The organism is Neobacillus muris (assembly GCF_943193175.1).
Classification (GTDB): Bacteria; Bacillota; Bacilli; order Bacillales; family Cytobacillaceae; genus Neobacillus; species Neobacillus muris.
In genome coordinates this window covers 1-57,671 of the sequence record NZ_CALPDF010000011.1, presented here as the reverse complement: position 1 = coordinate 57,671, position 57,671 = coordinate 1, and the positions used below count along the sequence as shown (strand labels likewise).

56 protein-coding genes, 1 rRNA gene and 1 riboswitch (1 of these 58 running past the window's edge) are annotated in these 57,671 nt (G+C 43.8%); of the genes, 43 read left to right on the top strand and 14 right to left on the bottom strand.

What is annotated here, in order from left to right:
• The 5 genes from NFS43_RS10120 to NFS43_RS10100 form a co-directional block, all read left to right on the top strand.
• A protein-coding gene (locus NFS43_RS10120; RefSeq protein ID WP_251551541.1) for an RsmF rRNA methyltransferase first C-terminal domain-containing protein crosses the window boundary here: on the top strand, window positions 1-665 show its 3' portion. 733 nt of this gene lie to the left of the window's left edge; only the last 665 of its 1,398 coding nucleotides appear in the window; its start codon lies beyond the left edge, outside the window; the stop codon is at window positions 663-665.
• 498 nt (window positions 666-1,163) lie between these two features.
• Window positions 1,164-2,609 (top strand): N-acetylglucosamine-specific PTS transporter subunit IIBC, encoded by a 1,446-nt coding sequence (gene nagE / locus NFS43_RS10115; protein ID WP_251551540.1) that lies wholly within the window; start codon window positions 1,164-1,166, stop codon window positions 2,607-2,609.
• 197 nt (window positions 2,610-2,806) lie between these two features.
• Entirely contained in the window at window positions 2,807-3,415 is a 609-nt protein-coding gene (locus NFS43_RS10110) for a class I SAM-dependent methyltransferase (protein WP_251551539.1), read from the top strand.
• Window positions 3,416-3,790: 375 nt separating this feature from the next.
• A complete protein-coding gene (locus NFS43_RS10105) occupies window positions 3,791-5,170 on the top strand; it encodes a M20/M25/M40 family metallo-hydrolase (protein ID WP_251551538.1) in 1,380 nt (459 codons plus the stop codon).
• 49 nt (window positions 5,171-5,219) lie between these two features.
• Window positions 5,220-6,191, top strand: a complete 972-nt coding sequence (locus NFS43_RS10100) for a DUF418 domain-containing protein (protein ID WP_251551537.1) — start codon at window positions 5,220-5,222, stop codon at window positions 6,189-6,191.
• A 164-nt stretch (window positions 6,192-6,355) separates the two neighbouring features.
• Here the strand turns inward: NFS43_RS10100 and NFS43_RS10095 are convergent, their stop codons facing one another.
• On the bottom strand, window positions 6,356-6,892 hold the full coding sequence (locus NFS43_RS10095; RefSeq protein WP_251551536.1) for a ribonuclease H-like YkuK family protein: 537 nt from the start codon (window positions 6,890-6,892) through the stop codon (window positions 6,356-6,358).
• 288 nt (window positions 6,893-7,180) lie between these two features.
• Window positions 7,181-7,696, bottom strand: coding sequence for a DinB family protein (locus tag NFS43_RS10090; RefSeq protein ID WP_251551535.1), 516 nt, complete (start codon window positions 7,694-7,696; stop codon window positions 7,181-7,183).
• Window positions 7,697-7,927: 231 nt separating this feature from the next.
• On the opposite strand from NFS43_RS10090, the gene NFS43_RS10085 reads away from it, so the two are divergent.
• The 3 genes from NFS43_RS10085 to NFS43_RS10075 all read left to right on the top strand — a co-directional run bounded on the left by NFS43_RS10085 (window position 7,928) and on the right by NFS43_RS10075 (window position 11,547).
• Window positions 7,928-9,025, top strand: coding sequence for a carbohydrate kinase (locus NFS43_RS10085; protein ID WP_251551586.1), 1,098 nt, complete (start codon window positions 7,928-7,930; stop codon window positions 9,023-9,025).
• Entirely contained in the window at window positions 9,022-9,936 is a 915-nt protein-coding gene (locus NFS43_RS10080; protein WP_251551534.1) for a pseudouridine-5'-phosphate glycosidase, read from the top strand. The genes NFS43_RS10085 and NFS43_RS10080 overlap by 4 nt, the downstream gene beginning before the upstream one ends.
• Window positions 9,937-10,218: 282 nt before the next feature.
• Entirely contained in the window at window positions 10,219-11,547 is a 1,329-nt protein-coding gene (locus NFS43_RS10075; protein WP_251551533.1) for a S8 family peptidase, read from the top strand.
• A gap of 73 nt (window positions 11,548-11,620) precedes the next feature.
• Here the strand turns inward: NFS43_RS10075 and NFS43_RS10070 are convergent, their stop codons facing one another.
• Window positions 11,621-12,874 carry a GGDEF domain-containing protein gene (locus tag NFS43_RS10070; protein ID WP_251551532.1) on the bottom strand — a complete coding sequence of 418 codons (1,254 nt, stop codon included), beginning with the start codon at window positions 12,872-12,874 and terminating at the stop codon, window positions 11,621-11,623.
• Between the two features lie 251 nt (window positions 12,875-13,125).
• Between NFS43_RS10070 and NFS43_RS10065 the strand changes: the two genes are divergently transcribed.
• The 5 genes from NFS43_RS10065 to NFS43_RS10045 are packed head-to-tail and all read left to right on the top strand — an operon-like array spanning window position 13,126 to window position 18,859.
• Window positions 13,126-14,307, top strand: coding sequence for a galactokinase (locus NFS43_RS10065; RefSeq protein WP_251551531.1), 1,182 nt, complete (start codon window positions 13,126-13,128; stop codon window positions 14,305-14,307).
• Window positions 14,304-15,293 (top strand): UDP-glucose 4-epimerase GalE, encoded by a 990-nt coding sequence (gene galE, locus NFS43_RS10060; protein WP_251551530.1) that lies wholly within the window; start codon window positions 14,304-14,306, stop codon window positions 15,291-15,293. The genes NFS43_RS10065 and galE overlap by 4 nt, the downstream gene beginning before the upstream one ends.
• Window positions 15,294-15,303: 10 nt before the next feature.
• Window positions 15,304-16,794, top strand: coding sequence for a UDP-glucose--hexose-1-phosphate uridylyltransferase (gene galT / locus NFS43_RS10055; RefSeq protein ID WP_251551585.1), 1,491 nt, complete (start codon window positions 15,304-15,306; stop codon window positions 16,792-16,794).
• A gap of 14 nt (window positions 16,795-16,808) precedes the next feature.
• Window positions 16,809-17,858, top strand: coding sequence for an aldose epimerase family protein (locus NFS43_RS10050; RefSeq protein ID WP_251551529.1), 1,050 nt, complete (start codon window positions 16,809-16,811; stop codon window positions 17,856-17,858).
• Between the two features lie 11 nt (window positions 17,859-17,869).
• A complete protein-coding gene (locus NFS43_RS10045) occupies window positions 17,870-18,859 on the top strand; it encodes a LacI family DNA-binding transcriptional regulator (protein ID WP_251551528.1) in 990 nt (329 codons plus the stop codon).
• 69 nt (window positions 18,860-18,928) lie between these two features.
• Here NFS43_RS10045 and NFS43_RS10040 read toward each other — a convergent pair whose 3' ends face one another.
• A complete protein-coding gene (locus tag NFS43_RS10040) occupies window positions 18,929-20,086 on the bottom strand; it encodes a M20 metallopeptidase family protein (RefSeq protein WP_251551527.1) in 1,158 nt (385 codons plus the stop codon).
• A 281-nt stretch (window positions 20,087-20,367) separates the two neighbouring features.
• Between NFS43_RS10040 and NFS43_RS10035 the strand changes: the two genes are divergently transcribed.
• The 7 genes from NFS43_RS10035 to NFS43_RS10005 all read left to right on the top strand — a co-directional run bounded on the left by NFS43_RS10035 (window position 20,368) and on the right by NFS43_RS10005 (window position 28,058).
• Window positions 20,368-21,600, top strand: coding sequence for a Zn-dependent hydrolase (locus NFS43_RS10035; RefSeq protein ID WP_251551526.1), 1,233 nt, complete (start codon window positions 20,368-20,370; stop codon window positions 21,598-21,600).
• A gap of 280 nt (window positions 21,601-21,880) precedes the next feature.
• A complete protein-coding gene (locus NFS43_RS10030; RefSeq protein WP_251551525.1) occupies window positions 21,881-22,555 on the top strand; it encodes a response regulator transcription factor in 675 nt (224 codons plus the stop codon).
• Window positions 22,545-23,984 carry a sensor histidine kinase gene (locus NFS43_RS10025; protein WP_251551524.1) on the top strand — a complete coding sequence of 480 codons (1,440 nt, stop codon included), beginning with the start codon at window positions 22,545-22,547 and terminating at the stop codon, window positions 23,982-23,984. Before NFS43_RS10030 ends, NFS43_RS10025 begins: the two co-directional genes overlap by 11 nt.
• Window positions 23,985-24,119: 135 nt before the next feature.
• Window positions 24,120-25,745, top strand: a complete 1,626-nt coding sequence (locus NFS43_RS10020) for an ATP-binding protein (RefSeq protein WP_251551523.1) — start codon at window positions 24,120-24,122, stop codon at window positions 25,743-25,745.
• 57 nt (window positions 25,746-25,802) lie between these two features.
• Window positions 25,803-26,555, top strand: coding sequence for an NRDE family protein (locus NFS43_RS10015; protein WP_251551522.1), 753 nt, complete (start codon window positions 25,803-25,805; stop codon window positions 26,553-26,555).
• 178 nt (window positions 26,556-26,733) lie between these two features.
• A complete protein-coding gene (locus NFS43_RS10010; RefSeq protein WP_420910319.1) occupies window positions 26,734-27,297 on the top strand; it encodes a LemA family protein in 564 nt (187 codons plus the stop codon).
• A complete protein-coding gene (locus NFS43_RS10005) occupies window positions 27,294-28,058 on the top strand; it encodes a TPM domain-containing protein (protein ID WP_251551520.1) in 765 nt (254 codons plus the stop codon). Before NFS43_RS10010 ends, NFS43_RS10005 begins: the two co-directional genes overlap by 4 nt.
• 84 nt (window positions 28,059-28,142) lie before the next feature.
• On the opposite strand, the gene NFS43_RS10000 is transcribed toward NFS43_RS10005, so the two are convergent.
• The gene (locus NFS43_RS10000; RefSeq protein ID WP_251551519.1) at window positions 28,143-28,739 is read right to left on the bottom strand and encodes a DedA family protein; all 597 of its coding nucleotides are present in this window, start codon (window positions 28,737-28,739) and stop codon (window positions 28,143-28,145) included.
• 188 nt (window positions 28,740-28,927) lie between these two features.
• The gene (locus NFS43_RS09995; RefSeq protein ID WP_420910318.1) at window positions 28,928-29,863 is read right to left on the bottom strand and encodes an SDR family oxidoreductase; all 936 of its coding nucleotides are present in this window, start codon (window positions 29,861-29,863) and stop codon (window positions 28,928-28,930) included.
• 152 nt (window positions 29,864-30,015) lie between these two features.
• Here NFS43_RS09995 and NFS43_RS09990 point away from each other — a divergent pair, with 152 nt between their 5' ends.
• Window positions 30,016-30,198, top strand: a complete 183-nt coding sequence (locus NFS43_RS09990) for a hypothetical protein (protein WP_251551590.1) — start codon at window positions 30,016-30,018, stop codon at window positions 30,196-30,198.
• 110 nt (window positions 30,199-30,308) lie between these two features.
• Window positions 30,309-30,355: riboswitch (PreQ1 riboswitch) on the top strand.
• A gap of 127 nt (window positions 30,356-30,482) precedes the next feature.
• Window positions 30,483-30,983 carry a preQ(1) synthase gene (gene queF, locus NFS43_RS09985; RefSeq protein WP_251551517.1) on the top strand — a complete coding sequence of 167 codons (501 nt, stop codon included), beginning with the start codon at window positions 30,483-30,485 and terminating at the stop codon, window positions 30,981-30,983.
• A 165-nt stretch (window positions 30,984-31,148) separates the two neighbouring features.
• Here queF and NFS43_RS09980 read toward each other — a convergent pair whose 3' ends face one another.
• On the bottom strand, window positions 31,149-31,682 hold the full coding sequence (locus NFS43_RS09980; RefSeq protein ID WP_251551516.1) for a phosphatase PAP2 family protein: 534 nt from the start codon (window positions 31,680-31,682) through the stop codon (window positions 31,149-31,151).
• Between the two features lie 465 nt (window positions 31,683-32,147).
• Between NFS43_RS09980 and NFS43_RS09975 the strand changes: the two genes are divergently transcribed.
• Window positions 32,148-32,675, top strand: a complete 528-nt coding sequence (locus NFS43_RS09975) for an NUDIX hydrolase (protein ID WP_251551515.1) — start codon at window positions 32,148-32,150, stop codon at window positions 32,673-32,675.
• Between the two features lie 142 nt (window positions 32,676-32,817).
• Window positions 32,818-34,275, top strand: coding sequence for a PstS family phosphate ABC transporter substrate-binding protein (locus NFS43_RS09970; RefSeq protein WP_251551514.1), 1,458 nt, complete (start codon window positions 32,818-32,820; stop codon window positions 34,273-34,275).
• A 27-nt stretch (window positions 34,276-34,302) separates the two neighbouring features.
• Here NFS43_RS09970 and NFS43_RS09965 read toward each other — a convergent pair whose 3' ends face one another.
• On the bottom strand, window positions 34,303-35,976 hold the full coding sequence (locus NFS43_RS09965) for a ribonuclease J (protein ID WP_251551513.1): 1,674 nt from the start codon (window positions 35,974-35,976) through the stop codon (window positions 34,303-34,305).
• Between the two features lie 171 nt (window positions 35,977-36,147).
• On the opposite strand from NFS43_RS09965, the gene NFS43_RS09960 reads away from it, so the two are divergent.
• From NFS43_RS09960 to NFS43_RS09920, 9 genes are all read left to right on the top strand, one after another.
• Window positions 36,148-36,681 carry a CPBP family intramembrane glutamic endopeptidase gene (locus tag NFS43_RS09960; RefSeq protein WP_251551512.1) on the top strand — a complete coding sequence of 178 codons (534 nt, stop codon included), beginning with the start codon at window positions 36,148-36,150 and terminating at the stop codon, window positions 36,679-36,681.
• 166 nt (window positions 36,682-36,847) lie between these two features.
• Complete coding sequence (locus tag NFS43_RS09955; protein WP_251551511.1) at window positions 36,848-37,399, top strand: GNAT family N-acetyltransferase; 552 nt, start codon at window positions 36,848-36,850, stop codon at window positions 37,397-37,399.
• 194 nt (window positions 37,400-37,593) lie between these two features.
• Window positions 37,594-38,226, top strand: coding sequence for a histidine phosphatase family protein (locus tag NFS43_RS09950; RefSeq protein WP_251551510.1), 633 nt, complete (start codon window positions 37,594-37,596; stop codon window positions 38,224-38,226).
• 290 nt (window positions 38,227-38,516) lie between these two features.
• The gene (gene codB / locus NFS43_RS09945; protein WP_251551509.1) at window positions 38,517-39,782 is read left to right on the top strand and encodes a cytosine permease; all 1,266 of its coding nucleotides are present in this window, start codon (window positions 38,517-38,519) and stop codon (window positions 39,780-39,782) included.
• A gap of 3 nt (window positions 39,783-39,785) precedes the next feature.
• Window positions 39,786-41,057, top strand: coding sequence for a cytosine deaminase (locus NFS43_RS09940; protein WP_277613928.1), 1,272 nt, complete (start codon window positions 39,786-39,788; stop codon window positions 41,055-41,057).
• Window positions 41,058-41,245: 188 nt separating this feature from the next.
• On the top strand, window positions 41,246-42,226 hold the full coding sequence (locus tag NFS43_RS09935; protein WP_251551507.1) for an efflux RND transporter periplasmic adaptor subunit: 981 nt from the start codon (window positions 41,246-41,248) through the stop codon (window positions 42,224-42,226).
• Complete coding sequence (locus NFS43_RS09930) at window positions 42,226-42,936, top strand: ABC transporter ATP-binding protein (RefSeq protein ID WP_277613925.1); 711 nt, start codon at window positions 42,226-42,228, stop codon at window positions 42,934-42,936. Before NFS43_RS09935 ends, NFS43_RS09930 begins: the two co-directional genes overlap by 1 nt.
• Window positions 42,893-44,080: an ABC transporter permease gene (locus NFS43_RS09925; protein WP_251551506.1), complete on the top strand. Its 1,188-nt coding sequence runs from the start codon at window positions 42,893-42,895 to the stop codon at window positions 44,078-44,080. The genes NFS43_RS09930 and NFS43_RS09925 overlap by 44 nt, the downstream gene beginning before the upstream one ends.
• 176 nt (window positions 44,081-44,256) lie before the next feature.
• The gene (locus NFS43_RS09920; RefSeq protein ID WP_251551505.1) at window positions 44,257-44,793 is read left to right on the top strand and encodes a PepSY-associated TM helix domain-containing protein; all 537 of its coding nucleotides are present in this window, start codon (window positions 44,257-44,259) and stop codon (window positions 44,791-44,793) included.
• A 182-nt stretch (window positions 44,794-44,975) separates the two neighbouring features.
• Here the strand turns inward: NFS43_RS09920 and NFS43_RS09915 are convergent, their stop codons facing one another.
• Both NFS43_RS09915 and NFS43_RS09910 read right to left on the bottom strand, forming a co-directional pair.
• Complete coding sequence (locus NFS43_RS09915; RefSeq protein ID WP_251551504.1) at window positions 44,976-45,617, bottom strand: lysozyme inhibitor LprI family protein; 642 nt, start codon at window positions 45,615-45,617, stop codon at window positions 44,976-44,978.
• Between the two features lie 312 nt (window positions 45,618-45,929).
• Complete coding sequence (locus tag NFS43_RS09910; RefSeq protein WP_251551503.1) at window positions 45,930-46,121, bottom strand: hypothetical protein; 192 nt, start codon at window positions 46,119-46,121, stop codon at window positions 45,930-45,932.
• Between the two features lie 124 nt (window positions 46,122-46,245).
• Here NFS43_RS09910 and NFS43_RS09905 point away from each other — a divergent pair, with 124 nt between their 5' ends.
• From NFS43_RS09905 to NFS43_RS09890, 5 genes are all read left to right on the top strand, one after another.
• Entirely contained in the window at window positions 46,246-46,812 is a 567-nt protein-coding gene (locus NFS43_RS09905) for an MOSC domain-containing protein (RefSeq protein WP_251551502.1), read from the top strand.
• Between the two features lie 81 nt (window positions 46,813-46,893).
• Complete coding sequence (locus tag NFS43_RS09900; RefSeq protein WP_251551501.1) at window positions 46,894-47,265, top strand: hypothetical protein; 372 nt, start codon at window positions 46,894-46,896, stop codon at window positions 47,263-47,265.
• 112 nt (window positions 47,266-47,377) lie between these two features.
• On the top strand, window positions 47,378-47,506 hold the full coding sequence (locus NFS43_RS24370) for a hypothetical protein (RefSeq protein ID WP_277613924.1): 129 nt from the start codon (window positions 47,378-47,380) through the stop codon (window positions 47,504-47,506).
• A gap of 41 nt (window positions 47,507-47,547) precedes the next feature.
• The gene (locus tag NFS43_RS09895; protein ID WP_251551500.1) at window positions 47,548-48,507 is read left to right on the top strand and encodes a LacI family DNA-binding transcriptional regulator; all 960 of its coding nucleotides are present in this window, start codon (window positions 47,548-47,550) and stop codon (window positions 48,505-48,507) included.
• A gap of 48 nt (window positions 48,508-48,555) precedes the next feature.
• Entirely contained in the window at window positions 48,556-49,335 is a 780-nt protein-coding gene (locus NFS43_RS09890; protein ID WP_251551583.1) for a Cof-type HAD-IIB family hydrolase, read from the top strand.
• 113 nt (window positions 49,336-49,448) lie between these two features.
• On the opposite strand, the gene NFS43_RS09885 is transcribed toward NFS43_RS09890, so the two are convergent.
• Window positions 49,449-49,742 carry a c-type cytochrome gene (locus NFS43_RS09885; RefSeq protein WP_251551499.1) on the bottom strand — a complete coding sequence of 98 codons (294 nt, stop codon included), beginning with the start codon at window positions 49,740-49,742 and terminating at the stop codon, window positions 49,449-49,451.
• Window positions 49,743-49,890: 148 nt separating this feature from the next.
• On the opposite strand from NFS43_RS09885, the gene NFS43_RS09880 reads away from it, so the two are divergent.
• On the top strand, window positions 49,891-50,703 hold the full coding sequence (locus NFS43_RS09880; RefSeq protein ID WP_251551498.1) for an MBL fold metallo-hydrolase: 813 nt from the start codon (window positions 49,891-49,893) through the stop codon (window positions 50,701-50,703).
• A 61-nt stretch (window positions 50,704-50,764) separates the two neighbouring features.
• Here NFS43_RS09880 and NFS43_RS09875 read toward each other — a convergent pair whose 3' ends face one another.
• The 3 genes from NFS43_RS09875 to NFS43_RS09865 are packed head-to-tail and all read right to left on the bottom strand — an operon-like array spanning window position 50,765 to window position 54,315.
• A complete protein-coding gene (locus NFS43_RS09875) occupies window positions 50,765-52,639 on the bottom strand; it encodes a PTS fructose transporter subunit IIABC (protein WP_251551497.1) in 1,875 nt (624 codons plus the stop codon).
• Between the two features lie 18 nt (window positions 52,640-52,657).
• Entirely contained in the window at window positions 52,658-53,569 is a 912-nt protein-coding gene (gene pfkB, locus NFS43_RS09870; RefSeq protein ID WP_251551496.1) for a 1-phosphofructokinase, read from the bottom strand.
• On the bottom strand, window positions 53,566-54,315 hold the full coding sequence (locus NFS43_RS09865) for a DeoR/GlpR family DNA-binding transcription regulator (RefSeq protein ID WP_251551495.1): 750 nt from the start codon (window positions 54,313-54,315) through the stop codon (window positions 53,566-53,568). The genes pfkB and NFS43_RS09865 overlap by 4 nt, the downstream gene beginning before the upstream one ends.
• A 279-nt stretch (window positions 54,316-54,594) precedes the next feature.
• Between NFS43_RS09865 and trpB the strand changes: the two genes are divergently transcribed.
• The 4 genes from trpB to NFS43_RS09845 form a co-directional block, all read left to right on the top strand.
• Entirely contained in the window at window positions 54,595-55,764 is a 1,170-nt protein-coding gene (trpB, locus tag NFS43_RS09860; RefSeq protein WP_251551494.1) for a tryptophan synthase subunit beta, read from the top strand.
• Window positions 55,765-55,986: 222 nt separating this feature from the next.
• Window positions 55,987-56,178 carry a YitT family protein gene (locus tag NFS43_RS09855; protein ID WP_251551493.1) on the top strand — a complete coding sequence of 64 codons (192 nt, stop codon included), beginning with the start codon at window positions 55,987-55,989 and terminating at the stop codon, window positions 56,176-56,178.
• 156 nt (window positions 56,179-56,334) lie between these two features.
• Complete coding sequence (locus NFS43_RS09850; protein WP_251551492.1) at window positions 56,335-57,090, top strand: SAM-dependent methyltransferase; 756 nt, start codon at window positions 56,335-56,337, stop codon at window positions 57,088-57,090.
• A 434-nt stretch (window positions 57,091-57,524) separates the two neighbouring features.
• Window positions 57,525-57,671, top strand: a 16S ribosomal RNA gene (locus NFS43_RS09845); the annotation flags it as partial.

The following is a 57,671-nucleotide window of genomic DNA, read 5'->3' as shown; positions in this document are numbered from 1 at the left end:
AAAATGAAGGGACCATCAGCCAGTTTTTGAAGCAGAACCCGCATTTTGAAATCGAGCATGTTCAGGTATATGAAGGCTTTTCCAAGGGCCGCCGGGATTGGGCAGCAGAGGCCCTAGCGGCTATCGAGCAAACCATCCGAATTTGGCCGCATCAGGTTCAAGGCGAAGGCCATTATATTGCTGTATTGAGAAAAATGGATGGCGAGGAACCGGCCAAACGAAAATATGCCAAAACAGCGGCTGACAAAAAGCTGTTAAAAAGCTATCAGCAATTTGCTGAAGAGGCCCTAAAGGAAGCTCCAAAAGGGGAATACCTCTTGTTTGGGGATCAATTGTACTTGGTGCCAGAGGAGCTGCTGTCTCTTGAGCAATTAAAGGTCATACGCCCGGGATGGCATTTGGGGACGATCAAAAAAAACCGCTTTGAACCCTCTCATGCCCTGGCCTTGGCCTTAACAGAAGACCAGGTTGTTCATAAATGGAATCTAAACAGCGATTCCCGTGAATTGGCTGCCTATTTGAAAGGCGAATCGTTACCTGCAGAAGGTCCAAAGGGCTGGTACCTGGCAGAGGTTGACGGCTATTCCCTCGGATGGGGCAAAGTATCCAACGGGGTATTGAAAAACCATTATCCAAAAGGATTAAGATGGACAGGCAATTTTTAAAATAAATAGCTGGCATGTATAGAATGACGGATATCTTCAACCTTTGTCTATTCTGCCATTAGCTGGATGACATGTGAATGATACGATCAGGCATGGGGGTGCAATGACAAGTTCCTAGGAACAATCATTGCATCCCCATGCCTTTTTTAGTGTTATTTGGCCAAAGGGATTATATTTTTTCTTTTTTCGTCATTAATAAGTAGTAAAGAAAATAGAGGATGTTTCCAATCCCCTAACTTCTTGGGATATATTACCTGTTAATGGGAAAAACATTCAGATAGAGGATGTTTTAATCCACGATTGGAAACGATTTCGATGAATGGTGAGGGATATACGTCCTTGTTCAAGAGGGCAATCAAGTCGGCCGTTAAGCTGAGTCTGCCAATTTTTAAGCAGGCTAAAGGGGGTGGTGTTCTTTCGAAAGCCGCAGGAAAGGCATTTTGGATTTGCCCAAGCATTTATCTTTTTATTGCATTATTTTCTAGGGGGTAATGAAAAATGATGAAATATCTGCAAAGACTTGGCCGCTCCTTGATGCTGCCAGTAGCCGTATTGCCAGCTGCCGCCATCTTAATGGGGATTGGTTACTGGATTGACCCAAGCGGCTGGGGGGCTGACAGTCCGCTGGCTGCCTTTTTTATCAAAGCAGGCGGTTCAATTATTGACAATATTCCCATCTTGTTTGCTGTTGGTGTTGCCTTGGGAATGGCCAAAGAAAAAGACGGGTCTTCCGCATTGAGCGGCTTGGTCGCCTACCTGGTTGTGACGACCCTTTTATCCACTAACTCAGTGGCTTTGCTGGAAGGAATTGACGCGGAGAAAGTCGATCCAGCGTTCGCTAAAATTGGTAACGCGTTTGTCGGCATACTCTCAGGTATTGTAGCTTCCATGATGTATAACCGATTCAGTCATGTTAAACTGCCAGATGCGTTGGCCTTCTTCAGCGGTAAACGGTTAGTGCCGATTATGACGGCGGTCTCCATGATTATTGTATCTGCTATTCTTTTCTTTGTCTGGCCTGTCATCTATACAGCTTTAGTTTCTTTTGGTAAAGGTATTGCTGAATTAGGCGCTATTGGTGCCGGCCTTTATGGTTTCTTCAACCGTTTGTTGATTCCAACAGGATTGCACCATGCCTTAAACTCTGTATTCTGGTTTGACGTTGCCGGCATCAATGATATCGGGAACTTCTGGTCAGGCAAAGGGGAAAAAGGGGTAACAGGTATGTACCAGGCGGGATTTTTCCCTGTCATGATGTTTGGTCTTCCTGCCGCTGCCTTGGCCATGGTTCATACCGCTAAAGACAAAAAGAAAAAACAGGTATCCTCCTTAATGTTAGCAGCGGGTTTTGCTGCCTTCTTTACAGGGGTTACGGAGCCAATAGAATTTGCGTTCATGTTCGTGGCACCCATGTTATATCTAGTACATGCCATTTTAACTGGAATTTCTTTAGCAATTGCGGCTGCGTTCCATTGGACAGCAGGCTTTGGGTTTAGCGCCGGTTTGGTCGACTTTGTGTTAAGTTCAAGACTTCCGCTTGCCAACAGCCCGTACATGCTGCTCATTCAAGGATTAGTATTTGCCGTGATTTACTACTTCCTGTTCCGTTTCATCATCACCAAGTTTAATTTAATGACTCCGGGCCGTGAGGAGGATGATGAAGAAACAGAAGGAACAGGTTTAGCTGGCGGAGAGAGCAAATTTGCTTCTATGGCTGCAACCATTTATGAAGGATTGGGCGGGGACGCCAACGTCCTTTCCGTCGACAACTGTGTCACACGACTAAGACTGGAAGTAAAAGATATGAAAGCGGTGGACCAGAAGAAAATTAAGTCTACAGGGGTACCAGGCATTAATATTGTCGGGGAAAACAGCATTCAGGTCATTGTCGGCACGAACGTCCAATTTGTGGCGGATGAAATTGCGAAAATCCGCAAGAGATAACGGTTACACAAGGAAGCACCCCCAGTATGTGAAACAGGGGGTGCTTATTGTTTTGTTTACTTGTGTCACTCCGTAAGCAGGGAGCCGTTCAAGAACCAATGATAAGTGGTATGATTTAAAATAGTAATTGTAATATTCCTTCTGTGTGCCCCTGCTATTTAGGAAATAAAGAAGGTACCCGATGATAGGAGTTATCCATGAAAGAACATTATTATGATAAATTGCTAAATATTAAAACAAGAGAGGAACAACAGGGCTTCCATAAGTCGCTGCATTATCATCGCTATGAGCCGACTCCCTATAGCGGCTTGGAAGAGTTATTTCGCGAGTTTGAAGTCAAAAGCAGCGACCGCGTGGTGGATTTTGGCTGTGGGAAAGGGAGATTAAACTTTTATATTCACCATTTTTTTCATGCCAGCGTGGTTGGCATTGAAATGAGCGAGGAGCTTTATGAGCGGGCACTCGCGAACCAATCCAGCTATTTGAAGAAGACGAAGGAGCGACCGGATAAGCTTCATTTTTTGTGCTGTTTGGCAGAAGAATACCCTATTGACCCGGAGGACAACTGTTTCTACTTTTTTAATCCTTTTTCGATTCAAGTGTTTCGCAAAGTGATAAACAATATTTTGTTATCGGCAGAGCAATATACCCGTGATGTGGCATTGATTTTATATTATCCATCTGAGGATTATATTTATTATTTAGAAAATTATACTGCTTTTGAGTGGGAAAAAGAGATTCCGGTGCCGTATGTGTATTCGCATAATCAGAATGAAAGGTTTTTGATTTATCGGCTCAAATCGTAAACGCGGGGGAATAAGGTTAAATGCAAAACCTCCAATTTAACATATAAAGTTAATTAGGAGGTTTTGCATGATTTGATTTTTATGATGGTCCATGCAAGCAAGGGGAAATGGACCATAGAGATGATTAGTGGGTAATCGAGAAGATATTTCGCGATTACCTCTTTTTTTATTTTTGACTCCCGATTATTTTCATGAGGACAAAACCAGCAGGAAATAAAAGCTTTTTGTCGTCATGACTTCCCAAAATAAATAAACGACAAAAACAGTACTAAGCACATTTCACACACCTGTCACTTTGTGGGAAATTTTGTAATTTGATTTAAGGCTGTGATACAATTACAAAATACTTTTTACGCCAAAGACAGGGGGATGGAAATGCATCGAAAAATAATCCTTTCAATAGTGGCTGCAGGGCTCATTTTGTCCACCGGAGCAATCTATGTTAAATCAAGCGAGCATCAAGCTGAAAAACAGCGAACACGTGCAGCACTCAGCACTCCGGATCCTGCTTCCATGTACAAAACCATTGAATACCTATCGGCCGCACCGCGCGAAGCCGGCACAAATGGTGAATGGAGGGCTGTCAAATACATAGAAAAGCAATTTAAACGTTACGGATATCAAACCGAGATTCAGCCATTTCCAATTTATCATTATAAAACCAACCAAATTTCTGTAAAAATAAACGGGATCACAATAAATGAAACCCCAGAACCATTTACTGGGGACGCCTCAGGAAGAGTCTCAGCCCCCTTGGTTTATGCCGGAAAGGCACAAAAATCAGACATCAACGAAAAGATAAAGGGCAAAATCGCCCTCGTTGAACGAGGAGACATCACCTTTGTAGAAAAAGTGCAGAACCTCGTGAACGGGGGAGCAATTGGTGTCATCATGTTCAACAACAGCCCAGATGGAATCGTGGCCGGACAGCTGCCTGACAATGTCACATTCCCAGCCGTGGCCATTTCCAGAAAAGCCGGATTAACACTGGTGGAACAGCTCAAAACTACACCAATCACAGCTAACATGGAAGTGGATATCACAAAAATAGAGACAACCTCCTATAATGTCATTGCATCACGGAAACCAGATAAGAAACATGACACGGACCAAATTATTACCATTGGGGCCCATCATGATTCCGTACCTGAGGGATCAGGTGCCAATGATGATGCCTCTGGAGTCTCAGCCGTTCTAGAACTCGCTAAACTTTTTGCTAAAACACCCATTGATACCGAGCTTCGCTTTCTTACCTTTGGTTCAGAAGAAAAAGGGCTAATCGGTTCAACCTACTATGTGAACCATCTTTCTAAAAAGGAAATCAGCCAGATCCAGGCGCATTTTCAAATGGATATGATTGGCTCCAAAAACGCGGGAGGACACCATCCTGCCGGCGGTCTAATTATGTATACTATTGACGGAAGGAAGAATCTTGTCACCGATCTTAGCGCCGCTGCTGCCAAGCAAGTTACTTTTGAAGTCATCCCATATGGCAAATCAGGGCGGAGCGATCATGAACCGTTTCACCAATTAGGCATTCCGGCTGCCTTATTTATGCATGCACCAGTCGAACCTGACTATCATAAACCGACAGATACCATTGATAAAATTAGCAAGAAAAAGCTTAAGCAAACGGCTGAAATCATCGAGGACGCCGTTTACCAAATAGCCGATCCCACCACACCAGCCATATCCAAAGGAAAAGCCATACAGGAAGGGGTAGACTATCCGTTCGAAGACCGTACACTCGAATAATCTGATAGAATAATGGTAACAAATTTAGCTGGATGGTTGGGTGAAGACGATGGAGGAAAGGAAACGAATTGAAGTCCTTGATTATTTGCGGGGATTTGCCCTTTTGGGAATCATTCTTGTCAATGTCATCCCGTTGCTGTCTCTGAAACCGCCAATGCCAGATTCAGCTGATGCAGCGTATGGGCGGTTTCTCTATTTGTTCGTTGAGGGACGGTTTTATACCATTTTTACTTTTCTGTTCGGGACTGGATTCTATCTGTTTCTTTCCAAAGCATTTGCCAAAGGCAAGAATGGTTATCTCTTATTTTTGCGGCGGATCCTTGTCCTGTTCCTTTTTGGGCTGATACATGTCCATTTCCATCCTGGCGAAGCATTAACCATTTATGCGGTATGCGGCCTTCTGCTTCTGCCTTTTTACAAAGTAGCAAAAGAAATCAATCTGGTGGCCGGTTTCATTCTTCTAGTTCTGCTAGGCTATTTTGCCATAAAAATCTTAATGGTCATCCCCTTGATGCTGCTTGGTATTGCAGCGGGACAATATCGGATTTTTGAAGAAATAAAGGCGGATAAGCTTGCTATATTCACCGGTGGTATGCTTGTCCTGAGCATCGGAGGGCTCATGTATCAAAATCAGTATGCCCTTGGGACCCTGCCATTTTTGCAAGCTGGTATTGCCGTCGGCCCATTGGTCTCGGCTTTTTATTCCGGTCTGTTGATTTGGCTGGTGAGAATTAAATTTTTTCAAAAGATCTTAGCACCGTTAAAAAGCTATGGAAGGATGGCACTAACCAATTATGTTTCTCAGACCGCCTTCATCCTGATTACGGGAAATGGATGGCACTTTTCCGGAAACATCACCTATCTGCAATCCCTGTTATTTTGTATCGTCATTTACGCCATCCAACTTAGCTTTAGTGTTGTATGGCTTACATATTTTCGTTATGGTCCATTGGAATGGGTTTGGCGGATGGTTACCTATCTTGAAATATTGCCGATTCGTAAGGAAAGAGGTCTGCCTTAAGCGGCAGCATGGGTTTACCGCCTGAGAATTTCTGGTATAAAAAGGGACGCCGCGTGATGATGAGGAAGGTTGGGTGACGCTGCTTTTGAAGCCTGAATTGGATCGAAAAATTAGGCGGAGTGCCCTGCTGGACATATGGCCCGACACATGGCAAAAGGAGCGGCTTATTTCGTATAGCGGTTGGCATAGCTGGAAGCAACGAAAGCATCAGGCTTGATTTTGGGTTCCACTCCCATCGATTCCATTCTCGCAACCATTTCTTTGACAAATTCACTTGTTTTGTTCCTCTTTCCTGACCCGATGTCAATATGGCCTTCCATAGAAAAGGTTGCCCCTTGATAAAGATAGGGAAGAACAATGCTAATCATGGCGTTTTTTTCTTGGTCGGTAAACATGGACACAATCTCTTCTGTTAGGGACAGTTCAAGCGAAATCCGTTCATGCAAGTGATTCATTCTCCGTGGGATGACCACCTTGTGAATACAAGCCCATACCCCTTTTCCAACATTCTGGATCACAATCCCCGTAATAAACCGAGTGTAGGTTTTATGGACTTGGGAATCCGTTCCGACCATTAACCGATAATTCCCTCGGGGATCGCTCTCCATAAATTTTAGTATTTTCTCCATTACCTGCTCAAATGTCATCCTCTTCTCTTGAAGATTCTGAAACAAAAGGCTCGTAAGCTTAGGATTTTTCATCATAAACCACCATATCTTTCCCTTCCTGAATAGTTTTTTCAGCAGGAGTTGTTACTGTTATCTTATGGAAGGAATCGTACATGCGTGCTGTAATGGAACCATTAAATGGAATGTTATTTTTATCATTATGAAAGGCGCTTTTGCCTTACGCTATGTTAAACCATATTATTGGCTTCGCCGAGGTATGAATATTTTTCTGCAAAGTAATGGATTCTTAATAATAATGTGGAGCACCCTTCATTGCCAATGTATGGCGAAAATGCAGCAGGGCTGAAACAGCTTTTGATGTTAAAGGATCACTGCCTTGATTTCTCTGATTTGGTCCAAATGCCGCTTTTCGTGTAAATAGACGGTTTCGACCCATTGATTAAGCGGCAGGCTGCCCAAGAAGGGATGTTTGGCGGCTTTAATGGTTAAAACAAGCTCGTCATCAATCGTATTAAGGACATCAAGCAGCTTTGTTCTTGATTCCTCGAGCATTTGTATAATTTGTTTTTTAGGAAAGGGCCCTGTGCCTGGCAGGAGCAGATCAGGAGCTTTCACCTTGAAAGAACGGTCGGTTAAGAGCTGTAATGGTTTTTGTTTAGGCAAATACTCCTGATCCGTGCTTTTCGTAAGGCCGTACATAATCGATTTGGTAAAAAATAATTCAGATAAATACAAGTGGATGCCTATTTGGCCAACACTCCATGTATTTTGGTAAGGAGCCCTGTTTAGGTCTTCATCGGTAAAAGAACTTATTTCTTTTAATAGAATGAACCGCGTTTCTGCCAATTTTTCCTTCATTGCATCTAAATGAACCATCTTATTTCCTCCTTCAGCACTAAATCCATAGTCCCTTAATTTTATATTCGTTCATTGGAAAAGTATTCCTTTTTGGGGGACCGGGCACTTTCTCGTGAATATGGACATATTTTTCTAAATCTTTTGTCTAAGGTAATTGACCAGAAATAGGATAAAGGAGTACAATGTAAACATAAGTTTATTTTTGAAACAAATGTTTAAAAGTGAGGGGGGAAGGACTTGTCTAATGGTATGACGGAAAAGGAACAGGCGATTTTTGAGATCATCTGCAGGAACCCCTATATTTCTCAGCAGGAGCTGGCCGAAACGGTTGGCCTATCGAGGCCTTCGGTAGCCAATATCATCTCCAAGCTGACCAAAAAAGGCTATATCATTGGCAGAGCCTATATCGTAAAAGATTCTCAGCAAATCATCTGTATTGGCGGGGCTAATTTAGACAGGAAGCTGCAGGTGAAAAATAAAGCCCAGCTCGGCACATCGAATCCGGTTCGTTCCTCACAAAGTGTGGGGGGAGTGGCAAGGAATATTTCGGAAAACTTGGGCAGGCTGGGTATGGAAGTGACCTTGCTAACGGCATGCGGAGCTGATAGTGACTGGGCATTTATTGAAGATGCTTCTTCCCTTTATATGAAGTTAGATCAAGTCACAAAACTTCCTGGAATGTCCACTGGTTCTTATTCAGCGGTGCTGGATAACGATGGTGAACTGCTAATTGCCCTTGCTGATATGGAAGTGTACGAGGCGATTACGCCAGAGCTGCTGATCAGGCAGGAAACCCTATTGAGCAGCGCAAAATGCCTTGTAGCTGATTTAAACTGCCCAAAAGATACGCTTCAATTTCTGGTTAATTTTTCCGTAAGGTATGAGCGTCCTTTGGTTTTAATCCCAGTTTCATCTCCCAAAATGGACCGGCTGCCGGATGATTTAACCGGCGTGACCTGGTTAATTGCCAACCGGGATGAAACAGAATCCTATTTTCATAGTGAGATTACCAATCACGACGAATGGAAAAGCGCGCTGGAGAAATGGCTTTCGATCGGGATATCCAATGTTGTCATCACAAATGGCAAACAGGGGGCGATGATTGGAAATCGGGAGGAAGGCATTTATTATATACCGGCTGTAGAAATTCAGGAAGTGGTGGATGTGACTGGAGCAGGTGATGCCTTTTCAGCGGCTGTTATTTTTTCCTGGTTAGAGGGGAAAAGTTTAAAGGAAATTGCTCTAGCAGGGACAGTCAATGCCGCCAAAACCCTGCAATCAGCATCTACCGTCCGTCAAGACTTAACCGCAGCACAGCTGATCAAAGACATGGAGGAACAATCATGAGAGAATATATTACTTTATCAGAAGAAGTCCGTATTGCACAAGAACAAGGGAAACCTATCGTAGCATTGGAATCGACCATCATTTCACACGGTATGCCGTATCCGCAAAACGTCCAAACAGCACGTGAAGTCGAACAAATTATTCGTGATCTGGGAGCTGTGCCGGCCACGATCGCCATAGTGGATGGAAAAATTAAAATCGGCTTATCAGATGAGGAGCTGGAAATGTTCGGCAAGAGCTCAGATGTAGCCAAGGCATCCCGCCGAGATTTAGCGTACCTGCTCGCCGCGAAGAAAAAAGGAGCCACCACGGTTGCGGCCACCATGATTTGTGCCGAACTGGCAGGGATCCAAGTGTTTGTAACAGGCGGGATCGGCGGGGTTCACCGCGGTGCTGAAACCTCGATGGATATTTCAGCCGATTTGGAAGAATTGGCCCAAACAAATGTAGCGGTTGTTTGTGCAGGAGCCAAGTCGATTTTAGACCTAGGTTTAACTATGGAGTATCTTGAAACAAAAGGTGTTCCAGTTATGGGCTATCAAACAGAGGTGCTTCCAGCATTCTATACCCGCTCGAGCAAATTCAATGTGAACTTCCGTGTCGATGATGTCGAGACGATTGCTTCGACCTTAAAGACGAAATGGGATTTGCAGATCAAAGGCGGTGCCATCATTGCCAACCCGATCCCTGAAGAGCATGCCATGGATGAGGCAGCCATCAGTGAAGTGATCGAAAAAGCATTGAAGGAAGCCGAGGAGCAGCATATTTCGGGGAAAGACGTCACTCCATTCCTGCTGGCAAAAGTGAAGGAGTTAACCGGCGGAAAAAGCTTGGAATCTAATATTGCGCTGGTAAAAAATAATGCAGTTCTAGGCGCAAAAATAGCTGTAAGTTTGCATTCCTTTCATTAAGGATATTTTTATAAATATAAAAATGACAGAGATTCTGCTCTGTGATTTTTTTTGAATTAGTGCCAGTCATCCTAGTGCCTTTATGAAGAGATTAGTAGAGAAAAAGCGTGGAGAGGGTAAATAGGAACACTCCCATGATTTATAGACATCTGGGCAAACTTTCATGCCATAACCAATAAATGGCCCTATATAAAGGTTTTTTGAAAAAATGGGACACAGCCGTTGCCATAATTCCTCCTTTTCATAATGTACAGTAAACCGTTATGAAAGGAGGAACAATCCTTGTTTGGATATTCAATGGTTCAAATGGTACGAGCCCACGCGGAAAAACTGGACAGGCCATTAAGGGGGGAAATCCTAAACCTATATAAACCCTTCAAAAGAACACCTTGCTTTTTGCATAAGATGTTCGAGGGCGTCCTCAAAAAGGCAAGAAAGATCCCCGTTATTATTGAATTTGAAAAAGATGGCTTTGAAACAGGATGCCATCAAGTAACGGGGATCATGAACAAGCATGTAAGGAACGGCATCAGGCAGGAATATAGCAGAATTTCCTGCTGCAGTGCTAATGTGACCGCAACCAGCCTAGAGGAAATGCTCAAAAGCTGCAGCCATATAAAAAGGGTCTATTTAAACCGGAAAGTACATGCACTCCTTAATACGGCCGTCCCCGCAGCCAAGGCGAAAAATGTGATCCGGAACAATACCGTCTTAACGGGAAAGGGAGTAACGATTGCCGTAATTGATACAGGAATATATCCTCATCCTGATGTATCAGGCAGAATCATAGGGTTCAAAGATTTTATCAATAATCGGACTGCCCCTTATGACGATAACGGCCATGGAACGCACTGTGCTGGTGATGCGGCTGGGAATGGCAGCGCATCTGGACATAAATATGCGGGACCTGCTCCAGAAGCGAACCTCATTGGCGTTAAGGTTTTAGACAATAGCGGGTCTGGTTCCTTAGAAACCGTCATGCAAGGGATTGAATGGTGTTTGCAATACAATGAAGGCAATGCCAGAAAGAAAATTGACATCATCAGTATGTCGCTGGGCAGTCCGGCTCAAGATTATGGAAACGAGGATGCCGACCCAATGGTAAAACTGGTAGAAGAAGCATGGGCGGCCGGAATCGTTGTATGTGCTGCAGCAGGAAATGAGGGACCGGGAGCCAGAACAATTGCCAGTCCGGGAATTAGTGATAAGGTTATTACTGTCGGTGCATTTGATGATAAAAATACGGCTGGCAGGGGCGATGATGAAGCGGCCAGCTTTTCAAGCAGGGGACCGACCATTTATAACATCTCCAAGCCAGACATCTTGGCGCCTGGAGTGAATATCGTGTCATTGCGCTCCCCTAATTCTTATTTAGATCGGTGGCAAAAATCCAGCAGAGTAGAAAATAACTACTTTGTCTTATCTGGCACCTCCATGGCAACACCGATTTGTGCTGGAGTTGTCGCCCTAATCAAACAGCATAAGCCCAACGCATCACCGCAGCAAATAAAACAATGGCTGGTAAATGGCGCCGATAAGGTGCCAGGGATGGACCCCAATATTTATGGGGCAGGATATTTAAATGCCGAAAATTCAATTCTTCAAAAATAATTAAGTAGTGCCAACGATAGCGGGAAACCACCTAAGCGGGCGGAACTCAAAATAAAAAGGCGGTATGGCCATTTTAGGTTAATACCGCTTCTTTTTTCGTCCCTCCATTAAGCGCTGATAGCCGGTTTTTTCCGCACTGTTTGGACTGGAGCATTAACTCGTCTGCCTGGATATAAGCCTTTTCAAGAGGAAATTCTTTATTGACTTGGTAGAAATAGAGTCCGAATGAGGCGGTATAGGAAAGCATTTGAATTTCACCGTTGTACTCAACCTCTACGGCGTTGTTTTCAATTCCTTTTAGCATGTCCGTCACTAATTCCACTGTTTGGTCAAAGTTTCGAAAACGAAGGCATAGCGTAAACTCCTCGCCGCCGCTCCTGAATAAATAATCTCCCCCTCTAAGAAAACTCTTAAGTGTCCCCGCAAAATGCTGAATCACCTTGTCGCCCACAGCATGATTATAGTTGTCGTTAATCGATTTAAATTTGTCGATGTCCGCCACTACGATTCCGATTTCTTCCTCTGCCTGATTTAATTCCGCCAGCATTTTATCCATAAAAGTCCGATTGTGGACACCGGTTAAGAAATCGGTGTAGGCCATCTGTTCAAATTTGTCACGTTCCAATTTATCTTGAATGCTTTGCGATTTGGATTGAAACGAAGCGCTAACCACATAATTTAAAATGAACACCATGAACAGCATTTCCCAGCTCTTATCCTGAAGGAAAATAAAAAGCAGCCCATTGGTAATGGCGACTTTCCCGTAATCTAGCAGACTGATATTTCGAAAAATAAAATTTGTGGCTTCATTACGTGACTTAAGCTCTCCCAAAAGGATAAAGACAATCACCATAAATGCCCCTGACAGGTAGGAGGAAATACAAACCAATAACAGCAGCAAAATCCAAAAACCAAAAGGAATGCCCGCGAAGCTTGTATGGAACTGCTGATACAAAAAGAATGCCGCTGAATTCGTAATGACAAAGCAGCCAATATTGTAAAACGTATCTGTTAATTCAGTCGGGTCTGCTGTCTTCGTCCATTTGCGATACAAATAAACGGAAAAGCGATAGACAAGTTCAAATATGAACAATCCTAACGGTCCGGCGAACAGCACGATGGACAAATCGTAAGTAATGCCATATTCGATGCTGGTACTGCCATTTTTATAAAAAACGCGAAGGTGAAAATATAAGATGGAGAAAAACCAGTAAACGATCAGAGCCTTGAAAAAATAGCTGGTATCTGCCAACAATCCTGCAAAGCTAAAAGCTATGGCCAATGAAATAAGAAATAATGAAAAGTCGTATAACCTAGCTTTCAGCATATCTACATTCCCTTCCTAAAAATAACATTTCTATTATAAAACACTTAAATTCAATTTGATAGATAGTTAAGTCGTGAATAGTTCGAAATATCAAACAAAATTTTTCGGTTAAATTTTTTAGTAAATGTTTTAGTAAAAATCATTGCCAGTTTTTATTTATAAGAGTAGAATAGGCAGTAGAAAAGGTTTACCTCTTTAATAAATGAAAGGGATTACAAATTAACTGCAATCGGTCACAGGAGGGTATATAAATGGAAATAACATCGCTAAACAAAACATTTTTAGAATTGTTTCACCTATTGCCCAAGCAGGCTTTTTTTGCTCCAGGGCGAATTAATTTAATTGGGGAACATACCGACTACAATGGCGGCCATGTTTTTCCATGTGCGATTACTTACGGAACCTATGCGGTTGCCCGGAAGCGGGAAGACCAGCTTGTCCGGCTTTACTCAGCCAATTTTCCAGATCAGGGAATCATTGAATTCAATTTAAATGAATTAAATTATGACAAAACACACGGCTGGGCGAACTACCCGAAGGGCATGATCCGTTACATTTTGGATGCAGGCTATCACATTCCGGCCGGCTTTGAATGTGCGATCCAGGGGAATATTCCAAACGGCGCAGGCTTGTCCTCATCGGCTTCCATTGAATTGTTAACTGGGGTCATGGCAAGTGGATTATTCCAATTGGGAATTCCGCGGCTTGATCTCATCAAGATTGGCAAGCGGGTTGAAAATGAATTCATCGGTGTCAACAGCGGAATTATGGACCAATTTGCCATTGGGATGGGGAAAGAGAATGCCGGTATTCTTTTGGATTGCCAAACATTAAACTACGAGTATGCCCCTATTGAACTTGAAAACCATAAAATTATCATTATGAATACGAACAAACGACGTGAGTTGGCTGATTCAAAATACAATGAGCGCAGGAGTGAATGTGAACTGGCCCTGTCGCAGCTTCAGCAGCAGCTTCCAATCGAGGCCCTCGGACAACTGACTGAACAGCAGTTTGATGAACATCAGCACTTGATTGCCAATGAAATCGTCCGCAAACGGGCTAAGCATGCTGTCTATGAAAATGTAAGAACGTTGAAGGCGCTGGAAGAATTAAAGGCAGGCAATTTGGAAGCATTCGGCCAGCTGATGAACCAATCCCATATTTCGCTCCGCGATGACTACGAGGTGACAGGAGTAGAGCTGGACAGCTTAGTAGAAGCAGCTTGGAATCAGCCGGGTGTGCTTGGTGCCCGGATGACAGGGGCAGGCTTTGGCGGTTGTGCGATTGCAATTGTTGAGAATGAAACAGTGGAAAACTTCATTGAAAACGTTGGGGCAGCCTATCAAGAGAAGGTTGGCTATGCGGCTGATTTCTATGTGGCAAGCATTGGCGACGGGGCAAAAGAGATTGATCTGGAGGAAGTAAAATGAGCATTCTTGTATTAGGCGGTGCAGGCTATATTGGTTCCCATGCCGTTTACCAATTAATCGACCAGGGCTATGAGGTTGTCGTCATTGATAACTTGCAAACAGGACATAGAGAAGCTGTTCATCCGAAGTCCCGCTTTTATCAAGGCGATATTCGCAGCCGTGAATTTATGCAGTCCGTTTTTGAAAAAGAACAGATTGAAGGAATCCTGCATTTTGCGGCTAATTCTCTAGTTGGAGAATCCATGGTGGAGCCGTTAAAATACTTCGACAACAACGTGTACGGGACACAAATTGTCCTCGAAACGATGAGGGATTTTGGCGTCAAGCACATCGTTTTTTCTTCCACAGCTGCCGTTTACGGGGAGCAAAAGGTAGTGCCGATTACAGAGGAAGCGGCGGCGATTCCAACCAACACGTATGGGGAAACCAAGCTGACGATGGAAAAAATGATGGCCTGGTGTGAAAAAGCCTATGGCATTCAGTATGTGTCTCTTCGCTATTTCAATGTGGCAGGGGCAAGAAATGATGGACAAATTGGTGAAGACCATCATCCGGAAACGCATCTGATTCCGGTAGTATTGGAAGCGGCTTTAGGGAAACGTCCGGCGATTACGGTTTTCGGCGAGGATTACGATACGCCTGATGGAACTTGTATCCGTGACTATATTCATGTAGAGGATTTAATTGCGGCCCACCTATTGGCCCTCCGCTACCTGCAAAATGGCGGCGGGAGCAATACGTTTAATCTTGGCAGCAGCCAAGGATTTTCAGTCAAAGAAATAATCGAGGCGGCTAAAGAAGTAACGGGGATCGACATTCCGGTACAAATGGGCGAACGGCGTGCCGGTGACCCAAGTACACTAATTGCTTCTTCTGCCAAGGCAAAAGAGGTGCTGGGCTGGAACCCATCCAGGACGTCGATCCAGCAAATTATCCGTGACGCATGGAACTGGCATCAGCATCATCCAAACGGCTATCAAAGGTAAGGTGAGAGACATGATTTATCAGCTTATACAGAAGCTTATTGACCGGGCGGCAGCAGCAGAACTTATCGAGAAGCAGGATGAAATCTATGCACGAAATCAGGTGTTGTCGCTGCTGCATTTATCGGACTTTCCCGAAATCGCCTTAACCGAATCCGTGACACCGGAAACCATTCCTGATTTGCTGGATCAGATGGTCGACTATGCGGTAGGCCAGGGAATCGTCGAAGATATTTTTGATGAGAAAGAGATTTTTTCAAGCAAGCTCATTAACTGCTTTATGGCCCGCCCATCAGAGGTCAATCGGCTGTTTTATGAAAAATATCAGCAGAGTCCTGAGGCTGCCACAAAATATTTTTATCAGTTAAGCAAAAGCAACAACTATATTCAAATGAACCGGCTCCGCAACAATATTGAATACAAGGTGCCGACCGCTTATGGGGAACTGGATATTACCATCAATTTATCCAAGCCGGAAAAAGATCCGAAAAGTATTGCCCGGGAACGGGAGGCCAAGCCGTCCTCCTATCCAAAATGCCTGCTTTGTGTGGAGAATGAAGGTTATGCCGGGAGAATTGGCCATCCGGCCCGTTCCAATCATAGGATGATCCGGGTGAATCTGCTGGATAAGGCATGGTACTTGCAATACTCGCCTTATATGTACTACAACGAGCATTGCATCGTGTTATCCGAAGAGCATACGGACATGAAAATCAGCCCGGATTCGTTCCGGAGAATTTTATCATTTGTCGAACAATTTCCGCATTACTTCCTGGGATCTAACGCAGATCTGCCGATAGTCGGCGGTTCGATTTTATCGCATGACCATTATCAGGGCGGAAATTACGAGTTTGCGATGGCGAAGGCGGAGTCCGACTGGAATTTTGAGCTGGCTGAGTTCCCGGCTGTAAAGGGCTCTGTAGTGAAATGGCCGATGTCTGTCATTCGGTTGAGCTCCAAACAAACCGACGAGCTTGTGCTTGCGGGTGCCCATATTTTAGATAAATGGAAGAATTACAGTGACGAGGCGCTGGGCATTTTGGCGAGGACGAATGAGACTCCTCATAATACGATTACACCGATCGCCCGGAAGCGGGGGGACTTTTTCGAATTGGATTTAGTTCTGCGCAATAACCGGTCAAGTGATGAACATCCGCTCGGGATATTCCATCCGCACGCAGATGTGCATCATATCAAGAAGGAAAACATCGGACTAATTGAGGTTATGGGGCTGGCCGTTTTGCCTGCCCGGTTGAAGGAAGAATTGAAGGAAGTAGAGAAATATATTCTTGGCCAATCATCCTCAGTTGCAGAATACCATGCCGCCTGGGCGGAGCAGCTGAAGGCGCAGTATGGGAATAGTGTTAATGAGGACAATGTTGAAACCATCGTCCGTGAAGAAGCAGGAAAGAAATTTTTGCGAGTTTTGGAAGACGCCGGTGTGTTTAAGCGGGATGAGGCAGGACAAGCAGGATTTAAGCGTTTCATCGATTCATTCATGTAAAGGGTGTGTATAGAGTGGAAATTAATAGTCAAGTCTTTGGACAAATTGATGGACAGCAGGTATTGGAATATTCTTTGACTAACGATTCGGGCATGACCGTGTCATTTCTGAACTTTGGCTGTGTCATTACGAAAGTGTTGGTGCCAGACCGTCAAGGGAATGTGGAAAATGTCGTATTGGGGTTTGACAACCTGGATGATTATTTAAAATGGTCCCCCTATTTTGGGGCCGTAGTCGGCCGTGTAGCAGGAAGGATTCAAGGAGCCAGCTTTGAATTGGATGGGAAAGAATATCATCTCACCGTCAATGAGGGGACTAACCAACTTCACGGCGGAAATAAGGGGTTTAATTCGGTTATTTGGCAGGCCGAACCAATTGAAGAAGAGGAAGCGGCCGGTGTCAAATTCTTTTATCGCAGTGTGGACGGAGAAGAAGGATACCCGGGAAACCTGGAAACAATTGTTACCTATTTGTTAACCAATGAAAATGAACTGAAAATAAGCTACGAAGCCAGAACGGATCAACCTACCTTAGTGAATTTAACCAATCATTCTTATTTTAATTTAAGCGGCCATAATAAACGTGACGTTTCGGAGCATAACCTAAAGCTGGATAATGATCGGTTTGTGGAGCTGGGACCGGATTTAATTCCGACCGGGACACTGTTGGAAACAAGCGGCACCCCGTTTGATTTTCGGGGGGGCAGGCAGATAAAGGATGGCATTGAATCTGTACATCCGCAAAATTTGCTTGCTGGAAACGGGTACGACCATCCACTTGTATTTTCTAAACAGGGAGAAAACAAAATTTTATTAAGTGAAGCAGAAAGCGGACGTGCACTTGAAGTGACGACCGATCAGCCTTGTGTGGTCGTATATACGACTAACCAGCTAGAAGGGCCATTTACGATCTCGGGAGTTCCAGCCAAAAAGTACTTAGGGATTTGCTTAGAAACGCAAGGCTTGCCAGATGCTATCCATCATTCAGAGTTTCCTTCAGTGGTGTTAAAGCCTGAAGAAGTCTATCGTCAGCTGACTGCTTTTCGTTTCTTTGTCCAATCATAAGGGGTTTTTATATGGCAACCATTAAGGATATTGCTCAAAAGGCTGGAGTCTCGATTGCGACTGTATCCCGTGTTTTAAATTATGATACGAGTCTTTCAGTCAGTGATGAAACAAAGAGAAGGATATTTGAAGCTGCAGAGGAACTGTCGTATAAGAAGAAAGCTGTGAAGAAGCAGGATGCTGGAAAAATGGCGCTGGTCCATTGGTACTCCGAGAAGGAAGAGCTTGAAGACTTGTATTATATGTCCATTCGCTTAGGGGTAGAAAACCGCTGCCAGGATCAAGGGATTCAGGTGATCCGGTGCCCGCAGGACCATTATGAGGATCTGAAACAGGAGGACATCCAAGGTCTTGTGGCCATTGGCAAATTCAGTTCGAAGCAGGTAGAAGAGCTGCAAACCATCTCCCCGAATATTGTCTTTGTGGATTGCTCACCAGATGAAGAACAATTTGACTCCGTTGTCGTTAATTTTGAAAAGGCAACGGTGAAGGTTCTTGATTATCTATTGGATAAAGGACATACGCAAATAGGCTTTATTGGCGGAAGGGAGATTTTTAAAGATCAAACGTCCATCATAGAAGACCCGAGGGAAACCACCTTTAAACGATATTTAGCGGAAAGGCAGCTTCTTGAATCGGACTTTCTGTACCAGGGAACATTTTCTGTCTCCGATGGGTATGCCTTGATGAAACAGGCTATCGCTGAACATGGTGACAACCTGCCGACAGCATTCTTTGCCGGAAATGACTCGATTGCGGTCGGGGCCTTGAGAGCGTTGCTTGAGGCGGGCATTTCTGTCCCCGACCGGGTAAATATCGTTGGGGTGAATGATGTCAGCATATCAAAATACGTGTTTCCGTCCTTGAGTACAGTAAAGGTGTATACGGAGCTCATGGGAGAGACCGCCGTTGACATGGTTCTGGAGCGAATCGAAGGCAGAAAAACAGCTAAAACTGTTTACATTGCCACCGAACTCATCCTTCGGAACAGCAGCTTTTAAATGAAGAGATAAAAAAGGTGTCAGACACTGACCTGGAGAACATCCATGGGAAAAGTGTCTGACACCTTTTTAAGCTTGTAAAGCCAGTTGGATCATGAGCTCAATCGCGGCTGGGATCGCGTTTTCGTCAATATCAAATTTAGGATGATGGTGCGGGTATTGGCTGATATCGCTTTTCATCCCAACATTGATGAATGCGCCCGTTTTTTCTTTTAAATAAAAGGAGAAATCTTCAGCGCCGAGAACAGGGTCCAATTCTATAAAGGCGTCTTCGCCAAAGGTATTTATGATCACAGTTTTGGCAAATTCGCAAGCTTCCGGGTGGTTGTATAATGGCAGTGTTCCTTCAATAAAGTCATAGTGCCCATTAGCCCCAAAACTTGCACATATCGATTCTGTCAACTGAGCCGTTTTTTGATGCATCAGTTCAGCTGCTTCGTAGGTCAAGGCCCGGATGGTCCCTTGAAGTTTGACTTCGGAAGGGATCACATTATAGGATTTGCCCGTCTGCATTCCTCCAAAGGAAATGACCCCGGCATGCAAGGGGTTTAAGCTGCGGCTTACGACGGATTGGAAGGACTGGATTAAATGGCTGGCGATATAGATGGGATCGACAGCATCATGCGGATAGCCGGCATGGCCGCCTTTGCCTTCAATCGTAATGTCAAAATCATCACTAGATGCCATAGCATAACCAGTGGCAAAGCCAATTTTGCCAAGCGGGACGTCAGACATCAAATGAATGCCGTAAATGGCATCGACTCCGTCTAAAATTCCTTCTTGTACCAGCTGCTTGGCTCCGCTTGGCGAAGCTTCTTCTGAGCTTTGAAAAATCAATACAATATTATTTTTCACTAAACCGGGGTTTTGGCTCATCCATTTTGCTGCAGACAGCAGGATTGCCGTATGCCCATCATGGCCGCAGCCGTGCATAACACCGGGAACCGTGGAAAGATAAGGTTTGTCCCCCTCTTCGTGAAGCGGCAGGGCATCCATGTCTGCGCGAAGGGCAATGGTTTTGGCACCTTCCGTTCCTTTAAAATAGCCAATCACATTTGGCTGTGAATACCGGGTATCGATCGGGATGCCAAATTCCGATAATTTCTCTTTTACATAGGCAGCTGTTGCATATTCTTGTCCTGATAACTCAGGGTGCATATGGAAATGTCTGCGCTGCTCAATGGCCCAAGCTTTCAATTCTGCATCTACTAAACTAGTTGGTAACATGGTGGACTCCTCTGTGCATTTTTATGCAATTAATTGTAGTATATATTCTAAATTACTTCAAGAATTATTATTTTCGATTAAGGATATCCCTCACATTGATTTTGCGGCAGGTTAAAAAAACATACAAACTATAAGAATATTTAGTTCAAAGTTCTTATATTCTGTCTAATGAAAACTCCAGCGAGTAAGCTATAATGGAATTAACTAAATTTTTCCATCGTTTGCGCGGAAATGCGGCGTCTGGAATTCCAGGTGCAAAAATGAATTGTGGGAGGTCTGACATGCAAAAACAAAAACTATTAATTAATGGGGAAAGACTGAGGCTGGAATTAGAACGATTTGCAGGATTCGGAGGAACGGAAAATAATGGGGTAACGAGGTTAGCGTTATCAGAGGCCGACCGCCGGGCAAGAGATTACTTCCGTTCCTGCTGTGAGGAGCTTGGAATGACGGTGACCGTTGACGATATGGGCTGCATGTACGCCACATTGCCAGGTGTTGATAACAAGCCGCCGATCGTCATTGGGTCCCATTTGGATTCCGTCAAGAAAGGCGGACGCTTTGACGGGGTTCTCGGCGTTTTGACGGGTTTAGAAGTGGTGCGGACGCTGGTGGACAATCAAATCAAACCGAATATGCCCATTACCATTGTGAATTTTACCAATGAGGAAGGGGCCAGGTTTGAACCTTCGATGATGGCATCGGGAGTGCTGTCAGGGAAATTTGATAAAGAAGTCATGATGGAGAAGACAGATGAAGATGGGATCACATTTGGAGAGGCTCTACGTTCCATCGGATATGAAGGGGACGAGGCAAATCGGCTGAGGGAGGCGGCGGCTTTATTAGAGCTTCACATCGAGCAGGGACCGATTTTAGAAAAAGAGGGGCTGTCCATCGGTGTTGTAGAATGTGTCGTGGGCATGGCCTGCTATGAAATCGAAGTGACGGGTGAGTCCGATCATGCCGGGACGACTCCAATGAGCATGCGGAAGGATGCCCTTTTTGGAGCGAATAACTTGATCAATGAAATCCGCAAACGCTTAAGTGTGTTGGACGAGGAGTTAGTTTTTACAATTGGCCGGGTCAATGTGTATCCAAGCATTCATACGGTAATCCCGAATAAGGTGATCTTTACGCTGGAAGCCCGCCATAAAGATATGGAAATTGTGAATGCGGTTAAAGGAATCATTGAAGGCCTTTCAAGCTTGGGGGTCAATGAGGGCTGTGAGGTAACGGCGACAAAATTGTGGGAGCGTGATACAGTTTGGTTTGAGCCGGAGCTTTGCCAATTATTAGAGCAATCCACTGAGTCTTTGGGATATTCCAATAAACGAATGGTCAGCGGAGCGGGGCATGATGCGCAGTTTATTGCCAGCTTTGTTCCAACGGCGATGCTGTTTGTGCCGAGCATCAATGGAAAAAGCCATTGCGAGGAAGAACGGACTGCTTGGGAGGACTGCGAAAAAGGGGTCAATGTGGTTTTAGATACGGTATTGGCGCTGCTTTCTAAATGACGTGTGAATCTGGACTTTTCCGTTTAGCGGGAAAGTCTATTTTTTTTGCTGATTTTGTATAGTTCATCGGATTCGCAAATAAGAGGCTAGAATTCGCGAATAAAAGCAAATGCTGTCATAAAACACAGAGCGGCACACACTTTTTAAACTTTCTATATGAAAATGATAGCGAACCTCTTAAGTTAGTCTTAAGATTCCATTAGTAATATTCAGTTTGGATAGGGAGATTCGTTTAAGGCGGCCCTAATTAATAAACTCGAATATTAAAGGAGTCAGAGCCATGAATATCTTATTGGCTGAAGATGATGAGCGGCTTGGTGAATTAATTGCCTATATGTTAAAAAAGAAGGGCGGATACAAGGTCGATTGGGTAATGGAAGGAGACGAAGCCTGTTTCTATGCGACATCCGCCCACTATGATGTATTGATTATGGACTGGATGATGCCCAATGGCACAGGTGTGGAGGTATGCCGCCGGCTGCGAAAAGAAGGTTATTCGGGCGCCATCCTGATGTTGACCGCCAAAGATTCGGTCCAAGACCGAATCAACGGACTCGATTCTGGTGCGGATGATTATCTCGTCAAACCATTTGAGATCGATGAACTGCTGGCCCGCCTGCGTGCACTATCCCGCAGAAACTATGCGCCGATCGTAGAAGATCAAGTGCAAATCGGTGATTTAATCCTGAACCGTCAAAGTCATATGGTCCGTTCCGGAAATCATGAAATGAGCTTGAGTCCCCGTGAATTTCAGCTTTTGGATTTATTTGTGCAAAATAAAGGGCAAGTCCTGCCGCGTGAGGTTATTTTGGAACGGATTTGGGGGCTTGATGCGGATGTTACGCTTAAAACCATCGATGCAACCGTTAAATTAATTCGCAAAAAATTAGGAAAGCTAGGGAAGTCCAGTGTGCTGCAGAGTGTCAGAGGGGTAGGGTATAAGTTTGAAAACTAATCTTGTTGCTTTTATACGCGCCTTCACGAATCGCCGGGAGAAGGACGTTTTTAAACATACACAAGGACGTCTGATCCGGGTTTATAGCGGTATGATTATGTTATTTCTCATTCTGTTTATCGTCATTGTGTATTCTGTTTTGTATTTTGTCATTCTAAACAATCAAGAACGTGAATTAAAAACGATGATTGAGCAAGAAGCCAGCTTTATTGAAAATTATCTATCGAGCAGCCAGCAGAGTGATCTCCACAGCATGCAGGACCAAGAGGTCGTGTTTGCGGGAGCCAATCAATTTTTTTACTATGTAGTTCATTCTGATGGGGAATTGATTTTGGGAAATGAAGCAAATTCCAGAATGAGGCCACAGCTGCTTGGGATACTGAATAAAAGCTTTAAAGGGACAGCTGGCATTTATAAAGAAATTGTGCACATTCAAGGGAATCCAAGAGGACGGGGCGGCATGGGAGAATTTCGTCCGCCTGAACAGGATCAGGATATCCGCCTGATGATTGCAAGTCAGCCTCTTTATTCAAAAGGGGAGTACATTGGCCAGTTATATATTGGGAAGGATATATCGTTTGCCTATCAGTTATTCCACTGGATGCTTGTGATTCTTTTTGTCATTGGCCTCGTTTTTTTTGGCGTTGCGATGTACATTAGTGCCGTCATGTCAAAACGGGCCATGGTTCCGATTAGCCGCGCATATAAACGGCAGCAGGAGTTTGTTGCGGATGCCTCGCACGAACTGCGGACTCCTTTAAGTGTGCTGCTGTCGTCCGTGGATGCCATGGAGATGACGATCGAACCGAGTAAAGACGGCTTCTCCAATAAAATGCTAACCAATATGAGGCAGGAAATAAAACGGATGTCTCACTTGGTCACAGACCTGCTGACGCTGGCCCGGTCCGACTCCAATAGACTGGAGCTTGCAATGGAATCATTCGAATTCTTCCAGCAGGCCCAAAAAGCCATGGAGTCTGTCCGCCCGCTGGCTGCACTTAAGGGTATAGCGCTTCATTTGATTGGGCAGGGACCTGTAATGGTTACAGGGGACCAGCAAAAACTATCTCAGCTTTTATATATCCTATTAGATAATGGGATTAAATACACGCCGAATGGCGGTGAAGTAAAGCTCCACCTCACCCAAAAAGGAAAGGAACTGGGAATTATTGTCCAGGATACGGGAATAGGGATTAGAAAAGAAGACTATAGCAGGATATTTGAGCGGTTTTACCGGGCGGATGCCTCCCGCACCCGGCAAATGGGCGGGCATGGATTGGGGCTTTCGATTGCCAAATGGATTGTCGAGGCCCATAAGGGAACGATAAAGGTATCCAGCGAAATCGACAAAGGGACCAGCTTTATCATTCGCATCCCGCAGCCCGTTGGACCCTTAAATACCGTTCATCAAGAGCCGCCTGGCAGCTGAGTTTAAAAATGACTGAATTGGGACGCCCAGCATATTGGCGCCTCTTTTTTTATATTGTTAGATAAAGGAAACGGTTCCCAAAACATTCCAACTGCTTTATGATAGAGAGTAAGAATGGATATGGGTGGGAGTCGTTTGTTTCTACTAGATTACATAATTAATCTCTCTATTTTTTCACTGCTAGTAAGCATACCGTTAATCATACAGTCTTTTATCAATATTAACCCCATCAAACACGTCCGGATCTGGGGCGGAGTGTATGCGGGAATTGTATCTGTCATTTTAATAGAATTATCCTTCCAGCAGCAAGGCTATACCTACGATATCCGCTATTCTGCCATCATCCTAAGTTTTGCATATTTGGGTCCAATTCCGGGTCTCATCGCCGGCGTCCTTGCCCTGATGACAAGATTGGCTGCCAGCGGCCATTGGGCTCCGGCTATTATTGGCTGGGCGGCCATCTCTGCCGGATGCTTGCTGGTTCATTGGCTGATGCCGCGCATCCCTTCTGCACAAAAAACATTCATTTTGTATGGGGTCTATCTTGTGATCTATGGGATTACCGTGCCAGGATTTTTTCACGTTTTTCGGGGGCAGCCGCTGTTTCATTTCCAGTATGTCCTGTTTGTCCTGCTGGGGGTCATCCTAGGGGTGCTATTGATTGAGTCGTATTTAAAGCTGTACCGTCTTAACGACAGGTTGAAGGCGATGTACAAGCTGGTGGAGGAAAGCGAGTCTAATTATCGTTTGATTGCCGAAAATACGTCGGATCTGATCAAAGTCATGGATAAAGATCACCGGATCCGCTACTTTTCTCCTTCCCATAAACATGTTTTGGGCTATGAATTGGAGGAATTAGAGGGAATGGAATTAATCGGATGGATTCATCCAGATGATGCAGCGAATTTTGGAAGCACGATACAGTTAATGTTTGAAAAAAAACAATTCTACTCCATGGAATTCCGGTTCCGGCATAAGGATGGACGCTTTATTGAATTTGAATCACGCTGCATGCCAGTCAAAGGAGAACATGGTTCTATCGAGCATATTGTCATCGTCAGCCGGGATATCTCCGAGCGGAAAAAATCAGAAGAAATGTTACTGCAATCGGAAAAACTGTCCATTGTAGGAGAACTGGCCGCTGGAGTCGCTCATGAAATCCGTAATCCGCTAACGACAATAAAGGGCTTTGTCCAATTGTACAAAGCACAAAATGTGACATTTGAATACAGCGATTTGCTGTTAAATGAATTAGAGCGGATCGAGGCAATCACCAGTGAAATGCTTACCTTAGGAAAACCGCAGGCGGTCAAGCTGGTTCTTGCGGATGCACGCGAATTGATCGAAAGCACAGTGGAGCTGATCTCTCCCCAGGCTCTCATGAATGGTGTGGAGATCCGTGTTACAGCAGAGGAGAGCGGCTTTTTCATCACTTGTGAACAAAATCAGTTAAAGCAAGTATTCCTCAATCTTTTTAAAAATGCTATTGAGGCAATGCCTGGAGGGGGAAAGATACAAGTCCAGCTCCGAAAAGGTGAAGAGGGGATTTGTATGGTATCCATCAAGGACCAAGGGTGCGGCATTCCTGCAGAAATTCTGCCTCGCCTGGGAGAGCCTTTTTATACACTGAAGGAGAAGGGGACGGGTCTTGGGATCATGATTTGCACCAAAATTATCAAACAGCACCATGGCACGATCACATTCGAAAGTAAAGAGAATGAAGGAACGCTGGTCCAGATTCAATTGCCGTTAGCCGGCTAAAATAGCATAGGGCTTAGGTATAAGGGATCCCATGTTGTTGAAATGGAGGTGAAGCGAATGTGTTTAATCTTATTTGCCTATCAGGTTCACCCAGTGTACAAGCTGGTGATAGCTGCGAACCGGGATGAGTCTTACGAGCGTCCTACGGCACCAGCGTACTATTGGGAGGACGAGCCTCATATTTTGGCAGGCAGGGATTTAGAAAAAATGGGTACATGGATGGGGGTTACGAAGGATGGACGATTTGCCGCCTTGACAAATTATCGTAATCCAAAGGAATCCACAGAAGGGAAGCGCTCACGCGGGGAGCTTGTGGCAGAGGCATTAAAAGCTTCAAATTTAGATATTTATATGAAGGGCTTAAAAAACCGCTCAGATTGGTATCCTGGATATAATTTAATAGCAGGCGGCACGGATGGGCTTTATTATTTTTCAAATATTGACAAGAATCTAATACGGTTGGAGCCGGGAATTTATGGGGTCAGTAACCATTTATTGGACACGGAATGGCCAAAAGTAGTGAAAGGGAAGGCGGAGTTGTCCAAGGTGATTAACGGAAGCCGGGAAATCTTAGTGGATGAACTTTTCAAGCTTCTTCAAAACAGTGACCCCGCTCCTGATGACCGGCTCCCGCAAACGGGTGTATCGTTAGAATTAGAGCGAATATTATCGCCGTTATTTATCAAGAGTGAGCATTATGGAACAAGAAGTTCCACGGTGCTGTTAATGTCAAATCAGGAAATCCAATACATAGAGCGGGTTTTTACAGCCGGCCATGCGGGGGAGCAGAGTTTTCAAATACGTATTTAAAGAAGGATAAGAGGTACCTGGAAAAGGAATTTTCTAGGTGCTTTTTTTGTTCGGCGCTGTCCCCATATTCTAAAGCATAAACGCATGGTTTGAAAAAATTGGTCATTTTAGTAAGATTTTTTGGCGGTGATATATACTAATAGTAGAAGGGAGAGTGGTAAATTTGAAAAAAGGCTATATGGTCCTAGGGATTATTGCCGTTGTCATTGTTGCTCTCGGCATCATGTGGATGTCCAGTTATAATAGTTTCGTGAACCTGGAGGAAAACGTCGATCAGTCTTATGCACAAATTGAAAATCAACTGCAGCGTAGGCTGGATTTAATACCCAACCTGGTGAATACTGTAAAGGGCTATGCGTCCCATGAGAAAGAAGTCATTGCCTCTGTATCGGATGCCCGGGCAAGACTGGCTGGTGCCAATACCCCGGCAGAGGAAGCGACTGCAAATGCAGAACTATCAAATGCGTTAAGCCGATTGCTGGTGGTCGTGGAAAACTATCCAAACCTTAAAGCCGACCAGCAATTTACCCAACTGATGGATGAACTCTCAGGAACCGAAAATAGAATTGCCGTAGCCCGAAAGGATTATAATGACCAGGTAGCGGAGTATAACAAAAAAGTCAAACGATTCCCGGGCTCCATTATAGCGGGCTTTGGCGGATTTGATGAAAAAGAATACTTCCAAGCAGATCCAAAAGCACAAGAGGCACCCCAAGTTGATTTTGGGGGCAATGGGGGATGAGAACCAGGAAGGTCTTCAGCATATTTTTGGTGTCCTTAACCCTTTTCCTGAGCGCACGGAGTGCCTTTGCTGAGGATGTTCAGGTTCCCATGCCTGTTGGAGATATTTATGTTCAAGATTTTGCGCAGGTCCTGAACCAAACTGAAAAATCACAGCTTAATCAACTGGGCCGAAGCATTGAAGACCAGACAACTGCTCAAGTAGCTGTATTAACAATCCAATCAATTGGAGACAGGACAATTGAGGAATTTGCAAATGAGGCATTCCGGCAATATGGAATTGGCAGCAAGCAGGACAATGGGGTTTTGCTTGTATTGGCCATGAACGAAAGAAAAGCCAGGTTGGAGGTTGGATACGGTCTTGAAGGAAGAATTCCCGATGGCAAGGCAGGAAGAATCATAGATCAATATGCGATTCCTTACCTAAAAAATCAACAGCCCAATCGTGCTGTAATAGAAACCTACAAAGCCTTAGCAAACGAGGTTTTCACTGAGTACGGCATAGAAGGGCAGCAGACTGCGGAGCCGGGTCCTGTACAGCAAAGTACCGATCAACAGGATAAGGGATTGGGAATTCCCTCTTGGCTGATTATACTCATTGTCGTAGTTCTAGTGTTTATTGATATTAAATTTTTTGGAGGAACCCTTACCTATTTTCTGCTTTCAATTATATCCCGCGGCGGGGGAAGAGGCGGAGGCGGGGGGTCTCGGGGCGGCGGAGGCGGTTCGTCGGGCGGAGGCGGTGCCAGCCGTGGCTGGTAGACGCTTTACGCAAATTAATACAAATAACAAGGCTTCCAGCTCACCAAAACTGGGAGCCTGTTTCTTTGTATCAAACTGGCAGGTCTAATTGGTAATGACCCTTTTCTTCCGCCAATATGTATATACCCCAATACAGGCAGCCAGAAGTATGAAAAATAGGTAAATACTGTATTTTGAAAGATAGCCTGCCACATGTGTCCAGTTTTCTCCTAGCACCCTTCCGGTTGTGATAAAAATAAAGCACCAGCTAATGGCACCTGAATAAGAAAAAAGGGCAAATTTTTTATAGCTGTAGCTGTTGATCCCCGCTAGATATGCTGATATATGCCGTAGTCCGGGGATGAAATAGCCAATAAATAGCAGCAGCGGACCCATCTTTTCAAAAAGCCTTTTGGTGCGGTGAATCCTTTCCTCTGTAAGATGAAGTTTTGGACCAAACTTATGCAGGAATGGCGCCCCCAATTTAACCCCTAACAAGTAACTGAGAGTGATCCCGCCGAAGGCACCAATCATCGAGAAGATCAGTGAAGGCAGAAAGGACATTTTTCCGGTATAAACAATATAGCCTACATAGGTTAGGAGAATCTCATCGGGAATCGGCAGGCCAATAATCCCTCCTATTAAAGCCAGAGTAATCCCCAAATAACCATAATGCCCAATTAAACCAGCTAAATGGTGCAACTCCTACACTTCCTGTCCATGAATGATGTATTTCTATCAATTATATATTTTTTACAGAAAAATAAAAATTATGTATGGTATCAATTGATGGCGGCCCTTCCAAAAAAATGCGAAGCCTGGCTCGCCAATAAGTAAATAAGGAGGCACCATCGGTTATGGGATGGTGCCTTATGGAGTATAGTGGGTATTTAGGACGAAGTTTGTTCTCCGCCGTTCACATGGATGGTCTGACCGGTCACAAAGCGAGAATCATCCGAGGCGAGGTAAACATAGGCTGGAGCGAGCTCGAATGGCTGTCCTTGCCGCTGCATCGGATTATCCGCAAGCACGACTTGATCCTCTGAAAAACTGGCTGGAATTAGCGGAGTCCAGACACGTCCAGGAGCAACCGCGTTAACCCGGATGCCTTTCTTAATTAAATTATTGGCTAATGCCCGTGTAAAACCAACATTTGCAGCTTTAGTAGCAGAATAATCAATCAGCTGATCATTTCCGTAATAGGCCACGAAGGAGGCTGTATTGATAATCGAACTCCCTGCCTTTAAATAATGCAGGGCTTGGCGGGTCGTATAAAAGTGGGAATAGACATTGACCTTAAATGTCGTGTCAAACTGTTCATCGGTAATATCCAACAGGCTTAATTGCTGGAATTGGACCCCTGCATGGTTGACTAGGACATCGAGTTTGCCGAAGGTTTGAATGGTATGTTCCACGTTATCAACACATTGCTGTTTATTCCGTAAATCACCAGGCAGCAGTAAGCACTGCTGTCCCAGCTCTTCAATTCTTGCTTTGGTCCGGTTGGCATCCTCGTGCTCGTCTAAATAAGAAATGGCGACATCGGCACCTTCTTTGGCAAATGCAATCGCAACGGCTGCACCAATGCCGCTGTCCCCGCCCGTAATCAGTGCGGTTTTTCCGGCCAGTTTGCTGCTGCCGCGATAGTTGGGATTTTCAATGATCGGTCTTGGGACCATTAAGCCTTCGACACCGGGCTGGCGAAGCTGGCGCTGTTCTGGAACGGTAATCGGAACGTCCTCATAGCGAGTAATTTTACCATAATGGGGGTATAGGGGATAGGATGGTTCAGCGGGATGAGTTGGTCGATCGTTAGGCACAAGCATCCTCCTCAATAAAGCAATTTGCGATACATTATGACTAATGGGCGAATATCGTGCCTGGCAAAACAGCGCAAATTGCAGAAATTTCAACCTGTACGCGCTCAGGACATCAACAAAATGAATACCGTAATATAAAAAACATGGAGGGAAACCCGATGCAATACCTGCAATACCTGCAATACAGGCCAGAAATAAAATTCTTGCTAATCAACCATTCCGATGAAAAAGTGAAAATATTATACAACTCCAATCCACACCCATTCCAACTCCCTAAAATCGGCAACAGGCCGCCCTTCTACACCAACCCGCGATATGAACAATATTACCCTGTCATTTAGTGGGCATTTAGTGGGGACAGTCCCCGCTATGGTGAAGTTTTTTGTGAAATAAGGTTTGACGAATGAGAGTTTGTTCTTTATCATATAGTGGAAGTGAGTACCCGACTTGAACGGGAGAGGTTCATAGCTGAAACCCTCTATAAAAAACTATGGATTCATGACATTACGCCATGTCCATACGGATGTGGCTTTTTATTTTGCTGAAATCCGAGTAGTTTGCCTATAGATTGCTTGAGAGTGAACCCTCCTGTTTAACATGCTAATACATTGCAGGAGGTTTTTTTATGTCTGGACGTACATCAGAACAAGGATTAAAAGAGTTAACTTTATTAGGTAATCAAGGCACTGAATATTCATTTGATTATGCGCCTGAGGTTTTGGAGGCAGTCGATAATCTTCATACGGGCCGCGATTATTTTGTGAAATTTAACTGTCCTGAGTTTACCAGTCTTTGCCCGCTGACCCGCCAGCCGGATTTCGCGACGATTTATATCTCCTATATTCCGGATAAAAAAATCGTGGAAAGCAAATCTCTAAAGCTGTATTTATTCAGCTTTAGAAATCATGGCGATTTCCATGAAGACTGTGTCAATATCATCATGAATGATCTGATTCAGTTATTGGATCCCCGATATATTGAGGTTTGGGGCAAGTTCACTCCTCGCGGCGGCATTTCGATTGACCCGTGGTGCAATTACGGGAAACCGGGAACTAAATACGAAAAAATGGCCGATTTCCGGTTGATGAACCATGACCTTTACCCTGAAAAGGTGGATAACCGCTAAGAGGGAACAAAATAAAAGCAAAGAGAGGACGGCTCTTTCTGCTTCTTCTTATGAAAGGGAAGCAGGAAGAGCCGTCCTTATTTATTTGATAAGTATAAAAGTTTTAGAATTTGAGAATTGCCAAGCTCCTGGCATACGGCACTGACCAAGGTGCCCGCGCTTTTCTTATATGCACAATAACAAGTAACTTAAGCAACCGGCAAATGCGCCGAGAAAGGCGCCAACCAGAACATCCGATGGATAGTGGAGCCCCAGGTAGATTCGTGACAAACCTACACTAAGACCCAATAGGATGAGAAGGAAAGCAATCTGAGGCACGGATAAGATATAGGGAGTCAAAATAGCGAATATGGCTGTTGTATGACCGGAAGGAAAAGAGTGATCCTTTAGCGGATTTTCAGGAAACTTGGTGCTATCTAATGTCAGATAGGGCCTTTTTCTGGGAAACAGCACTTTGGCAATTTGAACCGGTATATGGCTTGCAGATAAAGCAAGGGCGCCGGCAATTGCAAGCAGCCGGGTTTCCCTGGACCATGATAACAAGTACAACAGGATGGAAGCAGATATGGTGAATCTTGCTCCGCCTAGATGGGTAACTGTCCGAAAAAACAGATTCAGCCAAACCCGTTCAAAATGACGATTAATCTTATGGAAAATTCGGCACTCAAAACCATATAGCACATGTAAAATTCTTATCATAATCCGCTCTCCTTAAAAGTGTTTTACACTCAAACTGGATGGGCTTATAGATAAACAAGCGAAACCAGCCGGAAACAGTTATTCTATCATTCAACCTGCCTCGTATAATTAAAGGGTTTATCTCTATTATATCGGGGAAAGAATGTCCATTTTTAAACTCGGTGTAAAGAACATGTAAAGTCTTTGTATACATAGACGTCTTGGCTTTAATAAATTCCCTCTAAATTAAACCTTTCATGCTTTACACTTTATCATCTTCAAGTGAGCGTGAAAAGGTAGGCTGATAGAAGCGGGAAACGAAAAGGCTTCTGAAAGTCTGGTCTAAGGGTTTGAAATTTCCAGCGTTGTTTTCGTGCTTTTGCCATCCTAACCAGGGAAAACGATTTGATTCAAACGGACCGCCAATCGCCTTGGAGATAAAATAGCCTACTCGTGATACAATAGTATCCAGCGAGGTGAAGAAGTATGGTATGGAAAGTAAATCATTCGACCAAACAGACGGCCGACCGGTTTGAAATCACGATGGATGAAGTGGAACTGCCAAATGGGGAGCAAAAGCGGTTTTCCTATGTGGATTTTGCAAAGGGAGTTTGTATCCTCCCGATTAACCAAAATAAGAAAGTCCTGTGCATAAAGCAATATCGCCATTCCTTAAAAAGCTGGCAGTGGGAGCTGCCTGCTGGCATGATCGACCCTGAGGATGCCTCACCAAAGGAAGCCGCCAAGCGGGAATTGGAAGAGGAAACTGGATATAGAGCTGAACACTGGCTGGAACTCGGCAGCGTCTATCCGTCTCCCGGTTCTACCAGCGAAGAAATCTTCTTATATGCCGCTGCCGGCTTAACACCCACGCAGCAGAAGCTAGACAGCAGCGAACAACTGGAACTCTATGAAATCAGCATGGAGGAACTCAAAGAAATGATTGTTAGCGGTGAGTTCAACCATGGGGCAGGACTGGCAGCCATCCTAAGGTATAAGTTTACAACAGATTAGGGGCCTGTCCCCCAGCGCATTAATGCGGTAAAGGAAATGCCTTCACATTTTTTGTGTGGAGGTTTTTTGTTGTAAAATTTGCGTTTAAAGTGTAAAATTACACTAAATATACATAGTGATTGTTTGGTTGAGGAGGGGTTGGATGAAGCGGGGGTTTGGGTTGTTGACGGGTTATTTTGGAGTTATACCTTTGATTCTAGCATTTTGTACGCTAGTAATCTTGATGACGGGATATGATCAGGTAATCGTTGTTTCATTATTGGTGCTTATTATAGGAGGGGGTGCTGCCGGGATTTACGCAGGAATCAAGCGGCATTCTGACAAGATGGGTGTCAGCTTTGCCCTTTTCCTTTTGCCGCTGGCCTATACTTCTGTTTTATGGGCAGTGTTTATGTTGATTTCCGGCGGATTTTATGGTGCTGGTGCTTGGTTATTTTATGGCATCTTTCACATTGGACTAGCACCGATTTTTTTGTTTTCCATGTTAATGGGAGAAGGGAGACTGTTTCTTTGGGCGCCGCTGGCTTACGAAGCTGCTTTTATGGCAGGAATGATTCTTGCAGCCATCATGAACCGGGCACTTCCATCCATTAATAGAAAGCACTTGATTACACTCATAACTGTGTTTATTCTGGCAATGGGAACAGGTGGAGCCGTGCAATGGCAGCGAAGCAAAACGGTCCTGCCCGCCTCCTATGGATTTCAATATGGCGGCGGATACTCTAGTACGGATTTAACTCCGTATGAAGTGGCCAATCCTGATAACGAACTGCCGAAACTAGAAACCCCTTCAACATTCACCATTAAGGATCCAAATGATATGCCCGTTTTAGATGGAGCGGAGGCGGCCTTCCCAGTTTATTCTGCTTTTGCCAATGTGGTCTATGAAAATGCCTCGAAGGTAGTCACCGATAAACAGGAAGTGGTGGCCTTCACGAATACCATTTATGCCTATGAACGGCTTTTATCAGGGGATATCGATATATACTTTGGAGCTGAACCGTCAAAAGAACAGCAGGAAATGGCTAAACAAGCAGGAAAAGAGCTTTTGTTAACGCCAATTGGAAAAGAAGCGTTTGTATTTTTCGTCAATCCGGCTAATCCTGTTGCAAACCTAAAAGTTGAGGAAATCAAGGGAATCTATTCGGGAAAAATAACCAGCTGGTCGGAACTTGGCGGAACGAATCAGAAAATCATTGCCTTCCAGCGTCCGAAAAATTCCGGCAGCCAGACCCTGCTGGAAAAAATCATGAGTGATACGAAGATTGTCGATCCATTAAAGGAAGAAGTGCCGGAAGGGATGGGCGGAATCATCGAGCAGGTAGCCGATTACCGCAACTACGAAAATGCCATCGGCTTTTCATTCCGCTTTTTTGCAACCGGAATGAATCCCAATCCCGATATTAAACTGCTTGCCATCAACGGCATCAAACCAGATCCAGAAAATATTTCATCCAGCAGCTACCCATTCACTGCCACCCTCTATGCCATTACATTAAAAGATAACACCAAGCCTGCCATTGAGCCATTCCTCGGCTGGATGCAGGGCCCTCAAGGTCAAGAGCTGATTGAAAAAATCGGCTACATCAAAATGAAGTGACGGGGACGACTGATGGTCCCCGTGTCTTTATATTTCAATGATAACGGGCAGGATCATCGGTTTGCGTTTGGTTTGGGCATAGAGGTATTGGCCGACGGTTTTTTTGATGGCTTGCTTCAGGACGCTCCATTGACGGATGTTTTCAGGAGATTGCTCATCCACTGTCTTTTTGACGAGCCGGTTGACCTCTTTAATAAGGTCCTCGGAGTTCTTGACATAGACAAATCCCCGGGTAATGGTGTCGGGTCCGGAAATGATCTTTGGTTCCAATTTACTGAGTGTTAAGACGATGGCCAGCATGCCGTCTTCCGATAACTGTCTGCGGTCGCGAAGGACGATGTCTCCAATATCGCCAATCCCCATGCCGTCCACATACGTGTCACCTGCAGGAATGGACCTTGTCTGCCGAGCCCTTCCGTTTTCGAAATCCACCACATCGCCATTTTTAATAATGAAGGTGTTCCCTTTTTCCACGCCAACGGATTCGGCCAGCTGCTGGTGATGATGCAGCATTCTGTGCTCCCCGTGCACCGGAATGAAATAGGTCGGTTTGATTAAGGTAATCATCAATTTCAAATCCTCTTGGTAGCCATGTCCGGAAACATGCATGCCCGTAGAACTTCCCGATCCATAAATTACCTTGGCCCCAAGCCGGAACAAATTATCAATGATACGGGACACATCTTTTTCATTTCCCGGAATGGGCGATGCCGCCAAAATAACCGTATCCCCAGGATGAATTGAGGCATCCCGATAGCTGCCAGCTGCCAGCCGGGCCAGCGCTGCCATGGGTTCTCCCTGGCTCCCGGTACAAAGAATAGCCACTTGTTCAGAAGGGAGCCGGTCCATTTCATTCGGCTCAATCAGCATTCCTTCCGGGACCGTCAAATAACCGCGTTCAATCGCCACATCGACTACATTCACCATACTGCGGCCGAGCAGGGCAAGCTTGCGATTGGTCTTTATGCAGGCATCCACGACTTGCTGGACCCGATTGACATTAGAGGCAAACGTAGAAATAAAAATTTTCCCTTCTGCCCGAAGGAACGCCTCATAAACATTTTCTCCAACCATGCGCTCGGATGGGGTCAGGCCGGGACGTTCGGCATTGGTGCTCTCCGATACCAATGCCAGGACGCCGCGGCGCCCCAGTTCCGCCATTTTATGAATATCGGAATATTGATGGTTTTCCGGGGTCAAATCAAATTTGAAATCCCCTGTATGAACAAGAATTCCTTCAGGTGTATCAAAAACAATGCCAAGACAATCCGGAATACTATGGCTGACCCGAAAAAACGAAACGGTCAGCTTCCCTAGTTCCAGCTTTGAATCCGAATCAATGGCAGTCAATTTGGTATCCCTGTTTAGCCGGTGTTCATCCAATTTTAATTCGATCAATCCTAATGTGAACCGAGTGGCATATATCGGAACATTGATTTTTTTAAGCAAATAGGGAATGCCGCCGATATGATCCTCATGGCCATGCGTTACCACTAAACCGCGAATTTTTTCACGATTCCCTTCTAAATAAGTCATATCCGGTATGATGAGGTCGATTCCTAACAGACTTTCATCTGGAAACTTGCCGCCGCAGTCAATGATAACGATATCGTCGCCGTATTGAACGACATACATATTTTTCCCGATTTCATCAATGCCGCCTAAGGCAAAAACAGACAGGCTATTCTCATTGGTTCCCATCACGAAAACCTCCCAAAGTTCAAATATATGGTTAGTATTCCATTAAAAAAATGATCCGATCAGCTAAAAATTGAAAATTTTTAGCTGATCGGATCATGGTTTGTTTTTTTATAGTAATAATTTTTAAAAAATAGTAAAATATCCCTATAACTTTTATTAGAAGGTGATTGTTTGGAAAAAAGGCCATTGGTTGAAAGTACTGTACTATTACTATTGATTGTGGTGACAGCTTTATTTATGCCAGCTGTGAAAGGGATTTTTGTCATTATCCCCATCATTTATTTTTTTGTAGAAGCAAAGCTCCGCAACAGAGGGAATGCCGGAATGAAGGGGAAAACTCTGCTGCAGGATATCAAACAGAGCTGGCTGCCGATTCTTCTTGTTTCGGTGGTTTTCCAGTGCGGTTACATACTGATTTTTAATACATTGCTGCCGGAGGTGGCTGAGCACGTCAAAGACCGGGTACCCTTATTACAAGATTTCAATATTGGGCTAGTGCTTAGTCTGCTTGTGCTGGCTTTAGGGGAAGAAATCACGTTTCGAGGATTGTTTCAGAACCGGTTTACCTGGGTGATGAAGCCGGCATATGCGATTATTCTTACATCGCTTGCCTTCACTTTAGCCCCCCGCTATAGCGGATTTTTTCGAAATAAGTGGGCAGGTTACTGCCGAATAAGCAGTTTAGCGGAAATTTTAATTGTCTAAACTTTCGGAATAGGATAAACTGAACTTAATATGATTAAAGGAGATGTGACCTATGCTATCGAGCATTGCAGTGGATGTTTTTCGCATAAACGATCAAAACATCAAGGGGTTACAGTAGACTTTTACCCTATACTGCTAACCCCATCACAAATTGGGGGAAACCAGGTTGATACGAAATTACAGCGAAAAATTTTTAACAGGAAATGAGATTGTTTTAAATCGGATTACACCGGAGGACTTTGAGGAGTTCTATTTGATTGAGGATGTAATGGAAAGCCGGCTATTGATGAATGATGGAATTCCATTTCCACCGACTCAAAAGGATCATGAAGGATTTTTAGAAGGCATTAGTTCCGATAACGATGAGTACACGTTTGCGATCCGTTTGAGAGACCAGCCTCTATTCATCGGCTCCATTGCGGTTTATGGAGTGAATTGGAAGAATGGCACCTGTTTCGTGGGGATTTCCATCGGTCCAGATTATCAAGGCAAAGGCTATGGGACGGATGCGATGCAAACATTAGTGTCGTTTATCTTTAACTATATGAATATCAATAAGATTAAGCTTCATGTGTTTGGATTTAATCAAAGAGCCATTCGTTCCTATGAAAAATGCGGATTTAAAACGGAAGGGATTTTAAGAGAAGAACTTTTCCGATTCGGCCAGTTTCAAGATGTTTTTACCATGGGCTTATTGAGACGGGAATGGACAGAATAGACTGTAGCCTAGTGAAATAGCTTGGGGAAACCCAGGCTATTTTTAATGGGGATAGACCTGCTTAGGATTTTATCTGAATTTTTTAAAAATAGATCATCAACTTCTTCCTGTTATCATGTTAAAATGGAATATAAAGTTAAAATATCCAATGTTAGGGTATTTTGGTCTTTTGAAATAAGAAGGGGTGGAAAGCAGTGAATATTTACGTCATCCGTCATGGGGAATCAGAGCATAATGTGGACCGAACGGTTATGGCACATACCCATGATTCACAGCATAGCTTAACGGAGCTTGGCTTCAGGCAGGCTGAGCAGACAGCTGAATTTATGAAAACAATCCTAAATGAACAGACTGTCCTGTTCGCTTCTCCTTATTTGCGGACAAAGCAGACGGCGCAAGCCATCCATCGTTTGCTCCCAGAGGAGGTTCCGTTTAAAGAGAACCCGCTGATCCGAGAATGGGAGCTTGGTAATTTGTATGACTTTACCAATCGTACACCGGAAGTGAAAAAGGAGTATAAAGCAGCAGGACAATTTTATTTTCGCTATCACAATGGAGAATCACTGGCAGACGTTTATTTGCGCGCTTCAATGTTTATGAATACAAAAATAGAACGGATCCGGCAGCAGCAGCTTTATGACAATGTTGTCATTGTGACGCACGCTGCCTTTATCCAGATGCTGCTAACCTTTCTCATGGACTGGCCTGTGGAAAGTCTGGCCCATTTTAAACCGGTGGAAAACGCATCGGTTATTAAGATTTTCGAAGAGGATGGGGAGTATCAGTTTGACAAAATTTATGTCCCAAGCATTAGCCAGCACGTGTAGGAGCTGGCCTTGGGACTCGTGAGGGATTTTCTATCTTGACAACAGGAATTTTTACTGCAATAATAGTGTTAATTTAAATACTGGTACCTTTAATTCAGTCCCGTGAGGCTGACAAGGACAGCGGATATGTTGATAAACAGGCATGGACCCTATCTATGAACCTATGTTTATCAGAAAAAGCTTCTTGTCGCATGCGGCAGGAAGCTTTTTCTATTCTCATTGTCTAAATCGAAGGCTATTCCTTCGGTACCAGTTTCAAGCATAACAAAAGACATAGTGGGGGAATTGGTATGAAAAAAGTAGATTTAGATTTTTCGTTGCAGGCGGTGCCTCTGGCAAACCGCAATGGTTTTTGGAACATGTTAGTGGTCATGCTGGGGCTTACATTTTTCTCAGCCAGTATGATGTCCGGCGGTTCATTATCCCAAGGATTAGATTTTTCAACCTTTATTTGGATCGTATTAGCAGGGAACTTAATTCTTGGTTTATACACGGGGGCATTGGCTTATATTGCAGCGAAAACCGGCCTTTCGACACATCTGCTGGCACGGTATGCTTTCGGTGAAAAAGGCTCTTATCTTCCGTCGTTTTTATTAGGGGCGACTCAAGTAGGCTGGTTTGGCGTAGGGGTTGCGATGTTTGCCATTCCGGTTCAAAAGGTAACAGGATTAGATATGTACTTATTAATTGCCATCGCAGGAATTGCCATGACGGCAACGGCCTTCTTTGGAATCAAGGCGTTAGCCATTTTAAGCTTTATCGCAGTTCCAGCGATTACGGTTCTAGGCGGCTTCTCCATGTTTCAAGCAGCGGGCACGATTGGCGGAATGGCTGGATTGATGCAATATCAGCCGGATGAAACGATGGGATTGGCTGCAGCGTTAACGGTTTGTATCGGTTCCTTTATTAGTGCAGGGTCGTTAACACCAGACTTTGCCCGATTTGCGAAAACAAAAAAATCAGCCGTTTCCTCCACGATTATCGCTTTCTTTATCGGAAATTCCCTTATGTTCCTATTCGGAGCGGTAGGGACAATTGTTACGGGAAAATCGGATATTTCGGAAGTGATGTTTGTGCAAGGCTTGATTATTCCAGCAATTATTGTTCTAGGGTTCAACATCTGGACTACGAATGATAATGCTTTATATGCTTCTGGTTTAGGATTCTCGAATATTACTAAAATCAAAAAAAGCAAAATGGTTATTTTTAACGGGATTGTCGGAACGATTTTAGCCATGTGGCTGTATAACAACTTTGTCAGCTTCTTGACGCTGCTAGGCTCGACTTTGCCATCGATTGGGGCGATTATTTTAGCAGACTACTTCATTGTGAACCGGGGCAGTTACCCGAATTTTGCTGACATGAAGTTTAAAGCGGTCAATTGGATCAGCATCCTGGCTTGGGCTGCCGGGGTGGCAGCCGCCCAATGGCTGCCAGGTATTCCCCCAATCAACGGACTTATAGGAACAGCGGTTGTCTATGTAGCGGCAACTTTCGCAGTAAAGCAAATGCAATCAGCCAACTTTACAGCAGCAGAAATGAAAAAGGTGAACTAAATGATTATCATTAAAAACGCTAAGCTTAGAGGAAAAGATGGACTTTGGAATATTGTAACGGCAGACGGCAAAATCGTAAAAGTGACACAAAATCATGTGGAGGCTGAGGGGGCTCAACAAGTCCTTGATGCAGACGGGTCCCTCGTTCTGCCTCCGTTTATCGAACCGCATATTCATTTAGATACTACCTTGACGGCCGGTGAACCGGAGTGGAATATCAGCGGCACGTTATTTGAAGGCATCCAGCGCTGGGCGCAAAGAAAAGAGACTCTAACGGCAGAAGACGTGAAAGGAAGAGCCAAAACCGCTTTGAAATGGCAAATGGCACAGGGAATTCAGCATGTCAGAACCCATGTCGATGTCACCGATCCGGAGTTAACAGCCCTTAAGGCGATGCTGGAGGTTAAAGAAGAAGTCTCTCCTTATATCGATTTGCAGATTGTTGCCTTTCCACAGGAAGGGATTCTCTCGTATCCAAATGGAGTACAGCTGCTGGAGGAAGCCTTGAAAATGGGGGCCGACGTGGTCGGCGGAATTCCGCATTTTGAATTCACACGAGAGTACGGGGTTGAATCCATGCAGAAGGCCTTTGAATTGGCTGAGAAATATGACCGTCTTGTCGATATTCACTGTGATGAAATTGATGACGAGCAGTCCCGGTTTGTAGAAGTCGTCGCAAAAGAGGCATATGAACGGGGCATGGGTTCCCGGGTAACAGCGAGCCATACGACCGCAATGGGATCGTATAATGACGCTTACGCTTATAAATTGTTCCGCTTGTTAAAGTTATCTTCGATTAACTTTGTTTCAAATCCGTTAGTTAATATTCATCTTCAAGGCCGATTTGATTCGTATCCAAAACGAAGAGGTCTGACCCGCGTGAAGGAGTTAAACGAAGCAGGCTTAAATGTCTGCTTTGGCCATGATGATATTTTTGACCCTTGGTATCCGCTGGGCACAGGCAATATGCTGCAAGTGCTCCATATGGGCATCCATGCTGCGCAATTAATGGGCTATGACCAAATTGTCAATTCGATTGATTTTATTACAAAAAACAGTGCGAAAACGTTAAACATTGAAGATCGGTATGGCATTGAAGCTGGCAAGCCGGCGAACTTGATTGTCCTGGCTGCGGAAAATGAATATGAAGCCATCCGCCAGCAGGCCGTGGTCCGGTATTCGATTCGCAACGGGCGGATCATTGCCGAAACAAAGCCAAGTGAGGCGTCGGTCACCATTAAAGGTGCAAAAGAAATGGTTACGTATAAAAAATAAAGGAATTTTTAAAGGCCAGAGGAAACTCCGGTCTTTTTTTTGCCCCTTTTTAAGGTCTGATCAGCTCTGAAAACTATTTTATTTTCTTAAGGATAAGTTAAGGAATCCACACGATAATAGGTACATCAAATCAAACAACCCTGGTTCAGCGTGCGTTGCTGGGCTGTGGATCAAAAGGAGCCATGGATATGAAAAAATGGATTTGGACAGTGATCATTTTGTTAGTCATTGGTTTTGTTGGATTTCAGTATTTCAATTCAAAATCAAATGCGCAGGAAGCGACAGCACAGGTTCGAACAGCAACCGTTCAAAAAGGCAAGCTGGAGGTGAAAATCAGCGGGTCTGGTTCAGTTGCCTCTGTTACTAGTGCCGATATTACGGCAGCAGCTGATAATCAAGAGATTGATGAAGTATTAGTTGCAGCCGGCGAGGAAGTGAACGCAGGAGATGAACTGATTACCTTCACTGATGGAAGCGACCCGATCACAGCTCCTGCTGCAGGTACAATCACATCTGTATCCGTTGCAGCTGGACAGCGTGTAACAAGTGGACAAGCTGTCGCTCATTTGACGAATTATCAAGATTTCCAAACCGTTATTCAAGTAGATGAATTAGATATTTCTAAAATAAAAGTGGATCAAACAGCCGACATCACCGTCAGCGCTTATCCAGACAAAACGTTTACTGGAAAAGTGACGGCCGTTGCGGCAGAGGGAACGTCGTCCAATGGGGTAGCAACTTTTGACGTAACGATTCATATTGAAAACCCTGAAAACCTAAAAGTCGGCATGAGTACGGAAGCCAGCATTTTAACAGAAAGCAAGGAAGATGCGCTTTACGTACCAGTAGATGCGGTTCATACAAATGGTGATCAAAAATACGTGATTGTTACTTCCGCTTCAAATGGCAGCGGCAGTTCTGAGGCGGCTACTGAACAAAAAACAGTGAAAACCGGTATTGCGAATGAGGATTATGTGGAAATTACCGAAGGCTTAAGTGAAGGTGAAACCATTCAGCTGCCAGCTCTGGCAGCCAGCAGCTCCTCTACTTCTGAGCAGGGCAGGAGCATGCAGGGATTCGGCGGCATGGGCGGCTTTAGCGGCGGCGTGCCTCAAGGCAGAATGGGAGGAACCAGCGGAGGCAGCATGAGTGGAAGGGGCGGTCAGTAATGGGTACCCCAATGATCGAAATCAAGAACATGATGAAGACCTATAAGCTAGGCGGCGAAACGGTAAATGCCCTGAATAATGTGTCACTCGAGATAGAAAAGGGAGAGTTTCTCGCTATTATTGGCCCTTCCGGTTCAGGCAAATCTACCTTAATGAATATGCTGGGCTGCTTAGACAGACCTGACCAAGGGACGTATAAGCTTGACGGCAAGGATATTGGAAAAATGGATGATAATCAGCTCGCTGCCATCCGCAATCAGAAAATCGGATTTATTTTCCAAAACTTTAATCTGCTGACAAAGCTTACTGCAGTGGAAAATGTCGAATTGCCTTTGTTATATGCTGGGGTGTCCACAAAGGAACGCCGCGAACGGGCCTTAGATGGATTAAATAAGGTCGGGCTGAAGGAGCGGGCAGGCCACCTGCCTTCCCAGCTTTCTGGAGGCCAGCAGCAGCGGGTGGCGATTGCCCGGGCTCTCGCCAGCCAGCCAGCGATTCTTCTGGCCGATGAACCGACCGGGGCGCTGGACAGCAAGACCAGTAAAGAAATTCTTCAGCTGATGAAGGAACTGAATGAAGCCGGCCACACGATCATTTTGATTACTCATGATTTAGAGATTGCCAAACAAGCGAAGCGAATGGTCAGCATTCAGGATGGAGAGCTGCATGAAAATGGAGGTGAGCTGCTTGGGCATTTTGCAGTCCATTAAAATGGCTTTAAAAAGTATCAAAAGCAATAAGCTCAGGTCAGTGTTGACGATGCTGGGGATCATTATCGGTGTCGCTTCGGTGATCGTGCTCGTATCGATTGCCCAGGGGTCAACCAAAAGTGTGACAAGTTCCATTAACTCGTTAGGAACGAACTTATTAACGGTTAATACCTACAGTACGGATATTGAATTATCCGAAGATAAAATCAGTGAGCTGGGGGATTTAAATGGTGTTGAGGCTATCTCGCCGGTTGTTTCAGGGCGTGTCAATTTGAAAAAAGACAGGACTGCTTCTCAAGTCAGCTTAACAGGAACCAATGCTGCCTATTCCGACGTTCGGGATACTGAGGTCAGCCAAGGGCGGTTTATCACGGATCTGGACGTTGAGTACAGGCAAAAGGTGGTCGTTCTTGGATCAGAAACGGCATCGACCTTTTTTGGGACGGATAATCCTGTCGGCCAATATATTCAAGTCGAAGGCACTTCCTTTAAAGTGGTCGGAGTATTGGCTTCGAAAGGAAGTTCACTAGGGCAAAGCGGAGACAATGTCGTGATTGTCCCATTAAGTACCGGCCAGCGGCTTGTTGGTTCTACAGTGATTAGCACCGTTTATTTGCAAGCAAAGGACGAGAATCAAATGGATTTCGTCATGAATGAAGTCAAAATGAAGATGGCAGACCTTTACCCAGGAAAGAGTGATGATTATGGTGTCACGAACCAGCAGGATGTCATGGATACCATGTCTTCTGTTACAGATACGATGACCATGCTTCTCGGGGGAATTGCCAGTATCTCCTTACTGGTCGGCGGAATCGGCATCATGAATATCATGCTGGTCTCCGTATCTGAGCGGACGAAAGAGATTGGTATTAGAAAGGCGATTGGCGCCAAACGGCGGGATATTCTTTTGCAATTCTTGATTGAATCGGTCGTCTTAAGTGCTCTTGGCGGTCTTATCGGCGTGCTAATCGGACTTGGGTTAGGAAAGATTGTCTCATCCTTGATGAGTATAAGCATCTCCTTTTCTTCAACCGTCATTCTGGCATCATTCTTATTCTCACTAGTGGTCGGCGTCGTCTTTGGCATGTTCCCGGCCAATAAGGCTTCAAAATTAAATCCGATTCAGGCGTTAAGATACGAATAACTATCTGTGTTTTAGCAAATTCCAGTTTCTGATCTGTGATTCGCAAATAAAACTAGTAAATTCGCAAATAAAGTTTTTTCTATGGGAAAAACGGGTCAAATTATTACGCAGCGATAGGAAAAAATCTGGTGTAAATAAGAATTTTTTATAAAAATCATACGAAAAGGAGCATTTTCATGAAAAGCACAAGAAAAGTACACTTATGGATTGGATTAATTTGTTCCATTTTTATCTTTCTGGAGTCTCTTACGGGATTAATTATGAATGAACCATGGTTGATTGGACAACAGACACAGACTTTTGAGAGGGGGAATTTTCAGCCAGGACAGTTTCAAGGGCGGCAGGGGATAACCAATGATTCGGCGCAAAATTCTGGACAAACGGAAGGGCAAGCGAATGGCTCAACCGATGGCCAAACAAATGGACAGATGAACGGTCAAACAAGAGGACAATTTGGAATGAACGGACAGTTCCCTGCTGGCGGTGAACGCGGTGCAGGATTCACTGGCGAGGAAGGCTCATCCCAATCTCTCATGGGAATCATTAGAGAACTTCATGAGGGAAGAATTGGCACGACAAATATTAAATGGTTAATTGATCTTGTGGCCGTAGCCATGATGATCTTAACAGGAACAGGGATTTATTTATCTATTAAGATCCTTGGGGCCGAGAGAAAACGGAAAAAGGCTGGATTGGAAAGAGAAACAGCATAAAAAACAAGCTAACGGGTTCACTTTAGAAGTGCGAACATTAAACGCAAGAAAAAACACATTGGAATTTCACAACGGAGTTCCAATGTGTTTTTTTGCTATACAATCAATGGTTATGGATTTCGCATGGTATGGATGCAAACTGAAAACATATTTACACAACTTTTTCCGCACTGTCCCTGTATTTATTGATCTGTCATATATGTACGAACTAATTCGTAACATCTTTCCTTTGTTGATGTATATAAAGAGATATATAATGCAACGTTTTCAAAAGTTCCCCCATTATACTTTAATCTTTCTTGATTAGCCGTTTCTTCTTTCTGGTTTATCCATTTGATTTGTTCAGCTTTTAAATCTTCCATTATCTCTGGAGATAACTCTTTTTGTAGTAAAGCATAAATCTCATTTAAAGCTTTGTCATATTTCTCGTAAGAAACTCCATAGTAGTTTTTCATAGCGTTTGTTACACCGCTATCTGAATCCTTCTTTTCTGGCATAGCGTCAAGTTCTTTTTGGATGTTGTCTAACTTTTCTATAAACTCGTTTCTTCTTCCAGTTATTTTTGATGTTTGGTCTTCCTGCATATTTTCATTATTAATGGATGCTTCAACCGAATTATTATTATCACTTTTATCGGACTTCACTGTACTGTCAGTATATGAATCATTAGATGAAGTGGAATCGTCTGTACTTTCTGAAATGCTATCATCATCCGACTGATTTTTGAGTGATGTAGAATGATCAGAGGTATTGCTGCAAGCAGACATTCCAACCAATAAAATAACTAAAAGGGTTGCTACAATAAAACTTTTACTTTTCTTCATTTCTACAGCTCCAATCTCTTTTTTTGTTCCATACAAATTATTTTAGCATAACCAATAATAACCTTTTAAGTTTTTGTGCTAAAAGTGCGATTAATCAGTTGATTACAAAAAATAAGACTTAGAGATAAAATTTCTCTAAGTCTTATTTTTTGTATTAACCTCAACAGTAAGTAAATTAGTTAAAAACAAGCCTGCTCGGGCTTGTTTCATTTTTATGGGAGGAATTTTACAATTTTTCACCTGTTTCCATTGTTTTTTGTGTAATATAATGATGAGCTATTTTTTTAGAACCATTTGGTCTGCGTGTTATGGTTAGTGCGAGGCCTCCAGCTTTTGTCTTCCTTTTTCAACCTCAATGGCGGAAACAATATAAGCAAACCCGTTCATCAAAAAATAAATCACATTGGATTGTACTCGTTCTGTTTCTTCTAAATACGTGTTAATAATGATGAAAATAGAATATAAAACGACGAAAAAGACAGCAATTTTATTAAAAATGATCACGACAACAACCCCTTCATTAAACTCTTATCTTTATCATATTTGACTTAGGGTGTTCTTATGCAAAAGATTGGTCCAGGTTATCGGGCAAAACATTAGAATGATTTTTTAGAAAGCGGGGATGGGGATGGAAAAATTAACGGCATCTGTGCAAGGAATTTACATAGCTGATCAGCCGGACACATTTGTATCCAGGAGGATTTCTGAAGTTCAATTAGATTTTGGAGGAATCAAGGAGGACCGCCATTTTGGCGTGACCCGCCCGGCTGATTCAAGACAGCCCATGTATCCTAAAGGAACAGAGATATTGAATCGCCGGCAAATCACGATTGTGGCAGAAGAAGAGCTAGCTTTGATTTCACAGGAAATGGGCATAGAAAAGCTAGAGCCAGAGTGGTTAGGCGCTAATATCCTATTATCAGGGATACCGGAATTGACTGGGCTTACCATAGGATCTCGAATTTTGTTTCCAAATGGAGCAGGATTAATCTGTATGGGGGAAAATAAACCGTGTACATTGCCAGGGGCCGAGATTCAGAAACATTATCGGGATGAGCCGAAACTTGCCTCCCGATTTGTGAAGGCAGGGTATAAGCGCAGAGGAATTGTCTGTGCTGTGGAGTGCCCAGGGGAAATCGCTGCAGGGGATGAAGTTCAGCTCCTCGTAAACGATTACGCTGATCCAATGCAATGATTATTGGGAAAAATTAATCCTGCCCATATTGTTTGAAATTCAATTTAGCCTAAAAAAACCAATTAGTAGAGGATGAAGAGTATGTTCCTAACAGAATTGCAGCTGGAGGAGAAAAAGGCGTTTCTTGAATTGGCATCTTACATTGCCAGAATTGATGGGAATTTATCCATTTATGAGTCATCGATTCTTGATAAATATCGGAAGGAAATGGATCTTGCTGACTACCAGACTAAAGGGCTTCCAATGGAAGAAATCCTGCAGTATTTTAAGAGTGAACGCTCCAAGAAAATCGTTTTAGCGGAATTATTTCAACTGATTTTTGCAGATGGGGTGTTCCACGACTTGGAAAGAGAGTCTGTTAAACTGATCAAGACTCATTTTGGCTTTGACGAAGAGGAGTACAGCAGTTTTAAGGACTGGGTAGACAAAATAAAAGAACTTTCGAATCGATAATCGGCAAAACGTAAAAGGACTCTCATGTGTCCTTTTTTCTTTTTTGCCTTGACATGGAATGCGTTTCATATATTACACTCTAACCAAATATAGGAAGCAAGGAGAGGTTTCTATGGCAGAGTTATTGTTTCTTTGTTTTGTTACCTATTTGGCAGCATTTTTTTGTCTAAGGTCAGCCGGACAAAGTATGGAGGTAAGACCTATCGAGTCATTTGATGATTATTTTCCAGAAAAGAATTAAAATAAAGCTATACTTTGGTTTGCTTGTGGAAGGGTGAGAAGATGACCAATATCAGAGATTTGGCAAAAATGGCTGGTGTTTCCGTCACAACGGTTTCTCGTGTATTGAATCATCATCCATATGTAAACGAAGAAAAAAGGCAGGCTGTGTTAGAGGCCATTCGGGTCACGAATTATCATAAAAATATCAATGCAGTCCATTTAAGCAAAGGAAAAACGCAGCTTCTGGGTGTCGTGATTCCGTTTTCGGATCATCCCTATTTTGCGCTTCTTTTAAAGGGAATTGCAAAGCTGGCGTTTGATCATAATTATAAGCTGGTCGTTTTTCAAACCGATTATTTGGTCAGCCGGGAAATGGAAGCCTTGCAAATGTTAAAACATAAGCAGATTGATGCTTTAATTATTTGTTCGAGAACCAGTGATATGGCTATAATTGAAGAGCATCTGCCATATGGCGCCATTGTATTATGTGAAAATCTAGAAGAGAAAAGGCTGTCAACGACGTTTGTCAATCATTATAAAATCTTTTTCGACGCACTCGTTTACCTCTATAATAAAGGTCATCGAAGGATTGGTTATTGTATTGGGAGAAAATCAGGGTCAAACAGCCAACATCGGGAGCGGGCCTATCGCGACTTTCTTAAGAAATATAAACTGCCGCACCATCCGTTTTATATTATGGATGAGTGCTTCCATTTTGAAGACGGAGAAAAAGTAATTAATCGAATCATGGAGCTGGATACAGCGCCGTCGGCCTTGCTGGTGACAAGTGACCAGGTGGCTGCAGGCATGGTGACCTGCTGTCAGAATCATAATATCTCGATTCCTGGTGACCTCGCCATCATTGGATTTGATAATGAACCGATAGCTAAAATGATGAATATCACTACCATTGAAATTCCTCTTGTGGAAATGGGGAAGAATCTGTTTCTGCAAGCAATCAGCAAGGATGTCTCAAAAAAGGAAATGTCCGTAAAGCTTATTGAAAGAGCAACGGTGTAACCTTTGAGCATGATCCTTCAAAAATACACATCGAAAGTAGGACAGAAAGTGAAAGAACAAAGTGTTATTTTTTTTGATATTGATGGAACTTTGCTAAACCATGATAAAAAATTGCCTCAGTCCACGAAAGAATCCATCTTCAAGCTAAAGGAACTTGGCCATGTCGTAGCGATCGCAACTGGACGGGCTCCATTTATGTTTGAGGATTTGCGAAAAGAATTGGACATTAACACCTATGTCAGCTATAACGGACAATATGTTGTATTAAATGGGGAAGTGATACATACCAATCCCTTAAACATATCTTCGCTGGTAAAACTAACAGAGGAGGCTGTGGAAAACAACCATCCTATCGTTTATATGAATCATGAAGATATGAAAGCGAACGTTCCGGAACACGATTATATTAATGAAAGTATAGATACATTAAAAATAAACAGTTTTCCAACCTATGATCCATACTATTACAAGGGCCGTGAGCTGTATCAATCTCTCTTATTTTGCCAAGAAGGGGAAGAGAAACAGTACGAACAGGAGTTTAAGGACTTTGACTTTATTAGATGGCACCCAGTATCAGTTGATATTCTGCCAAAAGGGGGCTCGAAGGCCAAAGGAATCGAACAAATCGTTCAAATACTAGGGTTTCCTCCGGAGCGGCAATTTGCCTTTGGAGACGGCTTAAACGACGTAGAAATGCTGAAAACCATAGAAAATAGTGTGGCTATGGGAAATGGAGAACAAATCGTAAAAGAAGTGGCAAAATATGTTACTAAATCCGTAGAAGACGACGGCATCTATCATGGCCTCCAGATGGTCGGCCTGCTGTAAACTGCATGGATGGCCAACTGCATGGGGCCTGTCCCCCGCCGCTTTAATGCGTTAAATGGAACATGGAGAGGATGGTCCTCTTCATGTTCTTATTTTAAATTTTGTCATTTTGGTTATTTTTTCATTAGCCAGTTTGTCAGTTCTGTTGCTTCTTTTTCGGTTACGTTTTGGCCTGGCATTTTGCCGATGCCATCGGTGATTATTTTCTTTATTTGCTGCTCGGAATACTTGCTGCCCATGTTTAAAACAGGGGGACCATAGCTTCCTTTTAAATCCGCTCCGTGGCAGGCTAAACATTTGCTTTTATAGAGTGCTTCACCATTTACGGATGTTTTTTCGCTTGCATTGGAAGAACATCCTGCTAAAAGAAACAAGGATAGTCCTAAACCCAGCCATAATCTTTTCATGCTTTTTCCTCCAAATGAAGTTTGTTAGAATCTTTTCACAGTGAGAATATGCAATAAAACTCATTAAAGTAAATCTAGCATAGAAGACATAGCTGCAAATCGATCAATTGTTAAATCTTTTTTAACTTTCAGCAAGGAGAGAGGGAAAATGATTCAGTTCCAGAATGAATTCCTAACTGTTTTTCAAAGCGGCTTATATCAGACCACCTGTACAGTGGTAGAGGCAAATGATTTCATTTTAGTGGCCGATCCCAATTGGCTGCCCTATGAGGTGGAGGAAATAAAGCAGCATGTCGCAAGAATTCAAGGAGAGAAACAGCTTTTCCTTTTGTTTACGCACGGGGATTTTGATCATATTATTGGTTATCGTGCCTTTCCTGGCGCAAAAATAATTGGCAGCAGGGGACTGAAAGAACATCCGGATAAACAGCAAACGGCGGAGCAAATTCGCCAATTTGATATCGATTACTATATTGACCGAGAATATCCGATTGATTTTCCTGAGGTGGAGGTTGTGGTTGAAGAAGATGCACAAATACTTTCTATTGGGGATGCAGCCATTACTTTTTATTTGTCCCCTGGCCATACGCATGACGGGATATTTACTATAATAGAGCCGCTTGGAGTCTGGTTAGCTGGCGATTATCTGTCCGATTTTGAACTTCCCTTTATCTCCCATAGTGCGAAGGCGTATCAGGAAACACTTCGCAAAGCCCAAAGTATCCTAGATCACCATAAGATTGAGGTTTTGGTCCCCGGACATGGCCAATCCACCACTTCCAAGGAGGAAATCCGGCGAAGGATTCAACTCTCAGAGAGGTATCTAGACCGATTAATTGCCGCTGTTCAGCATGAAGACACGGATACAATGGATGAACTAGAAAAACAAATGGCCTATCCATCCAAATTCACCAAACAATCTCATGAAGAAAACATCAGCATCATTCGAAGAGAATATTAAAGGGGCCTGTCCCCCAGTACGTTAATATGTTAACGCGCCGGGGGACAGGCCCCAATTGTTGTTATTTTGTTACTGGTTTCTTTAGGAATCCTAGTAATAGGGCTGAGACGATGGCGCCGATTATGACTGCTAACAAGTAAAGCAGCCAGTTGCCGTCTACGAGCGGGAAGACGAATACTCCGCCGTGCGGGGCGCGCAGGCCAATGCCGAAGTACATGGTTAGGGCACCGGTGATGGCTGAGCCGATCATGACGGAAGGGATCACCCGGACGGGGTCTGCTGCTGCGTAAGGAATGGCCCCTTCTGTGATAAACGATAATCCCATGATGTAGTTGACTTTTCCAGCTTCACGGTCTTGCTGGCTGAATTTCTTTTTAAAGAAAGTAGTGGCAAGGGCGATTCCTAATGGAGGAACCATACCGGCCGCCATAATCGCAGCCATTGGTTCATACACGCCATTGGCAATTAGTCCTGTACCAAATACATATGCTGCTTTGTTAACAGGACCCCCCATATCAAATGACATCATAAGTCCGAGAATAATCCCAAGTATGACCGCATTCCCTGTTCCAAGACCGGATAACCAGTCCGAAATGGCTGTGTTTAACGCTCCGACCGGCTTGTTCACGACAAAATGCATGATTAAGCCTGTTATCGCAATTCCTAAAAGTGGAAATAAAAGAATGGTTTTAATTCCTTCTAATGAAGCTGGAATCCCAGCTAGCACCTTTTTCAATCCAACTACTACATAACCTGCTAAGAAACCTGCGACAAGGCCCCCAAGGAAGCCGGCACCGCCGCTGGCCGCCATCATGCCGCCAACCATACCTGCTGCGAAGCCTGGCCGGTCCGCAATACTCATCGCGATAAATCCTGCCAATACAGGTACCATTAATGCGAAGGCATTACCGCCGCCGATGGTATTTAATGCTGCGGCAAATTGATTATAGCTTGGATCATCGGGGTTCGCGGAATTGAAGCCAAAGATAAAACTGATGGCAATTAAGATCCCGCCGCCGACAACGAATGGCAGCATGTTAGAAACGCCATTCATCAAATGTTTATAAATCGTTGACCCGATGCTGCGGCCTTTTTGATCTGTTTCTTCCTTCGTTTTGTCAGCACCGCCTCTATACACTGGGGCATCTTGCTTTAATGCCCGTTCAATCAATTCCTGGGGCTTGCGGATTCCGTCTGCTACGGGAACCTCAATGACATGCTTTCCATTGAATCGGTTCATTTCAACCTTTGTATCAGCCGCTACAATAACAGCGGTTGCATGTTCAATTTCGTCGGCAGTCAGAACATTCTTTGCCCCGCCAGATCCATTTGTCTCAACCTTAATGTCGACACCCATTTCGGCTGCTTTGGCCTTTAAGGCATCAGCTGACATATACGTATGGGCAATTCCTGTCGGACAGGCCGTGACGGCGACTACAAAGTCCTTCTTTCCAGCCATCGATTGAGTTTCTTCTTCAGCTTCTTCGTCATGGCTGTTAATGATAGTTAATACATCCTCTGCGGACTGTGCTTCTAAAAGCTGCTTGCGCACTTCTTCCTTCATTAAAAGCGTAGAGAGACGGGCAAGGGCTTCGAGATGGGTGTTATTAGCACCCTCGGTAGCAGCAATCATGAAGAATAGGCGTGCGGGCTGGCCATCGAATGACTCATAGTTCACGCCGCCAGCTGAACGCCCAAATGCAATCGCCGCTTGCTTCACGGCTTTTGTTTTAGCATGGGGAATGGCAATCCCGTCGCCAATTCCTGTTGTACTTTGGGCTTCTCGATTTAAAATTTGCTTCTTAAATTCGGATCTGTCCGCTAATTTTCCAGCAGAGTCTAAGACCGTTACTAATTCTTCGATAACATCTGCTTTTTCATGGCTGGTTAAACCAAGATTAATCGTATCTTTGGTTAATAACTCTGTTATTCTCATGATGGTTTCTCCTTTTATTTAAATCTGTTGTAGGTTTACTTGTGGCAGCAGGCTGTCAATTTTTTCAGGGGTGCATAAGCCGATGGAAAAGGCGGTAGCACTTCCAGAAGCCACACTAAAACGGAAGGCTTCTTCAATGGAGTTGGTTTTGGAATAGGTGGCAATAAAACCAGCTACCATGGAATCCCCGGCACCCACAGAGCTTTTCACTTCTCCTTTTGGAACTGAAGAAATCAAGGCCATCTCCTGATTGATCAGGACGGCGCCTTTTTCTGCAAGGGAGACAATAACATTTTGAGCGCCCTGGTTAATCAACTCTCTGCCGTAAGGAATCGCCTCTTCAGGTGTGGTAATCACGGTATCGAATAAATCGCCAAGTTCATGGTGATTCGGTTTGATCAGGAAAGGCTTAAAGGGCAGTACCTTTCTTAATAGTTCCCCTTCCGCATCCACGACAAATTTCGTTCCGGTTTCGCTGCAGATTTTTACGAGATCCTCATAGGTGTCCGCTGGCATGGTCGAAGGGATGCTGCCTGCTAACACTAAAATATCTTCGCTTGTCAGCCTTCGGATTTTTCCCTTTAAGGCTTCAAAGTTTTCTTCGGAGATAGCAGGTCCCTTGGCGTTCACTTCTGTTTCTGTGTCAGCCTTTAGTTTGACATTTATTCTAGTATCTTCGTTGACTTTTACAAAATCGGTGCTGATTTCAAGAGATTCAAGCATTTTTTTTATATATTCACCGGTAAAACCGCCGATAAATCCTAGCGCTTTACTGTCGGCATCTAGTCTTTTTAAAACTTGGGAAACATTAATGCCTTTGCCTCCAGGCAGTTTGGTTTCGTTTTTGGTGCGGTTTAACCCGCCCACGTTTACTTGGTCAAGCTCTACAATATAGTCGAGAGAGGGATTTAACGTTACTGTATAAATCATGATGTAACCACCTTTATCTTTGTCTTACTATTATATTGTTCCTCTATATCAGGATCTAACTCATTGGTCAGGATGGCAGCGGCATGGAGGTCAGCTATTTTGGCAAAAGCAATCTCTGAAAATTTCGATTCATCGGCTAAGATGAAGGCCTCACGAGACAATGAAATCGCCAGCTGCTTAATTATGGCTTCTTCCGGGTCGGGAGTCGTATAGCCGAACTCCGGGTGGATTCCATTGACACCCATAAAGCATTTATCGAACCGGTACTGCTCCAGGCTGTCCAGAGCCCCTCGCCCGATCATCGCTTTGGTTGTCGGTTTTAAGGAACCGCCAATTAAAAAGGTCTTAATGTTTTGATCTAGAAGCTGATTGGCGTGCATGAGTCCATTGGTGACGACCACAATATTGGCTGGCAGGAAGGAAATCATTTCGAAAACAGTGGAACCAGCATCCAGATAAATGGAATCGCCTTCTTCAATTAAATTGGCAGCATATTTCGCAATTTGCTGCTTGGCTTGAAGGTTTTTGGATGATTTCTCTATCATGCTCGGCTCTTGAAGTTTTCCTTGCAGCCGGGCGGCACCGCCATGAACCCTCTTTAAAAACTTCCTATTCTCTAACTGGGTTAAGTCCCGCCGAATCGTGGATTCGGAGGAATTTGTCAACTCCACTAGTTCTTGAAGCTTAACGGTATTCTTTTGCTTTAACGCATGTAAAATCATTTGATGGCGCTCAGTCTCCAACAAAAGGGCCACCTCCTAAAATAACGCTTTCAAATATGACTTTTCTATCATACAGTCATTTTCATTAAAAATCAATCACAAACAAGCAAAAACATTCAGTTCCAATCTCTTCCGTTTTTATTGCTTTACTGCAGCGGGGGCCTGTCCCCCGCTGCGGTAAAGCGAGTGTGTCTCTTTGCTGTACGAGTCAGTTGTGACGTGGTAAAATGTTATTTGTAATATTCTGTTAATTAACTTGCTGTTAATGGACGAAATAAAAGTAGAGATGGAGTGGAGCAGAGCATGGATGGAGTTAGTACAAAGAGCATAGGATATTTTGGTGAGTTCGGGGGCAGTTTTGTTCCTGATGATCTGCAGCAGGTCATGAATGAGCTGGAAGAGCAATTTTTTAAGCATAAGGATGACCCAGAGTTTATTGAGGAATTTAACTATTATTTAAAAGAGTATATAGGAAGAGAAAATCCACTGACGTTCGCTGAAAATTTAACGAAACACGTAGGTGGAGCCAAAATTTATTTAAAACGGGAAGATTTGAATCACACAGGGGCTCACAAAATTAATAATGCAATCGGTCAGATATTATTAGCAAAACGGATGGGAATGAATCGGATTATTGCCGAAACAGGCGCAGGACAGCATGGTGTCGCTACAGCTACTGCTTGTGCGATGTTTGGCATGGAATGCATCATTTACATGGGGAAACTAGACACGGAACGGCAGGCGTTAAACGTGTTCCGCATGGAGCTGCTCGGAGCAAAGGTTGTTCCTGTATCGAAAGGGCAGGGGCGATTAAAAGATGCTGTAGATGAAGCGTTAGGGGATTTGGTGCAAAACTATAAAAATACTTTTTACTTATTAGGGTCTGCAGTGGGGCCGCACCCCTATCCAACCATGGTAAAACATTTCCAGTCGATTATCAGCGAGGAATCCAAACGGCAAATCCTCGAGAAGGAAGGAAAGCTGCCAACAGCGGTGATTGCCTGCGCAGGAGGAGGCAGCAATGCGATTGGCGCCTTTGCCCATTATATGGACGAAAAAAATGTCCGCCTGATTGGGGTTGAACCAGCAGAGGCACCAACTTTAACAGAAGGTGTTCCAGCTGTGATCCACGGGTTTAAATGTTTGACGCTTTTGGATGAAAATGGGGACCCGCAGCCGACGTATTCGATTGCTGCCGGACTGGATTATCCAGGTGTTGGACCTGAACACAGTTACCTAAAGACAAGCGGCAGAGGAGAGTATGTGACCGTAACTGGCCAAGAGGCGTTAGATGCCTTCCTTTTGCTTAGTAAGACAGAAGGCATTATACCGGCACTGGAGAGTTCCCACGCTGTAGCATATGCTATTAAATTAGCAACAGAACTTTCGACTGACGATGTTATGATTGTAAACTTGTCGGGCCGTGGCGATAAAGATGTAGAACAGGTATATAAAATGTTAAAAAATAAATAGATAAAGGTAGCGATTCGTATCTCCGAATCGCTTTTTTGTTTAAACCTCTTCTTAAAAGATCGGTTTATCATGGCATGTTTTTATTTTCATTAGAATATATTTCCTACTACAAAGGTAGTGCGGCGGGAAAAATGGGGGCATTATGTATCAGAGGAGATATAGAAATTACATAGATGACAGCAGAGCTCACGGTTTACTGGATTAGAAGTTGGACTTTGGTTATTGCTGTTAAATACGCCTTTTTTCATATTAGGTTATACACTCCTAGGAAAAAGATTTTTTGTATTAAGCTTTTATGCCATTCTTGTACTAACCGTCATAACCAGCCAGCTTGAGCCTTTTCCTGTCATTACAGCTCCGTATTCCTATTCGGTCTCAAGGAAGCCATCTGCTCCTTGGCCACCTTCTATGTAGCCTATCAAACCATAGATCGATCAATCCGAATCCATTAGGGATTTGCTTTACCTTACTAACGCGGTGGGGGACAGGCCCCAAAATGAAAGATTCTATATGAAAATTGTCCGCTCTGATATAAGATGATAGTAATACATAGAAAAGGGGAATTGGAATTTGGACCGAAATAAATTTTCAAGCATTGCCCACCGTGATCATGCGTTTTACAACCCTTTGAGTGAAGAAAAAATCATGAAAATATGTCAAATCATAGCGCCCAAACCGGATGATAAAGTGATTGATATTGGGGCAGGAAGATGTGAATTGCTAATTCGCTTAGCGGAAAATTACCAAATTTCAGGAACCGCCATTGAATTGTTTAGCGGTGCTGTTGAGGAGGCTAAGAAACGGGCTGGAGGAAGAATTCCTGAGGGGAAGATTGATTTTATCGTGGACGATGCCCGTTCAGCAATAAAAAATTGTGAACAGGGTGGTTTTGATATAGGTATCTGTATTGGCTCAACCCACGCATTAAATGGTTTAAGCGGGACACTTCAAGCGCTGAAGAAGCTAGTAAAGGAAAATGGATACATACTGATAGGAGAAGGATACTGGAAGCAACCCCCTCATCCTGAGTATTTAGAAGCACTTGGCGGGGCAGAGGAGTCTGAATTAACAAGTCATGCAGATAATGTTAAAGCAGGTCAAGACATAGGCTTGATACCTCTTTGGTCCTATACAGCTAATCAAGATGAATGGGATGATTATGAATGGCTCTATTCCACATCCATTGAAAATTACTGTTTGGAGAATCCTAATGACCCGGACTGTGAGGCCATGCTGAAGCGGATTCGCGCCTGGAGAACGACCTATTTAAACTGGGGAAGAGATACACTGGGCTTTGGGTTATACTTATTTAAAAACACCATCTGAAAAATGGATGGGGGTAATCAACAGGATACTCAAAAAGTTAGCCGGATCAAGCCAACTCTTTGAGTATCGTAAATAAAAAAACTATAGAGAGGTGTACTGATTTGGGTATTTAACAATTAGGGTTGACTTATAATTGATGTAATAGTAATATTATCATTCTTGACAGCGAGAAAATATTAAATGAATGTTTTTTTATGCAGGTCAAAAATATAGTTGACAAAATTGATATAGTAATATAATATTAATTCTTGTCACCAGAACAGTGAATTAAATAAATCGAAAATAATCATTGACATGATGTTGGTTATTCGGTATAATAAGTTCCTGTCTTTGAAAATTGTTCTTTGAAAACTAAACAAACAAATACGTCAACAAAAAATATTCGTTTCTTATGAAACGAAGCCAACGTTTTAAATTTATGAGCTATATCAACTTTCTCGGAGAGTTTGATCCTGGCTCAGGACGAACGCTGGCGGCGTGCCTAATACATGCAAGTCGAGCGGGTCTTTGGGAGCTTGCTCCCGAAGATTAGCGGCGGACGGGTGAGTAACACGTGGGCAACCTGCCTGTAAGACTGGGAT

What these genes read in the sequence shown, in the direction of transcription:
- nagE (WP_251551540.1), top strand. Translation starts at nt 1,164, where the DNA reads ATGATGAAATATCTGCAAAGACTTGGCCGCTCCTTGATGCTGCCAGTA.
- NFS43_RS10110 (WP_251551539.1), top strand. Translation starts at nt 2,807, where the DNA reads ATGAAAGAACATTATTATGATAAATTGCTAAATATTAAAACAAGAGAG.
- NFS43_RS10105 (WP_251551538.1), top strand. Translation starts at nt 3,791, where the DNA reads ATGCATCGAAAAATAATCCTTTCAATAGTGGCTGCAGGGCTCATTTTG.
- NFS43_RS10100 (WP_251551537.1), top strand. Translation starts at nt 5,220, where the DNA reads ATGGAGGAAAGGAAACGAATTGAAGTCCTTGATTATTTGCGGGGATTT.
- NFS43_RS10095 (WP_251551536.1), bottom strand. Translation starts at nt 6,892, where the DNA reads ATGAAAAATCCTAAGCTTACGAGCCTTTTGTTTCAGAATCTTCAAGAG.
- NFS43_RS10090 (WP_251551535.1), bottom strand. Translation starts at nt 7,696, where the DNA reads ATGGTTCATTTAGATGCAATGAAGGAAAAATTGGCAGAAACGCGGTTC.
- NFS43_RS10085 (WP_251551586.1), top strand. Translation starts at nt 7,928, where the DNA reads ATGACGGAAAAGGAACAGGCGATTTTTGAGATCATCTGCAGGAACCCC.
- NFS43_RS10080 (WP_251551534.1), top strand. Translation starts at nt 9,022, where the DNA reads ATGAGAGAATATATTACTTTATCAGAAGAAGTCCGTATTGCACAAGAA.
- NFS43_RS10070 (WP_251551532.1), bottom strand. Translation starts at nt 12,874, where the DNA reads ATGCTGAAAGCTAGGTTATACGACTTTTCATTATTTCTTATTTCATTG.
- NFS43_RS10065 (WP_251551531.1), top strand. Translation starts at nt 13,126, where the DNA reads ATGGAAATAACATCGCTAAACAAAACATTTTTAGAATTGTTTCACCTA.
- galE (WP_251551530.1), top strand. Translation starts at nt 14,304, where the DNA reads ATGAGCATTCTTGTATTAGGCGGTGCAGGCTATATTGGTTCCCATGCC.
- galT (WP_251551585.1), top strand. Translation starts at nt 15,304, where the DNA reads ATGATTTATCAGCTTATACAGAAGCTTATTGACCGGGCGGCAGCAGCA.
- NFS43_RS10045 (WP_251551528.1), top strand. Translation starts at nt 17,870, where the DNA reads ATGGCAACCATTAAGGATATTGCTCAAAAGGCTGGAGTCTCGATTGCG.
- NFS43_RS10040 (WP_251551527.1), bottom strand. Translation starts at nt 20,086, where the DNA reads ATGTTACCAACTAGTTTAGTAGATGCAGAATTGAAAGCTTGGGCCATT.
- NFS43_RS10035 (WP_251551526.1), top strand. Translation starts at nt 20,368, where the DNA reads ATGCAAAAACAAAAACTATTAATTAATGGGGAAAGACTGAGGCTGGAA.
- NFS43_RS10030 (WP_251551525.1), top strand. Translation starts at nt 21,881, where the DNA reads ATGAATATCTTATTGGCTGAAGATGATGAGCGGCTTGGTGAATTAATT.
- NFS43_RS10015 (WP_251551522.1), top strand. Translation starts at nt 25,803, where the DNA reads ATGTGTTTAATCTTATTTGCCTATCAGGTTCACCCAGTGTACAAGCTG.
- NFS43_RS10010 (WP_420910319.1), top strand. Translation starts at nt 26,734, where the DNA reads ATGGTCCTAGGGATTATTGCCGTTGTCATTGTTGCTCTCGGCATCATG.
- NFS43_RS10005 (WP_251551520.1), top strand. Translation starts at nt 27,294, where the DNA reads ATGAGAACCAGGAAGGTCTTCAGCATATTTTTGGTGTCCTTAACCCTT.
- NFS43_RS09995 (WP_420910318.1), bottom strand. Translation starts at nt 29,863, where the DNA reads ATGCTTGTGCCTAACGATCGACCAACTCATCCCGCTGAACCATCCTAT.
- NFS43_RS09990 (WP_251551590.1), top strand. Translation starts at nt 30,016, where the DNA reads ATGCAATACCTGCAATACCTGCAATACAGGCCAGAAATAAAATTCTTG.
- queF (WP_251551517.1), top strand. Translation starts at nt 30,483, where the DNA reads ATGTCTGGACGTACATCAGAACAAGGATTAAAAGAGTTAACTTTATTA.
- NFS43_RS09980 (WP_251551516.1), bottom strand. Translation starts at nt 31,682, where the DNA reads ATGATAAGAATTTTACATGTGCTATATGGTTTTGAGTGCCGAATTTTC.
- NFS43_RS09975 (WP_251551515.1), top strand. Translation starts at nt 32,148, where the DNA reads ATGGTATGGAAAGTAAATCATTCGACCAAACAGACGGCCGACCGGTTT.
- NFS43_RS09970 (WP_251551514.1), top strand. Translation starts at nt 32,818, where the DNA reads ATGAAGCGGGGGTTTGGGTTGTTGACGGGTTATTTTGGAGTTATACCT.
- NFS43_RS09965 (WP_251551513.1), bottom strand. Translation starts at nt 35,976, where the DNA reads ATGGGAACCAATGAGAATAGCCTGTCTGTTTTTGCCTTAGGCGGCATT.
- codB (WP_251551509.1), top strand. Translation starts at nt 38,517, where the DNA reads ATGAAAAAAGTAGATTTAGATTTTTCGTTGCAGGCGGTGCCTCTGGCA.
- NFS43_RS09935 (WP_251551507.1), top strand. Translation starts at nt 41,246, where the DNA reads ATGAAAAAATGGATTTGGACAGTGATCATTTTGTTAGTCATTGGTTTT.
- NFS43_RS09930 (WP_277613925.1), top strand. Translation starts at nt 42,226, where the DNA reads ATGGGTACCCCAATGATCGAAATCAAGAACATGATGAAGACCTATAAG.
- NFS43_RS09925 (WP_251551506.1), top strand. Translation starts at nt 42,893, where the DNA reads ATGAAAATGGAGGTGAGCTGCTTGGGCATTTTGCAGTCCATTAAAATG.
- NFS43_RS09920 (WP_251551505.1), top strand. Translation starts at nt 44,257, where the DNA reads ATGAAAAGCACAAGAAAAGTACACTTATGGATTGGATTAATTTGTTCC.
- NFS43_RS09915 (WP_251551504.1), bottom strand. Translation starts at nt 45,617, where the DNA reads ATGAAGAAAAGTAAAAGTTTTATTGTAGCAACCCTTTTAGTTATTTTA.
- NFS43_RS09905 (WP_251551502.1), top strand. Translation starts at nt 46,246, where the DNA reads ATGGAAAAATTAACGGCATCTGTGCAAGGAATTTACATAGCTGATCAG.
- NFS43_RS09900 (WP_251551501.1), top strand. Translation starts at nt 46,894, where the DNA reads ATGTTCCTAACAGAATTGCAGCTGGAGGAGAAAAAGGCGTTTCTTGAA.
- NFS43_RS24370 (WP_277613924.1), top strand. Translation starts at nt 47,378, where the DNA reads ATGGCAGAGTTATTGTTTCTTTGTTTTGTTACCTATTTGGCAGCATTT.
- NFS43_RS09895 (WP_251551500.1), top strand. Translation starts at nt 47,548, where the DNA reads ATGACCAATATCAGAGATTTGGCAAAAATGGCTGGTGTTTCCGTCACA.
- NFS43_RS09885 (WP_251551499.1), bottom strand. Translation starts at nt 49,742, where the DNA reads ATGAAAAGATTATGGCTGGGTTTAGGACTATCCTTGTTTCTTTTAGCA.
- NFS43_RS09880 (WP_251551498.1), top strand. Translation starts at nt 49,891, where the DNA reads ATGATTCAGTTCCAGAATGAATTCCTAACTGTTTTTCAAAGCGGCTTA.
- NFS43_RS09875 (WP_251551497.1), bottom strand. Translation starts at nt 52,639, where the DNA reads ATGAGAATAACAGAGTTATTAACCAAAGATACGATTAATCTTGGTTTA.
- pfkB (WP_251551496.1), bottom strand. Translation starts at nt 53,569, where the DNA reads ATGATTTATACAGTAACGTTAAATCCCTCTCTCGACTATATTGTAGAG.
- trpB (WP_251551494.1), top strand. Translation starts at nt 54,595, where the DNA reads ATGGATGGAGTTAGTACAAAGAGCATAGGATATTTTGGTGAGTTCGGG.